Genomic DNA, 56986 nt, shown 5'->3' with positions numbered 1-56986 from the left:
TGCCGAGACCCAGCGCCAGGGAGCCGTCTCCGGCCGAGCCCTCCGCGCGCGCGAGCGTCACGACGACCATGCCGGCCACGCTCACCAGGGTGGCGGTGACCCACCTGGGTGTGACGCGCCTCCTGTCGGTCACCCACTCGACCAGGCCGGCGAACACGGGAGACGACCCGATCGCGACGGTGGTGCCGAGCGCGACGCCCGCGTCGGCGAGCGCGGCGTAGAACGCGACCGCGTAGACGACCAGGGAGACCGCTCCGAGCAGTGCCCACCCACGTGTCTCGGGCCGGACGATGGCCCGCACCGTCCCGCGACCGGCGCCGATGGCGAGCACGAGGCCGCCGAGGCCGAACGTCACCGCGCCGAAGACGAACGCCGGCACCCCTGGCGCGAAGTGCGTCGCCGTCCCGGTGGTCCCCCACACCGCAGCGGCGACGACGACGGCCGCGGCGCCGCCCACGGACCGGCGCGCGTCCGGTGTGTGCTCCGCAGGCCGGGAGGAACGGCTCGCGCCGGCAGCACCCGTCACGACGTGCCCGTCACGACACGTGGACGCTCGGCCGACGGTTCACGTCGGCTTCCGCTTCGCGGAGGACCTCGCGCGTCACGGGGGCGACGTCGCCGGCACCGGTGAAGACGAACCGCAGCGCGTTCCGGATCGGGCTGCCCTCGTTCCACTCGAAGTAGATGCTCGGCACGACGCCGGCGATGTCACGGATCGCCAGCAGCGTCGAGGCGATCGTGTTCGGGACGTTGCCGGAGCGCACCTTGAGGACGCGGAACCCGTGGATCACGTGGCCCTCGACGACGAGGTCTTCCTCGAAGTCGGACGAGTCGGCGGGCAGGACCTCGAGGAACATCGTCGGGACGCGTGCCGGGATGCCGGAGTCACGGCGTTCCTCACGCCCCTTCGACCGGTACGCCTCGGCGGTGCCCGCTCCGGGTTCGTTGGCGATGATGCAGACCGCGCTGAACTGGTCGGCGTCGGCCTCGACGAACTGCCGGGCGGTGGCGTCGAGCTCGATCGACGACGCGCGGAGTTCGAACGAGCGCCGGACCCGCGAGACGAGCGACACGACGACGATGGCGATGATGAACACCGCGCCGATCCGGACGCCGTCGGGCCGCTCGATGATGTTCGCGATCGTCGTGTACACGAACACGAGCGCGATCACCCCGAAGCCGATGGTCCGCTTCTTCTGCTGCTTCCGTCGTGCCGACAGCGTGACCGCGACGGCGGCACTCGTGATGAGCACGAGGACGCCGGTGGCGTAGGCCCCGCCCTGCGCGTCGACGTTCGCCTGGAAGATGATCGTGATCAGGAAGGCGATGAGCGTGAAGATGATCACGAGGGGCCGTGTCGCCCGCGCCCACTGGGGGGCCATGCCGTAGCGGGGCAGGAACCGCGGCACCAGGTTGAGCAGCCCCGCCATCGCGCTCGCGCCGGCGAACCACAGGATGGCCACCGTCGAGAAGTCGTACACCGAGCCGAACACCCCACCGAGGTACTCGTGCGCCAGGTACGCGAGGGCGCGTCCGTTCGCACCGCCACCCGGCTGGAACTCGCGCTGCGGGATGAGGAAGGTGGTGACGATCGACGACGTGATGAGGAACGAGCTCATGATGATCGCCGCGACGGTGAGCAGGCGCTTCGTCCCGCGGATCCGGCCTTCGGGACGGGCACTGGTGTCGTCCGAGGCGTCCCCACGCACCTGCGGCATCACGGCGACGCCGGTCTCGAAGCCGGACAGGCCGAGCGCGAGCTTCGGGAACACGACCAGCGCGATGCCGATCATCACGAGCGGGTTGCTGTGCTGCGTGGTGAGGCCGCTCCACCAGTCGCTCGCCACCGTGGGGTGCTCGAAGACGTGCCACAGGGAGACGCCGACGACGACCGCGTTGAGGGCCAGGTAGACGGCGACGAGCACGACCGCGATGCCGATCGCCTCCTTGAAGCCGCGGAGGAACACGACCCCGAGCAGGAGGAGCAGTGCGAGGGTGAGCGGCACCGGGATCTCGGTGAACCAGTGCGGCGTGAAGGGGTTCTCGGCGATGTGCGCCGTGGCGTCCGCAGCCGACAGCGTCATCGTGATCATGAAGTCCGTCACGGCGAACCCGAGCAGCACGAGCACGAACAACTTGCCCGCCCACCACGGCAGCAGCTTCTCGAGCATCATGATCGAGCCGGCGCCGCGGAAGCTGTCCTCGGCGACACGACGGTAGACCGGCAGCGCGCCGAACAGGGTGACCAGCACGAGGACGATCGTCGCGATCGGCGAGAGGAGCCCGGCCGCCAGGGCCGCGATGGCGGGCTGGTACCCGAGCGTCGAGAAGTAGTCGACGCCGGTGAGGCACATGACCCGCCACCACGAGTGGGTCTTCTCGACCTCGACCTGGTGCGGGCCCTGGTGCGAAGCACCCTGGTCAGCGCCGTCGAGCATCCAGCGGCGCACACGGGTGCTTCGGTCGAGGGATGGCTCGGTCGCGTCGTGTTCCGCGGCCCGCTCGGCGTCAGTCGCGGTCACGGAGTTGATCGTAAGCCGTCCGGGTGCCGCTGTGGTGCACCCGGACGGCCCTGTGGACGGTCGCTTCCGGCACCGTGCCTGGGAGGGAGGATCACTCCTGCCGTGGTCGCGCGACCACGGCGGCGACCCCGGCCACCACGAGCAGGACCCCGGCCGCGATGCACGCCGCCAGCAGGAGCGTCACCGGGTCCACCGAGAACCACGGGAGCGCCGTGACGGCCATCGCGAGCGCGAACACGAGGAGCACGACTCCCCAGAAGATCGTGCCGAACCGGGCGGACCGTCGTGGACGGGGTGCGGGGGCCGGCGGCGCGGGAGCCGGCGGGACGGAAGCGGTGGACACCGGCGTCGTCTGGTCCAGCGGCGTCGTCAGGTCCGTCGGGTCCAGCGGCCCCGTCCGCTCGAACGGGGTGGTCTCGTCGTCGTTCGTCATGGTCTCGTTCCTCACTCGTTGACGGTGAGCCCGCGGGGCACGTCGACGCCTCCGCCGAGGACCCACACGTGCACGGTCGTGGTGTCGGCGGCGGTCGCGGTGCGCGCCGCCCGGTTCTCGACGGTCGTCGTGCCGAGCACGCCACCCTGGGCGTCGTCCCCGGAGTCCCCGGAGTCTCCGGCGTCCGTGTCCACGCCGTACCCGACGCCGCTCACCTGCACCCGCACGGGTGCGTCGGTCGGCAGCAGCACCGTCGCCCCGCCGGCGCCGAGCCAGAGGTTCACGCGTCCCCCGCCGTCGGACTCCCCGAGCCCCCGGAGGTCGAGGGTCGGCCCGCCCACGACCATCGCGTAGTTCCGCTCGGCGCCCCGCCCGACGTCGTCCACCCGCCAGGTGGTGCCGCCGATGACGGAGAGCTGCGTGCCGCCGGGGAGGACTCCCGTGACGACCAGCGCGACGACCCCGATGGTGGAGAAGAGCCCGAGTCCGCCGCTCTCCCGTCCCCGGATCCCGGCGACGATCGTGGCGACCGCGAGCACCACCACGGCCGCGGCGATGCCGAGGACCGGGACGGACAGGTCGGCCTGCTGTGCCCAGACGGCGACGGCGGCGCCGGCCACGAGCGCGAGCCCGAGACTCACCGCGACGAACGCGGCACCGGGCAGTCGTTCCGCCCGGCGTGCGCGCCGCTCCGCCGCGCGCTCCCGCTCGGCACGCATGCGCTCGAGGTGGTCGCGGTGCCGGTCCGCTGCGGTCCGCGCCGTGGTCGTGTCCCACTGCCAGGAGGCGCGCCCCGCGTCCGTCGCCGAGGCCGTCGGTCCGGCCGTGGCCGGGTCCGGGGCCCCCGTGGCCGCGTTCGTCGCCCAGGTCGCCCGGTCCGCTGGCGGGTCCTCGGGGCTGGTCCAGAAGTCCCGACGGGTGCCGTCCGGAGCGGCGGCCGACGCGGCCGCGCCGGTGGTCTCGCCGGGAGCACCGGCGGGAGTGCCACCGGGGCTGCCCGGTGCCGTCCGCTGCGGTCCGCGACGGGCGAGCACGACGACGAGCCACACGGCGCAGCCGACGAGCGCGATGGTCCACGCGGTACCGAGGGTCGCCGAGAGCCAGCCCGGCATCCCCCAGGCGACGGGGACGCCCTGCCACCAGATGCCCTGCACCGCGGGGACGAAGGTCAGCACGACGAGGACGCCGATGGCGATGAGCGCCGGGTCGAGCACGCCGCGGATCATCCGCTCGAGGTGGATGCGTCCGGACGAGTCGGGCAGCAGCGCCCAGCCGGCGGCGTAGGCGAGGAACACCGGACCGCCGAGGAGCGCGACGACGATCACGATGCCCCGCACGACGAGCGGGTCGAGGCCGGTGCGGGCCGCGACGGCACCGCAGACCCCGGCGACCCAGCGGTCGTCGGTCCGTGTGACGTGGATGCCCCGGATCCAGTCGAAGAACCGTGTCGCCGACGCGGGGCCGCCGGTGTCCTGTCGTGTCATGGCCACCAGCATCGTGGCCCCCGGCGCCCGGCACCATCGGGGTTCCCCCTGATCGACCCCTGATCCCCACCCCGGCACCGCCTCGGGGCGGTGGAGAGGTGTCAGGATTGCCGCATGCCGACCGCCACGATGTCCCGCCCGGCCCTCCGGGTCGTCGGCGGCGTCTGCAGCGGCTTCGCCACGCACACCGGGCTGCCCGTCGGCGCGGTGCGGCTCGCCACCGCCGTGCTCGCCGTGTGCGGTGGTGCCGGGGTCCTCCTCTACGCGTGGCTCTGGGCGACCACCCCGAGCCAGGGCCCGGCGACCCCGGTCCCGCTCAAGGCGATGCTGACCGGGCCGTCCGCCGACGGCGACGCCGACGGTGCACCGCACGGACGACGGGCCCCGGTCGTGGAGATCCTGCTCGGCGTCGCGCTGCTGACCGCCGGCGGTGCGGTGATCGCCTCGCGGCTCGGTGCCGACGTGCCGCTCGAGGTCGTCGTGCCCGGCGTCGTCGTCGTCACCGGGGCGGCGCTCGCCTGGCGGCAGTTCGACGCGCTGCGCAACGTCCGGACGTCCGGCTCGTCAGCGCTCGTCGTCCGTGCCCTCGGCGCGCTCGTCCTGGTCGTGCTCGGCATCCTCCTGTTCTTCACGACGAGCAGTCGTCCGAACGTGTGGACCGTCCTCACCGCCGCCGTCGCCGTGCTCCTCGGGGTGGCCGTCGTCGTCGCGCCCTGGGTGGTGCGCCTCGTCCGCGACCTCGCCGAGGAACGTGCGGCCCGGGTGCGCGAGGTCGAACGGGCCGAGATCGCCGCCCACCTGCACGACTCGGTGCTGCAGACCCTCGCGCTCATCCAGCAGCGCGCCGAACCGGGCTCCGACGCCGCACGGCTCGCCCGTGCCCAGGAACGCGAACTGCGGTCGTGGCTCTTCACCGAGCAGGAGGAGTCCGCCGCCGACCTCGGTGCGCAGCTCCGCGCGGCCGCCGCCGAGATCGAGACCGAGTACCCCGTCCGCATCGAGGTGATCGCGATCGGCCCGGTCCGCACGGACCTGCCGGAAGGGGTCGTCGGCGCCGCACGCGAAGCCATGCTCAACGCCGCACGGCACGCCGGCGGGACCGTCAGCGTCTACGCCGAGACCTCGGCCGACCGGGTCGAGGTCAGCGTCGGCGACCGCGGGCCGGGGTTCGACACCGGGGCCATCCCGGAGGGCCGCTACGGCGTGCGCGAGTCGATCCTCGGCCGGATGGACCGGCTCGGCGGCACCGCGACCATCGGACCGGGGCCCGGGCGCACCGGCACCGAGGTCCGGCTCACCCTGCCCCTCGCGCCACCGGCCGACGCCCAGCCGACGAAGGAGACCCCGTGACCGACCACACCGCTCCGTCCCCGGAACCGGCGGCCGGACCGCTCACCGTCGCGATCGTCGACGACCACTCCATCTTCCGAGCCGGCGTGCGTGCCGGACTGCCCACGGGCCTCCAGGTCGTCGGTGAGGCCGCCACCGTCGACGAGGCGGTCGACCTCGTCACCGCGACCCGTCCCCGCGTCGTCCTGCTCGACGTGCACCTGCCCGGTGGGGCAGGTGGCGGCGGTGCCGAGGTGATCACGCGCGCCGCACCGGGCCACCCGGACACGCGGTTCCTCGCGCTGAGCGTGTCGGACGCGGCCGACGACGTCGTCCGCGTGATCCGGGCCGGTGCGCGCGGGTACATCACGAAGAGCTCCTCCGGGGCCGAGGTCGCCGAGGCGGTGCAGCGCGTCGCGGAGGGGGACGCCGTGTTCTCACCGCGCCTCGCCGGGTTCGTGCTCGACGCGTTCGGCGCGGTCAGCGGTGAGACGGCGCAGGCCGACTCGGAACTCGACCGGCTGTCCGCGCGCGAACAGGAGGTCATGCGGCTCATCGCGCGCGGGTACGCCTACAAGGAGGTCGCGACCGACCTCTTCATCTCCGTGAAGACCGTCGAGACGCACGTGTCGAAGGTCCTGCGGAAGCTGCAGCTGTCGAACCGGCACGAACTGACGGCGTGGGCGCTCCAGCGGAAGCTGCTCTGAGCGGTTCCGCCGGGCGCCCGCGCCACCCGCCTACTTCGCGCTGATGCGCGTGTACTTGTTGACCGCCCACGGCACGAAGACCACGAGCATCACGGTGATGCCGATGAGCACGGTGAGGACCGGGTGCTGCATCGTCCAGATGTCCGGCACGGGCGCGGAGCCGACGTTGCCGAACAGTTCGCGTGCTGCCTGCACGAGCGACGACACCGGGTTCCACTCGGCGAACACCCGCAGGACCAGCGGCAGGGTGTCGCTCGGGACGAACGCGTTCGAGATGAACGTCAGCGGGAACAGGATCATGAACGAGGCGTTGTTGATCACCTCTGGCGTCTTCACGCTCATGCCGAGGAGCGCCATCACCCAGCTGAACGCGTAGCTGAAGAGCAGCAGCAGCCCGACGCCGGCGAGGAACTCCAGCGGCGACGAGTTCACCCGCCACCCGACCACGAGCCCGGTGAGCATCATGATCGCCATCGAGATCCCGTTGAGCACGAGGTCGGAGTTCGTCCGTCCGACCAGTACCGCGGACGCGGACATCGGCAGCGTGCGGAACCGGTCGATCAGCCCTTCCTTGAGGTCCTGCGCCATCGCCGACCCGGAGAACGTCGCCCCGAAGACGACGGTCTGCGCGAAGATGCCCGCCATCAGGAACTGCGTGTAGTCCGTGCCCTGCACCTGGATCGCGCCGCCGTAGACCTGGCTGAACAGCAGCACGAACATGATCGGCTGCAGCACCGCGAAGACGAGCATGTCCGGCGAGCGCTTGATCTTGATGAGGTTCCGCTTCGTGACGGTCCAGCCGTCCTCGAACCAGATCGCGACTGGCGAGGTGATGACGACGGGCAGTTGCCGGCCGAGGGCCGTGGTGGTCGCGGTCATCGTGCCGTCTCCTTCTGCTGCTTCGTGTCGTCCTGCTGCTTCGTGTCGTCCGGCTCGTCGTCGGTCGCGGCGTGCCCGGTGAGGCGGAGGAACACGTCGTCGAGCGTCGGACGGCGCATACCGGCGTCGTGCAGCTCGATGCCCGCTTCGCCGAGGTCGGCGAGGACACGCTGCAGGGCGGAGGGACCGGCCTCGACGGCGATCGCGTGCGTCCGGCCGTCACCCGAGACCTCGACCTCACCCACGCCGCAGCGGCGGAGCACGGTGGTCGCCGCGTCGCCGTCGACCTGGTCGACGAGGGTCACCACGACCCGGTGGCCGCCGACCTGGGCCTTGAGGTGGTCCGAGGTGCCCTCGGCGATCACGGTCCCGCCGTCGATCACCGCGATGTCGTCGGCGAGCTGGTCGGCCTCTTCCAGGTACTGCGTGGTGAGGAGCACGGTGGTGCCACCCGCCACGAGGTCCTCGATGATCCCCCAGAGCGCCATCCGACTGCGCGGATCGAGCCCGGTCGTCGGCTCGTCGAGGAACAGCACGCGGGGGTTCATGACGAGCGCCCCCGCCAGGTCGATGCGCCGACGCATGCCGCCGGAGAACCCCTTCACGGGGCGGTCGCCCGCCTCGGACAGGTCGAACACGTCGATGAGCTCGCGCGCCCGCTGTCGGGCCGTGCGACGACCGAGGTGGTAGAGCCGCCCGATCATCTCGAGGTTCTCGAACCCGGTCAGGTTCTCGTCGACGGCCGCGTACTGCCCGGAGACGCCGATCGATCGTCGGGTCGCCTGCGGATCGGCGATGACGTCGATCCCGTCGATCGTCGCGGTGCCGGTGTCCGGCGTGATGAGGGTGGTGAGCACCTTCACGATCGTGGTCTTGCCCGCGCCGTTCGGACCGAGCAACGCCTTCACGGTGCCCTGCGGCACCGAGAGGTCGAGCCCCGCGAGGGCGTGCACCGGCCCGGATTTCGACCGGTAGGTCTTGGTCAGCCCTGAGGCTTCGATGATGGCCATGGCAGCTCCCTTGTCGACCACGGAGAATATCAGTAGGTCGGTGGGAGGAATGACGCGCTACACGTCGAAGTCACCACCGAAGTCGCCGAAGCCACCGCCGAAGTCCGATCCGCCGTCGCTCCAACCCGCACTCTCGAACCCGCCCCCGTCGGATGCACCGGCGTCGGACGATCCGCCGTCGGATGCACCGCCGTCAGCGGAGTCGGCACCAGTGTCCTCCGAACCACCGTCACCCGCAGCGTCGGTACCGCCATCGAACGATCCGGGATCGGGCAGGAAGGCGCTCATGATCGCCGAACCGATGACGTAGCCGGCCACCGTGCCGAGGATCGACGCGCCGATCATGCTGCCGAACGACGGGCCCGATCGCTGCCCGCCGCCGAAGCCGCCGAAGCCGCCGCCCTGACCGCGTCCACCGCCCATCCCGCCGCCCATGCCGCCGCCCATCCCGCCGAGCGAGCGCTCCATGAACCCGGGCTGCCGGATCTCGGAGCGGGTCGCCGCCTGGGCCAGGGACCGCGGGTCGTCGCCACGCGGTGCTTCACCGGCGGGTGCCGTCCGGGTGAACTCGTCGTAGACCATCCGGCGCTGCTCGGGCGTCAGGGTCGCGAACGCCTCGGCGTGGACCTCCTCGATGCGCTCGGGCGGTGCGGTCCGGAGCAGGTAGCGGTAGCGCTCGACGGCGCGCTCGTCGTCGGTCGAGGCAGCACCGCCGGCAGCAGCCGGCTGGTGGTACGACTGCTGCCCGTAGCGGTAGCCCTGCTGCTGCTGCTGCTGCGGCTGCGGCTGGGCCTGCTGCGGGGGCTGCCCCCACTGGTTCTGCCCGGCACCGTTCTGATCGCGGTCGCGGTCCGGACGTCCGAGCAGACGGTCGAGGAATCCCATGGTCGATGCTCCTTCGGGTGCGGCCGTTCCGGTTCGGACCGGCCGTGGACTGCCACCCTAGGGAGCGCCGACGACCGCTGACTGAACGCCTGCACAGAGTCGGCCGAGAGCAACCGGGGCAGGATGGCACCGTGACGACGGACCTCGACGAACTCCGGCGGCTGCGGCGTGCCCGCAGCCGGATGGACCGCGCGTACGCGGAGCCGCTCGACGTGCCGTCCCTCGCGGCCGCGGCGTTCATGTCGACCGCCCACTTCAGCCGTCGGTTCCGCGCGGCCTACGGCGAGACGCCGTACGCGTACCTCATGACCCGGCGGATCGAGCGGGCGCAGGCGCTCTTCCGCAGCACCGACCAGAGCGTGACCGAGGTCTGCATGGCAGTCGGTGCGACGAGCCTCGGGTCGTTCTCGTCGCGCTTCACGGAACTCGTCGGGATGACGCCGACCGAGTACCGCGCGGCCGACCACGACGCCCTCGCCGGCATCTGGAGCTGCCACGCGATGGTGGTCACCCGGCCGTCGCCTCGCCCCGTCGCGCGGGCCGTCCGAGCAGGATCGGAGAAGCGCGACGACACCGTGCCGTCCTAGTGTCACAGCCATGACGATCCAGATCAGTGGCGTGCACGTGCTCGCCGACGACATCGACGCCGCCGTCGCCTTCTACGGCGACGTGCTCGGCTTCACCGTCCGGAACACCGTCGAGAACGGCGGGTTCCGGTGGGTGACCCTGGTGAGCGACGACCACGCGGACCTCGAACTCGTGCTCTCCGAGCCGCACGCCGGCCGGTCCCAGGAGGACGGCGACGTGATCGCGGCACTCCTCGCGAAGGGCGGCCTCTCGATGCTGCAGCTCCGGGTCAGCGACCTCGACGCGACGTTCGACCGGATCGCGGCGAGCGCGGACGCCGAGGTCCTCCAGGAGCCGACGGACCAGTTCTGGGGCGTCCGCGACGCGGCCGTCCGCGACCCCGCCGGCAACATGGTGCGGATCGCACAGGCCTGACGCCCCACGCCTCCAGGCCCGAACGGTGCGAGGTTCCGTACCCGGTGCGGTCCATGTGGCCGCGCACCGAGTCCGCAACCTCGCACCGGAGACGACGGCCCCTCGCACGGTGCGAGCCTCGCACCGTGCGAGCCTCGCACCGTGCGAGCCAGCGACCCGTCACCCTGCGGCGAGCGCCGCCGTCCACACCGCGTGGAGCTCGTCCGCAGCACCGGGGTGTGCCACGAGGAACGGCTCCCCCACCGGCGGGAAGTCCTCGACCGGGCCCTCCCGGGTGAGCACGACGCCGCCGGCCTCGTGGACGAGCAGCACGGCGGCACCGTGGTCGACCGGGTTGAACGCCGACACGCACCCGCCGATCCCCCGGCCGGCAGCGACCTGCGCGATCGTCAGCGTGCCGGACCCCTGCACCCGTAGCGTGCACAGCCGGTCGGCGAGGGCGTCGAGGAATGCGCCGAAGCCGGGCCACGGTCGGTGCCCGTCGAGCTCGGTGCCGACGACGGCCCCGGCGAGCGCCCGCGGTGCGTCGTCCAGCCGGAGCGTCCGGTCGCGGAGCGTCGCGCCCCGTCCCCGTCGCGCCTCGAGCACCTCACCGCGCCAGGGGTCGGCCACGACGCCGACGAGCGGATGACCGCCCCGGGTGAGGCAGAGCGACATCGAGGTCCACGGCACCCCGTTCGCCAGGTTCGTCGTGCCGTCCACCGGGTCCAGGTACCAGCGGTGCCGGTCCCCGGGAGCCGCGCCGTACTCCTCGCCGGTGAAGCCGTGCGTCGGGAACACCATCCGGACCCGGGAGCGGACGTGCTGTTCGACGAGCCGGTCGACGTCGGTGACGAGGTCGGCGAGGTCCGCCTTCGTCGTCACCTCGCCCACCGGGTGCTCGCGGGTGAAGGCGATGACCTCGTGCGCGATCCGGTGTGCCAGGGCCTCGGCGCGGGAGGCGACCTCGGTCTCGGTGGGCTCGCGGTCGTGTTCGGGCCAACCGTCCCGTTCGACCGCGGCGAAGGCGGCGCGGATCGAGGCGACGTCGTTGGTCGTGACGGAGTCGACGCCGAGCCGCGCGGCCCAGAGCGCCGGCACGGCCTCGTCGACGGTCCAGACGGCGACGCGGAGCCCGAGGGCGTGCGCGGCTTCGACGGTGCGCGGGGTGAGGAACGCGACGTCGAGGTTGAGGGTCGACGGCGTCAGGGCTTCGAGGGCCTCGGCGGTCGGTGGCTCGAGCGACTCCCACGCGAGCCAGACGTCCGCGTCCGGCAGCTCCCGGCGGACCGCCGCCATCGCCGCAGGTGCGCCGCACCAGGCGACCGGCGTGGAGCCGTGGTGCCCGGCGACGGTCCGGGCGGCCACGACGGCGTCCGCGGGGTCCGTGAGGTCCACGAGCAGGGTGGAGCGGCAGCCGTCGAGCCGTTCGAGCACGGCGTCGAGGCGCGGGATGCGATCGAGTCCGTTCCCGAGCCGCGCGACGTCGCACCAGTCGACGTCGGACACCCGGCGTGCGTCGCCCCACATCCGCCCGAGGGTCTCGTCGTGGACGAGCACGGCGACGCCGTCGGCCGTGCGACGGACGTCGACCTCGATGGTCTCCGCGCCAAGGGCCTCCGCGACCGCGACGGCGGGCAGCGTGTTCTCGCGCCGGACGCGCGGCGCACCACGGTGGGCGACGAGGCGTGGCGGACGCACGCCGTGCCTCCAGGCCGTGTCCACGGAGGACGGGGCGGACGCGACAGACGGGGCGGACACGGCGGACGGGGCGGACACGGCGGACGGGGCGGACGCGACGAACGCGACGGACGCGTCCGGCGCCTCGGCGCTCATGCCCCGGCCTCGGTGAGCACGTCGCCGCGGTAGACCAGCACGTCGCCGATCCGGACGCCGGTCTCGGTGCCGACCACGGGCGGCACGCCCGTGACGAACGCGCGGAGCTCGGCGCCGTCCGCGGTCAGGACGACCTCGGCGAAGTGCCCACGGACGAGGACGCGGGACACGGTGGCCCGCAGGGACGCGTCGTTGACGAGGGAGACCTGTTCGGGTCGGACGAGGACCTCGTCGGCGTCCGTGATCCGGGCGCCGACACCGCTGCGGAAGCGACCGTCGACACGGCTCGTCGAGCCGATGAACGACGCCACGAACCGGGTGCCCGGCCGCGCGTAGAGCTCCGCCGGCGCGGCGATCTGCTCGATCCGGCCGTCGTGCATCACGGCGATCCGGTCCGAGATGCTGAGCGCTTCGTCCTGGTCGTGCGTGACGATGACGGTCGTGATGCCGAGCCGCTGCTGGATGCGGCGGATCTCGTCGCGGACGCTCACCCGGAGCTTCGCGTCGAGGTTCGACAGCGGCTCGTCGAGGAGCAGGACGTCGGGCTCCTGGACGATCGCCCGGGCGAGTGCGACACGCTGCTGCTCGCCGCCGGAGATCGCCGCCGGCTTCGACGTCGCGTGGTGCGTCAGCCCGACGAGGTCGAGTGCGGCCCGCACCCGCTCGGCCGCCTGCCGCTTCGGCACCCGGCGGGTGCGGAGCGGGAACGCCACGTTCTGCGTGACCGTCATGTGCGGCCAGAGCGCGTAGTTCTGGAACACCATCGCGCTCGGGCGCCGTTCGGGACCGGCCGTGGTGACGTCGCGGTCCCCCATCGTCACCGAGCCGCCGTCGGCGGTCAGGAACCCGGCCACCATGCGGAGCGTCGTCGTCTTGCCGCAGCCGGAGGGCCCGAGCAGCGAGACGAGCTCGCCCTTCGCGACGTCGAGGTCGATGCCCGCGACGACGTCGCGTCCGCCGAGCGTCTTGCGGAGTCCGCGGACCACGAGTCCGCCGGTGCGGGCCCGGTCCGTCGTGCCGTCGTCGGCCTGGAGGCGCGGTGCGCGTTCCGCGATGAGTGTTGCCTCGGTCATGTGGTCACCTTTCGTGCCCGTGCTGGTCATCGGATCTGTCCGGTCATCGGATCTGGAAGCCGTCCGCGAGGCGGCCGCCCATGATGTGCTTGCGGGCGAGGAGGAGCAGCACCACCGAGGGGATGCTCAGCGCGATCGCGAACACCGCGGACACCTGGCGCGGGGAGTTGAGGACGAGCGAGTACATCGCCGTCGGCATCGTCATGTACGTCGGGGCGCCGACGAGGTACGTGCCCTGCGCCTCGTCGAACGAGGCCAGGAACGACATCACCATCGCGACGAGGATGCCCGGCCACGCGATCGGGAACGTGATGCTCCAGAACGTCCGCCAGCGACCCGCGCCGGCGTCGCGCGCCGCTTCCTCGAGGGACCGCGGCACGGCGGAGAACGCCGCCGCCGGCAGCCAGGTCATGAAGACCACGCAGCCGAGGACGTGCACGATCAGGATGCCGGTCACCGTGTTCATGAGGTTCAGCGCCGTGAACATCGCGGACATCGTCACGAAGAGGCCCATCTTCGGGAAGGCGTTCGTCGCGAACAGCCCCACGAGCACGAGTCGTCGCCCGGGGAACTCGATCCGGCTGATCGCCCACGCGGCCGGCAGGCAGACCACCGCGGCGATGCAGACCGTCAGCGGGGCGAGCACGAGCGAATTCTGCACGGCGACGCCGAGGCTCGGGTCCTCGAACACGGTGCTCCACCAGCGCAGGGTCCACCCGTCGGGCAGCAGGTTCGGGTAGGTCCACGTGGTGGCGAACGCCCGCGCGGCGAGCCACACGAGCGGACCGGCGATGAACACGGCGAGGACGACGGCCGCCGCCCAGACGACGACGTTCCCGGAGGCGCGCTTGATCACTGCTGCTCCTTCTGCTGCTTCTCCAGCTCGCCGGCGTTCGTGCGCACGGTCGAACGGAGGTAGAACACGCTCGCCGCGGCGGCGAACGCGAACACGATGAACGCCATCGCGGTCGACTGCTGCGGACGGTTGTAGGCCTGGAAGTACTTCGAGATGTCGACGCCGAGCATCGTCGGGGCGTTCGGACCCGTGAAGTACGGCACCGTGAACGACCCGAGCACCCCGATCACCGTGAACGTCGTCGCGATCACGAGCGGGGTCTTCGCCATCGGCAGGAGGACCTCCCAGACGACCCGCCAGGTGCTCGCACCGGCGTCCTTCGCGGCCTCGACCAGGGCGTCCGGCGTGCCCTGCAGCGCACCAGCGATCATGAGCACGGCGAACGGCAGGCTCGTCCAGACGCTGCCGAACACGACGGCGACGAGCGTGTAGCCCCACACCGGGAACTCCATGCCGAACTGCGCACCGAGGCTGCGCAGGAAGCCCTGCGCGTCGGTGAACGTCAGGATCGACCAGCTCGCGATGACAACGGGCACGAAGATCGGCACCACCGCGAGCACGCTGAGCGTCTTGCCGAGGAACCCGCCGCGGAGCCGGAGGATCACGGCCACCGCCACGGCGAGCGCCACCGTGATTCCGGTCGACAGCGCGGTGACGCCGATCGTCGCCACGAGGTCGCGGAGGAACGTCGGGTTGCCGAGCAGCGTGCCGTAGACCGCGAGCGAGAAGCCACGGACGGTGTCGCCGCCGATGTCCGCGAGCGCCGCGTTGAGCCCTCCGGTGAACCCGAGGCTGAACAGTGCGGCGTTCACCACGGGGACGCCGACGAACAGCACGACGACGAGCACCGGCGCGGCGACGAGGGCGAGGCCCTGCCACCGCCGACGGCGGTCCGACCGCTGCCGGGTGCTGCGCCCCGCGCGGGACGCGCCCTGGCCCGCGGGGCCTGACGCGCCCTGGACCCGCGACGGGACGGGCGGGAGGCCCGTGGCGGAGTCGCCACGGGCCTCCCGGTCGGTGACCTGCGTCACTGCGGGACCTTCGCGTCCCACGCCGCGTTCATGTCGGCGGAGAAGTCGCTCTGGAAGCCGAGGCGGAGCGTCGACGGGTTGGCGTCGGCGAACTGCTCGGCGACCGACTTCGGCAGCGTGTCGAGCGGGACGACCGGGTAGCCGGAGACGGCGCTCGCGACGAGCTGCTGGCCCGTCGAGCCGAGGACGAAGTCGGCGAGCTTCTCGGCTGCGGCCTTCTTGGCCTTCGGCTCCGTCTTCGGGATGCCGAGGAAGCTCGCGCTGCCCGTGAACGACGGGTCGTCGATCTGGACCGCCTTGACCGTCTTCGGGATCACGCCGGTCTTCTGCGAGGTGATGAACTGGTCGCTCCACACCGGCGCCATCGCGATCTGGCCGCTGCCGAGCAGCTGCACGACCTGGTCGTTGCCGTTGGGGTAGACGCCCTTCTGGTACGTCGACGGGCCGAGGTCCTTCAGGGTCTGGAACCCCTTGTCCCACTTCGACTCGAGCGACTTGTCGTACGTCGTCTGCATCGTCTTCTGCTCCGATGCCGACAGGTACTTCGCGAGGACCGTGGCGACGAACGACCCGCCGGAACCGCCGGACGACGGGGAGTTGTAGGCGAACTCGCCTGGGTTGGCCTTGATCCAGGCGAGCAGGTCGTCGAGGGTCTTCGGCGGGTCCGTGACCTTCTTCGCGTCGTACGCCAGCAGCACGCTCGAGGCGCGGTACGGGATGGCGCTGTCGCCGCCCTGCTGCTTCGTGGCGTCCGGGACGTCCTTGAGGTTCGGGATCGTGCTGTCGCTGACCGTCGCCATCAGGCCGGCCTTGCCAGCGGTCGTGACGAACCCGGCGTCCACGAGGTCGTAGGCAACGCTCTTGCCCGCCTTGACCGCGGTGGCGAGGTTCGCCTGGGTCTGCGCGTCGTGCTCGCCGTGCAGGTCGATGCTCGTGCTGACGTGGATCGTCGGGTTCGCCTTCTCGAAGGCCGGGATGAGCGACTTCTCCCAGAGGTCCTGGACGTTGGTGTCGCCGCTGATGAACACGGTGAGGCTCGTGGTGCCGCTGCTCGCGTCGGCAGCGTTCGAGGCGTTGGCGCTCTGCACGCAGCCGGACAGTGCGACGGTCGCGGTTGCGGCGATCGCGAGGCCGGCGAGGACTCGGGTCTTCACGTCGGTGGTCTCCCTGGTTTCGTGGGGGTGTTCGGGGTGGGGCGTGCTTGGTGTGTGCTGGTGCGGGAACGTTCCCGCACGGTGGTCGAGTGTGGCGCTGCCGGGTGAACGCCAGGTGCCGCGGGCGTCGCCGTCGGGTGAACTCCGGGCGCGGGCGCGCGCGGTCGCCGCTGCGCCTGCTCTGGTGCGAGGTTGATCACCCCGTGCGCCGCAACAAGCTCGCACCGAGTGGCGAAGCTCGCACGGGACGCTCAGCGCTCAGCGTCGCATCCGGACGCCTGCCCGCCGCAGCTTCGCGCGCAACGTCGCCTCGTCCCACAGATCGGCCCATCGCAACCGCACGACGTGCCGGACGCCGGGCATGGACCGCAGCCGGTCCTCCCGGTACTTCTCAGCGACGACCACGTCCTCCGCCGAACGCCCGTTCCGCATCGTCGGGTCGCGGTACTTCGCCTCGCCGTCGAACTCGACCACGACGCCGGCCGAGAGGAACCAGAAGTCCACCACGATGTCCGGTTGCCCGGACGACCTGAAACGGTGCTGCAGCACGGGCTCCTCCGTGCCGAACTGATCGAACCGGGTGCGCGCGATCGACTCACCCGGCGAGTCCGACGCGGAGTCGGCGAAGTCCACCGCACGGAGCGCCCGACGGCGACCCTTGGGGCCACGCCGCGCGATCGTGTCGCGCACGGCTGCTCGGGGAACACCCCGGCGGAGCAGGTCGTCGAGCGCCACGACGGCGTCGATGAACGGCAGCGTGAGGGCCACGTCGGCGGCGATCCGAACAGGTCCGCTCAGCTGCAGGCCTTCCGGCGTGCTGATCCTGCTCGGGTCCAGTACCGGGTCGAGGTCGGCGTGGACGACGAAGGAAGCATTCGTGGTTCGCCGATCACTCCCGACCGTGGTCACGTGCACTCGATCGGGCGGCGGCGACACCGTCGGAACGCCGAGCACGACTGCCGCCGAGACGTGTGAGACAACCTGGTCGGGTCCGATGCGATCGGCGGACGCACCGATACGGACCAGGTGCTGTTCCGCCGGCCGCAGGGCTGCCCAAGCGGCCGCGTCGACGAACTTCCCTCGCCCGATGCGGACGAGCTCCTGCGCGTCCGCCCGCCTCCTGATCACCTCGGACTCGGCTGGACGGTGCCTCGAGGTCCGGAGGACGGTGACGGCGGGGAGCGGGGCGAGGGCGATCTGACGGTTCACCCCCACGATGGTGGTGGTCGGGGGACGGGAGCCATCGGGGCGGCGGCGGATCTGTGGACAAGACGAGGGCGACGCCTGCCTGTGGAGAAGCCGGAGCCGTCCGAGCTGCGAGACTGTCCGGGTGAACGTACGTACCTGGGGTTGGCTCGCAGCCGTCATCGACGTCGTGCTCATCGTCGTCTTCACGCTGATCGGGCGCTCGTCCCACGGCGAGGCGGAGACGGCCCTCGGGCTCTGGACGACCGCGTACCCGTTCCTCGCGGGGTGGGCGATCGCCTACGTCACGAGCGGGGCGTGGGCACGTCCGTTGCGGTTCTGGCCGACCGGCGTCGTCGTCTGGGTCCTCACCGTCTTCGTCGGACTGGCGATCCGGGTCGCCACCGGTCAGGGCGACGTCGACGGCAACCCGCTGCCGATCTCGTTCGTCATCGTCGCCACCATCGTGCTGGGTGTCTTCCTCCTGGGGTGGCGCGGGCTCGCCCGCTGGTTCCTCGGCCGCGCGGACGCGCGACGGAGCCGGAGCAGCACGGGGACGTCGGCGTCCGACGCGTGAACGGCAGCCGCGGCTCGCAGCCGACCATCCTCGACGTCGCCGCGCGCGCGGGGGTCTCGAAGTCGGCGGTGAGCCGTGTCCTGTCCGGCACCGGCCGCTTCTCCGACGAGACGCGTGAACGGGTCGAACGCGCCGCGGCCGAGCTCGGCTACGTGGCGAACGCGATGGCGCGTGGGCTCGTCAGCGGTCGGACGCACACGATCGGGATGCTCGTGCGCGACGCGTCCTCGATGGTCTACACCGCCCTGCACGCAGTGATGGAGCGGCGGGCGTCCGAGCTCGGGTACCGCGTGGTCACGACGACCGGGGTCGGTCGGGTCGAGGACGAGAAGTCGGCGCTCGCCGCCCTCGTCTCGATGCGCGTCGACGGGCTCGTCGTCTGCAGCGGCCTCATGCCGGCCGCCGACATCGCCGAGTTCGCCGCGCGGATCGCCACGGTCGTCGCCGGCCGACCCGAACTGCACCCGGCGCTGTCGAGCGTCTTCTGCGACGAGACCGACGGTGGAGCAGCGATCGCCGACACCGTCGCCGATGCGGGCCACCAGACCGTGGTCGTGCTGACGGTCCCCGTGGACAACGCGATCACGCAGCACGCGCGGTCGACGGCGATGGTCGAACGGCTCCGTGCGCGGGCCACGCGGGTGATCGACATCGACGCCAGCTTCGTGCGACCACCCGATGCGATCGCCGCCGACGTGGTCGACGCCATGCGCGAGTCCGAAGCGACCGCGGTGATGTGCCCGACGGACCGGCTCATGCTCGACGTCTGCGACGCCCTGGCCCGCCGCGGCGTCCGGGTTCCGGCCGACGTCTCGGTGGCGGGCTTCGACGGCGTCTCCCCCCTCGCGAACGACTGGATCGGCTTCACGACCTTCGAGCAGCCGATCGAGCGCATCGGTCGAGAGGCGATCGACCTCGTCATCGGCCGGATCGACGACCCGACGCGTGCCGTCGAGCACCGCTCGCTCCGGGGCACGGTCGTCCCCGGTCGGACGCTCCTCCCCCGCTGAGCGACGGACCTCGCACGGTGCGAGGTTGACCACTCGGTGCAGCGCAACAAGCGCGCACGGAGCGGTCAACCTCGCACCACAGCGAGCACCGGCCACGCACGAGCACGCGCGCGAAGCGCCCCGCGCCACACCGCTCAGAACAGTCCGCTGCGCGGCCCGTCCTCCGGCCCGTCGAACCCGCGGAACATGTCCGACACGAGGGCCTCGATCTGCGGCTCGACCAAGCGCTCGACGGCCTCCGCGATGCGCTCTCGGTGGTCGATGAGCGCGAGGCACACGGCCGTTCCGGTGGACCGGGCGCACTCGTCGGACAGCTCGATCTCGTGCCGGAGCGCCGCCTTCGCCTCGTCCGACAGCGGCACGCGCGGCGACTGCTCCCCCGCACCGGTGCCGGTCAGCTCCCCGAGGGTGAACAGGAACGGCGACCCCGGCGACGGCTCCGGGTCGACGTCGAGGCCCTGGAACTCGGGCGACAGTCCCTCGGCCGGTTGGTAGCCCGCGTGCCGCTTCCGGGCGTCGGCGCGTTCGAGCTCACGCTGCAGCAGCGGCAGGTTCTTCGCCGTGTAGTCGTCGACGGCGTCCTCGATGATGGTCGAGATCCGGCCGATGAGCGCGTGCTGGACGGCGTGCGGCACGTCCGGCCCGAACCCCGCCGCCGAGGCGATCGGCGACCCGGTGCACTTCCGGCAGATGCGGGTGCGAGGCCTCGCGGTGCCGATCTGCCACCGCGGCAGCCAACGCAGCCAGACATCGACCGCGCCGCGTACGCGCCCCTCGATGCCGTCCATCCCCCAACAGTAGGCCGGGAGGCGCGGATCACCCCCGGAATCCCGGGCCTGTTGACGAAACGGCTGGTTCCTCAGGCCTTCGGTTCCGTCACGAAGTCGATGAGCTCCTCGACACGGCCGAGCAGCTGCGGCTCGAGGTCGGCGAACGTCCGCACCTGGCCGAGGATCCGCTGCCACGCCCGGGCGATGTCGGCCTGCTCGGCGTGCGGCCAGCCGAGCGCCTGGCAGATGCCCTGCTTCCACTCGATCGAGCGCGGGATCGTGGGCCAGGCCTGCAGTCCCACCCGTGCGGGCTTCACCGACTGCCAGACGTCCACGAAGGGGTGCCCGACGACGAGCACGTGAGCGCCCCACTTCCCCCGCATCACGGCATCGGCGAATCGGGACTCCTTCGACCCGGGCACGAGGTGGTCGACGAGCACGCCGACCCGACGCTCGCGGGAGGGTTTGAAGTCGTCCAGCACCGCAGCGAGGTTGTCGACGCCGGAGAGCTCCTCGACGACGACCCCCTCGACGCGCAGGTCGGCGCCCCAGACCTTCTCGACGAGCTCCGCGTCGTGCTTGCCCTCGACCATGATCCGGGACGGCAGCGCCACCCGGGCACGCTGCGCCTCGACCGCGAACGATCCGGACGCGGTGCGGAGGCGACCGCCGTCGGACGCGTGCCGCACGGCGGGCGCGGCCCCGGGCCTCCCGGCTGCCGGAGGCGAAGCGGCGGCAGACCTGCCCACCGGCGCCTGCGGGCGTCCCAGCGTCACGAGCTCGCCCTCGAGCAGGAACTGCCCGCTGAACGGGAACGAGCGGGTGCGGCCCTTCCAGTCCTCGAGCGCGATGTTGCCCGCCTCGAGCCCCATCACGGCACCGGCCCACCCGGAGTCCGGGTCCTCGAGCACCATGTCGCGTTCGAGCGGCACCTGCCGCACCTTCTTCACCCCGCGCGAGCGCCAGTCCCCCGAGAGCACATCGCCGCCGTACCGGTCCTCGTCCACCCGCACGAGGGTACTGTCGACGACGGCCCGGACGACGTCGACCGCGCCGGTTCCCCACCATCTCGACGGAAGGCACCCTCTTGCGCGCAGCGATCATCCACGCCCCGAACGACATCCGCGTCGAGGACCGTGACCAGCCCGGCCTCATCACCCCGAAGGACGTCGTCGTCAAGGTCGTCGCGGCCTGCGTCTGCGGGTCCGACCTCTGGCCGTACCGGGGTGTCACGAAGACGAAGGAGCCGCGGCCGATCGGGCACGAGCTCGTCGGCGAGGTCGTCTCGGTCGGCGACGCCGTGACGACGCTGCACGAGGGCGACTTCGTCATCTCCCCCTTCACCATGAACGAGGGCACCTGCCAGGCCTGCCGCAACGGCATGACCACGGGCTGCGACCACCTGTCGGGCTTCGGCGCGAACGACGCCTACGGCGACCCGGTCGGCGGCGCGCAGGCCGAGTACGTCCGGATCCCGGACGCCGAGGCCACGCTCGTCGCGGTCCCCGGGCCGATCGACCCGGCGCTCGTGCCGTCGCTGCTGACCCTGTCCGACGTCTTCTCGACCGGGCACCACGCCGCGGTGTCGGCGGCGGTCGGCCCGGGCAAGACGGTCGTCGTGGTCGGCGACGGTGCGGTGGGCCTCTCGGCGGTGCTCGCGTCGAAGCGGCTCGGCGCCGAGCGGATCATCGCGATGAGCCGGCACGCCGATCGCCAGGCGCTCGCGCGGGAGTTCGGCGCGACCGACATCGTGTCGGAGCGTGGCGCCGACGGCGTCGAAGCGGTCCGCGAGCTGCTCGGCGGCGACCTGGCCGACTGCGCGGTCGAGGCCGTGGGCACCGAGGAGAGCATGGACCAGGCGCTGCACTCGGTGCGGGCCGGCGGGAACCTCGGCTTCGTGGGGGTCCCGCACGGGGTGCCCACGATCGGGACGCGCTACCTCTTCGACACGAACATCACCGTCGCGGGCGGCATGGCCCCGGCGCGGAAGTACATCCCGGAGCTGCTGCCGGACGTGCTGTCGGGCGCGATCGAGCCCGGGCGGGTGTTCGACCTCGAGCTGCCGCTCGACGAGACCGCCGAGGCGTACCGGGCGATGGACGAGCGTCGCGCGATCAAGGTGCTGCTGCGGCCGTAGGCGCTGCGGGTGCGCTGCGCGCGTGCGCGTTGCGCGTTGCGCGCGCGCGTGCGCGTGCGCGTGCGCGTGCGCTCCGCGCGCGGGCGTGAGGGTTTTCGCGGTCAGCGACACCTCACGCGCCGTCGTGTCCGTGAGGTGTCGGTGAGCGCGAAACGACGTGACCCGACGGCATCCGCACCGGCGGGGGTCGGTGCCGACCACCCCCGGGCCTGGAGGCACGGTGCGGGCCCGCCCCGCGCCTCCAGGCCGGTACGTGCGCGCGTTCCAGCCCATCGCACGCGACCTGGGAAGCGGAACCGCGCATAGGGGGTCGGAACTTCCTGCACCCAACGCGCGATTCGGCACACCACGAGCGGAACGGCCCACCACGCGCGATTCGGCCCACCACGCGCGATTCCGCCCCACGGCCCCGCGCACCCCAACGTTTCGCGGAGCGGAACGCGTGTTTCGAATCGGTAAACAAACCTTTCAGTAAAGAAGGTTGTCCGTTACAGTCCTCGACATGACCACACGAGGACGGACCCCCGGACAGCCCGGGCTCCTGCGCGTCCTCAACGACCGGGCCGCGCTCGAGCTCCTCCTCGACGAGGGCCCGCTCACCCGGAACGAGATCGCACAGCGCACCGGGCTCAGCAAGCCGACCGCGGCCGAGATCATCCGCCGGCTCGAGTCGGCGGACCTCATCCGCGAAGCCGGTACCGCGTCCCAGGCCGGTCGCCGCGGACCGAGCGCCGTGGTCTACGAAGCGATCACCGACCGCGACCTCGGTGTCGCCGTCGACGTCCAGCTCGTCGACGTCCGTTCCACCGTGGTGGACGCCGCGGGCCGCACCTTCCCGGTCGCGACGCACACCATGTCCGCCGACGAGATGCGCGCCCCGGGTGCCGACATCGTCGCCGCGGCGATCTCCCGGGCGGCCGCTGCTGCGGACGTCGACCCCGAGCTCGTCACCGCCGTCGCCGTCGGCGTGCAGGCGAGTGTCGACCACGCCACGGACACCCTCATCTTCACCGACGGCCTGCCGGGCTGGCCGCGCGACCAGGTGTCGGCGACGCTGTCGCAGGCCCTCGGTGTGCGGGCCGTCATCGAGAACGACGCCAACCTCGCCGCGATCGCCGAACGCAACATGGGCGCCGGTCGTGCGCCCGGGTCGTTCGCCCTGTTCTGGATGGCGGAGGGCCTCGGCATGGCCCTCGACCTGCACGGCCACCTGCACACCGGCGCGTCCGGGGCCGCGGGTGAGATCGGCTACCTCAGCGTGCCCGCCGATGCACGCTCCATCGACCCGACGGCCACGATCGTCGCGGACCTCATCTCCGAGCCCGCGATCGTCGCACTCGCCGCCGAGCACGGGATCACGGCACCGGACGGCACCGCAGCCGACTGGCGCCAGGTGCTCCCGCAGCTGCCCGGGCTCCCCGAGCAGCACCCCTTCACCACCGCCCTCGGCGAGCGCGTCGGGCACAACGTGCTCCCCGCCCTCGCCGTCGCCGATCCCGAGACGGTCGTGCTGCACGGCCCGACCGGCATCGCGGGCGGACCCGCCCTGGCCACCGCCGTGACCTCCTGGCTCCGGACCCGCACTCGCTGGTCCACCGCCGTGGTGGCACCCGGTGTCCCCGACACCCCCGTCCTGCACGGTGCGCGGCACGTCCTCATCGACGTCGTCCGCACCGCGCTCGCGGACCGACTCGAACGCATCAGTGACGATGCGCCCGCGCCGGACCCCGCCGAGCGCCCCTGAACGACTCCGCCCGGCGGAGTCCCACCCGCACCACTCGAGGCACCACACCCCGGCCCTGCCCCAGGGCTCTTCGTCGCGCCCGGAACCGGACGTGCCGTCCGCACCGGACGGTCCGTTCGTGACCGAGGCGGCGGAGCGAGACCAGAGAGCGAGTACTGATGCACTTCAGCAAACGATCCGCCACCCGGATCCTCACCGTCACCGCGATGGCCGCCGCCGGCGCCCTCGTGGTCGCCGGCTGCAGCTCCGGCAGCAGCGCGTCCGACGTCGCCGACAAGGCCCCGAAGGACCTCAAGGGCACCGTGTCCCTGTGGCACTTCTTCACCGGGCGCGAAGCCGGTGTCGTGAAGAGCGCCGTCGCCGGGTTCGAGAAGGCGAACCCCGACGTGACCGTCGACATCCACGCCGGGCAGGACGACGAGAAGCTGCAGAAGGCGATCTCCTCGGGGCAGAACATCGACGTCGGTCTGTCGTACTCGACCGCGATCGTGGGCAGCTTCTGCTCCTCGGGCGCGTTCCGCGACCTGTCGCCGTACATCAAGCGCGACAAGGTCGACCTGTCCGACATCCCGAAGGCCGTGCAGTCGTACACGCAGTACAAGGGCACGCGGTGCACGCTCCCGGCCCTCGCCGACGTCAGCGCCCTGATGTACAACAAGGCCGCGTTCACGGCAGCCGGCATCACGTCGCCGCCGAAGACGCTCGACGAGCTCAAGGCCGACGCGCTGAAGATGACGACGTACAACGCGGACGGCTCGATCAAGCAGCTCGGCTTCAACCCGCTCATCGACTTCTACGAGAACTCGCCCGAGCACTGGGCACCGATGGTCGACGGCTCGTGGCTGGACAGCAAGGGCAACAGCGAGATCGGCACGTCCGACGCCTGGAAGAAGCTCATCACCTGGCAGAAGGGCTTCGTCGACGAGATCGGCTACGACAAGCTCAAGGCGTTCACGTCGGGTCTCGGCCAGGAGTTCGCCGCGGACAACGCGTTCCAGACCGGGCAGGTCGCGATGCAGATCGACGGTGAGTACCGCACTGCGTTCATCAAGGACCAGAAGCCGGACCTCGACTACGGCACGGCGCCGACCCCGGTGATGGACGGTCTCGGCAACTACGGCTCGACGTACATCGCGGGCAACGTGGCGGGCATCGCGAAGGGGTCGAAGAACCCTGAGCTGGCCTGGGCACTGCTGAAGTACCTGTCCACGAACACCGACGCGCAGGTCACGATGGGCAACGGGCTGAAGAACATCCCGACGCTCACCTCGGCGCTCGACTCCTCGAAGCTCGAGGTCGACGACAACTACAAGACCTTCGTCGACGTCGCCGGCAACAAGGACACGATGACCTCGCCGGGCACCGCGGACGGCGCCGCCTACATCGGCACCTTCACGAAGTTCTGGCAGGCGTACCAGCAGAACGGCGGCAACCTCGACGCGAAGCTCAAGAAGCTCGACGAGGACATCGACAACGCCAACCAGCTGGCTGGTCCGTGATGAGCGTCACCGACAAGACGACCGGCCGGGAGGCGCGGCTCGCCCGCGCCTCCCGGCCCTCGGGCCCGACGGGGTCGCCTCCGGTGCCCCCCACGGCTCTCCGGCGTCGGCCCCGGTCCGCCGAGTCCCGCCGTCGCCTGGTCGCGCTGACCATGCTGGCGCCGGCCCTGGCGGGCCTCGTGATCTTCTTCGCGTACCCGCTCGTCGCGTCGATCTTCTACTCGTTCACGCGCTACAACCAGCTGCAGGAGCCCGAGTTCGTCGGACTGCTCAACTACAAGTTCCTGTTCACGCAGGACCCGCAGATCGGCCCCGCGGTCGTCAACACGCTGTGGTTCGTCGTCATCCTCGTGCCCGTCCGGATCGTGTGCGGGCTGCTCGTGGCCGGGCTCCTCAGTCGGGCGAAGACCGCGACCGGGTTCTGGCGCACGCTGTTCTACCTGCCAGCACTGGTCCCGCCGGTCGCGAGCGTCGTGGCGTTCGTGTTCCTGTTCAACCCCGGCACCGGCCCGGTCAACCAGATCCTCAAGGTGTTCGGGATCGAGGGACCCCTGTGGTTCAACGACCCCGCGTGGTCCAAGCCGTCACTCGTCATCATGGGCGTCTGGGTGATGGGCGACATCATGATCATCTTCCTGGCGTCGCTCCTCGACGTGCCGCGCGACCTGTACGAGGCCGCGTCGCTCGACGGCGCGAACGGCGTGCAGCAGGTGCGGCACATCACGCTGCCGACGATCGCGCCGGTCATCGGCTTCGCGGCCGTGACGGGGGTGATCGCGGCGCTGCAGTACTTCACCGAGGCCGCGGTGGCCTCGGGCGTCGCGAGCGGCAAGGCGACGATCGGTGGTGGCACGGCCGCCCAGCTCGGGTACCCGGGCACCTCGTTGCTCACGTACACCGAGCTGCTCTACCAACACGGGTTCGCGAACTTCCAGTTCGGCTACGCGTCCGCGATGGCCGTGGTGCTGTTCGTGATCACCGCCGTGGTGCTCGTCTTCACGATGCGCCGGATCAGTGTGTTCCGGCCGGAGGAGTCCTGATGACCGCCGTCTCCCAGTCCCCGCTCGCCCGGGCACCGCGCGGCACCGCTCCGCGCACCGGCAGGCCCCGCGGCCGGACCCTCGTCTGGATCGCCGAGCACGCCGCACTCATCGCGCTCGGTGTCCTGACGATCGCGCCGATCGTGTTCGTGATCCTGACCTCGCTGATGTCGAGCAACCAGGCACTCACGGCCTCGATCCTGCCGCGCCCGTTCGACTTCTCGAACTACGCCCGGGTGTTCACCGAGCTGCCGCTCACGCAGTGGTTCGGCAACTCGTCGATGTACGCCGTGCTCGCCACCGCGTTCATGCTCGTGAGTTCCGTGCCGGCGGCCTACGCACTCGCCCAGATCAAGTTCCGCGGCGCGAACCTCATCTTCACCGTGATCATCGTCGCGATGCTCCTGCCCCCGCAGGTCACCGCGGTGCCGGTCTACGTGATGTGGTCCGAGCTGCACCTCACCGGGACGCTCTGGCCGCTCATCCTGCCGAACCTGCTCGGCGACGCGTTCAGCATCTTCCTGCTCCGCCAGTTCTTCATGACGATCCCGAAGGAGTACGGCGACGCCGCCCGGATGGACGGCTGCAGCGAGTGGGGCGTGCTGTGGCGGGTCGTCGTGCCGATGGCCCGTCCGGGCATCGCGTCGGCAGCGATCTTCATGTTCTTCCATTCGTGGAACGACTACTACGGCCCGCTCCTCTACGCGTCCGAGAACCAGGCCGCCTGGCCGGTGGCGTACGGGCTCGCCACGTTCCGCGGACAGCACGGTACGGACTGGTCGATGACGATGGCGATGACCGTCGTCGTCATGGTCCCCGTCGTCATCATCTTCTTCTTCGCACAGAAGGCATTCGTCGAGGGCATCGCGCTCACCGGCGTGAAGGGATAGCACCACAGTGAAACTCGCAGTCATCGGTGGCGGATCCACCTACACCCCCGAACTCGTGGACGGCTTCGCCCGGCTCCGCGACCAGCTCCCCATCGACGAACTATGGCTCGTCGACCCCGACCCGGTCCGGCGTGAGCTGGTCGGCGGGGTCGCCAAGCGGATGTTCGCGCACGCCGGGCACCCCGGCAACGTGCACGTCACCGACGACGTCGTCGCCGGGGTCACCGACGCCGACGCCGTGATGTTCCAGCTCCGGATCGGCGGGCAGGCCGCACGGCAGCAGGACGAGACCTGGCCGCACGAGGCGTGCTGCATCGGGCAGGAGACGACGGGCCCCGGCGGCTTCGCCAAGGCGCTCCGCACCGTGCCGGTGGTGCTCGCGTACGCCGAACTCGTCCGGAAGCACGCCAAGCCGGACGCCTGGATCGTCGACTTCACGAACCCGGTCGGGATCGTGACGCGGGCACTGCTCGAGGCCGGTCACCGCGCCGTCGGGCTCTGCAACGTCGCGATCGGGTTCCAGCGTCGCTTCGCGAAGGAGTTCGACGTCGCCCCGGACCACGTGCGGCTCGACCACGTCGGGCTGAACCACCTGACGTGGGAACGCGGCGTGCACGTCACCGGCGCCGACGGCAGCACGCGGGACGTGCTCGACGAACTCCTCGCTCCGGGAGATGCCCTCACCCGGATGGCCGAGAGCGTGCACATGGGCGAGGACCTCATCCGCCTGCAGCACGCGGTCCCCTCGTACTACCTGCGCTACTTCTACGCGCACGACACCGTGCTCGAGGAGCAGCTCCACGAGCCGACCCGTGCCGAGGCCGTGATGGCGACGGAGCGGGCCCTGCTGGCGAAGTACGCCGACGAGTCCGTGGTCACCAAGCCGGCCGAACTCGAGCAGCGCGGCGGCGCGTACTACTCCGAGGCCGCGATCGACGTGCTCTCCTCGATCCTCGGCGACCGCGGCGACGTCCAGGTCCTCAACGTCCGGAACGACGGCACCTTCCCGTTCCTGCCCGACGACCACGTCATCGAGGTACCGGCGCGCGTCACCCGGCAGGCGATCACCCCGCTGCCGGTGTCCCCGCTCGACCAGGACATGGTCGGTCTCGTGTCGCACGTCGCCGGCTACGAGCGACTCGCCCTCGACGCCGCGGTGCACGGCGGGCGGGACCGGGTGCTCCGCGCGATGTGGGCGCACCCGCTGGTCGGTCAGGTCGACAAGGCCGAGAAGCTCACGGACCTGCTCCTGGCCGCGAACGCGGAGCACCTGCCGTGGACGCGATCGGAGCAGTTGACGTGGGCGGGTTGAGCCGGGCCGGCGGGGCGGGGACGACACGCGCCTCCAGTCCCGTGGCACCGCAGCCGACGGACGCCGGCGACGTCGTGCTGGCCGTCGACGGCGGCGGCAGCAAGACCGACGTGGTCGCGATCGGGCTCGACGGCACGCTCGTCGGTCACGCGCGCGGTCCCGGGTCGAACCCCCAGACCCGCGGGTGGGACCTGGCCGGCCCGATCCTCGACGACGTCCGCGCACGGGTCCTCGGCGGACTCGGCGACCGCCGGATCCGGACGACGCACGTGTACCTCGCCGGACTCGACCTGCACGACGAACTCGTCGCGGCCGAGGCGGCCCTCGCCCACTGGGACGAGGACGGCGGCGCTCCCGACGTCCTCGACAACGACCTGTTCGCGCTGCTGCGGGCCGGAACGCTGTCGCCCGACGCCGCCGCGGTGGTGTGCGGGACGGGCATCAACGCCCTCGCGGTGCGGGCCGACGGCGAGACCGCCAGGTTCCCCGCGATCGGCGACGTCTCCGGTGACTGGGGCGGTGGCGCGTACCTCGGCAACCGGGCACTCTGGCACGCGGCGCGGGCCGACGACGGCCGTGGCCCCGCGACGGCGCTCGTCGACGCCGTACCGTCGGCGCTCGGACTCGGCACCGTCCGCGAGGTCACCGAGGCCATCCACTTCGGTCGCCTCGACCACCGGGTGTTCAACCGGCTCTGCCCGGTGCTGTTCGAGGTCGCCGGAGCCGGTGACGCGGTCGCGAAGAGCGTCGTCGAACGGCAGGCGGAGGAGATAGTGCTCCTGGCGTCCGTGTCGCTCGGACGGCTCGGGCTCGGCGGGTCGGCGGAGTCGCCGGTGCCGGTCGTGCTCGGCGGCGGCGTGCTCGCCGCGCGGGACCCGTTGCTCGTCGACGGGGTCGTGTCGGGTCTCGCGGGGCGGGTGCCGGGAGCGGTGCCGACCTGGGTGACCGATCCCCCGGTGCTCGGGGCGGGGCTGGCGGCACTGGAGTCCGTCGGGGCCGGCGAGGTCGCGCTCCGGCGCTACCGCGAGGCCGTGCGCTCCCGCTCGTTCGCGTCGACCACGGCCGCGATCCGCTGACGCGGCGGGTGCCCCGCGCGCGCTTCGCCGAGCGCGCGGCGGGTGCCCCGCTCGACGACGTTTCGAGTTGAGCGACAGGTCACGCGGCCACGAGCCCGTGAACTGTCGCTCAGCGCGAAACCGCGCAGCCGCAGCCGCAGCCGCAGCCGCAGGCGCAGCCGCCGCCGCAGCCGCCGCCGCCAGCCGCACGCAGCCCGCCAGCGCTACGCGCGCGCCAGCATCCCGAGCGTGTCCACCACGCGGTTCGAGAAGCCCCACTCGTTGTCGTACCAGGCGACCACCTTGACGTGCCGGCCCCCGTCGACGCGGGTGAGCAGCGAGTCGAAGATGCTCGACTCCGGCCGCCCGGTGATGTCCGTCGACACGAGCGGGTCCGCCGTGTACGCCAGCACCCCGGCGAGCGGCCCGGCGGCTGCCGCACGGTAGGCCGCGTTGACCTCGTCGACGGTCACGTCCCGCGACACGACGGTGTTCAGCTCGACGATGGACCCGACGGGCACCGGCACGCGGATCGCGTCGCCGGAGAGCTTCCCCTCGAGGCGGGGCAGCACGAGCCCGATCGCCTTCGCGGCGCCGGTCGAGGTCGGCACGATGTTCACGCCGGCGGCCCGCGCCCGACGGAGGTCCCGGTGCGGCCCGTCCTGCAGGTTCTGCTCCTGCGTGTACGCGTGCACGGTCGTCATGAAGCCGTGCTCGATCCCCGCGAGGTCGTCGAGCACCGACGCGAGCGGCGCGAGCGCGTTCGTCGTGCAGGACGCGTTCGAGACCACGGTGTGTGCCGCCGGGTCGAAGACGTCGCTGTTCACGCCGTAGGCGATGGTGGCGTCGGCGCCGGTCGCGGGCGCGCTGATGAGGACCCGTCGGGCACCGGCGGTGAGGTGGCCGGCTGCGGCGTCGCGTGCGGTGAAGCGTCCGGTCGACTCGAGGACGACCTCGACGCCGAGTTCGGCCCACGGCAGCTCCGCCGGCGAGGTCGAGGCGAGCACCCGGATGCGGCGACCGTCGATCACGAGGGTGTCCCCGTCGACCTCGACGGTCCCGTCGAACGGGCCGAGTGCGGAGTCGTACCGGAACAGGTGGGCGAGCGTGTCCGGTGCGGTGAGGTCGTTGACGGCGACGACCTCGAGGTCGTCTCCGCCCCGGGCGAGGAGGGCACGGAGGGTGTTGCGGCCGATGCGGCCGAAGCCGTTGATGGCAATGCGGGTCATGGGGACGTCCTTTCGTTCCGGAGTCCATGCTCATCGGCCTGGAGGCACGGCTCCAGTGGCAGGGAAGCCAGCGTCCGGAAGGATCTCGCCAACACGGGCCGCGGTTGGTTCGGCAGGCCGACCCGCGACCGCAGGTCGGGGATCAGTCCTGGAACGTCCGCCGGTACTCGGTCGGCGACGTCCCGAGGATCCGCCGGAAGTGCGTCCGCAGGTTCGCGTCCGACCCGAGCCCGGCCCGCTCCGCCACCTGGTCGACGCCGAGGTCGGAGCGTTCGAGGAGCTCCCGCGCCAGGTCGACTCGGGCACGGAGCACCCACTGCATCGGCGTGTACCCGGTGTCCTCCACGAAGCGCCGCGAGAAGGTCCGCGGGGACACCGTCGCGTTCCGGGCGAGCGCTTCGAGCGTCAGCGGCTCGGCCAGGTGTCGGAGCGCCCACTCCCGGGTGTCCGCGAACACGTCGCCGAGGGGTTCGGGCATGCTGCGCGGCACGTACTGGGCCTGCCCGCCGCTCCGGTACGGGGCGCTGACGAGCCGGCGTGCCACGTGGTTCGACAGGGCGACGCCGTGGTCCTGTCGCACGATGTGCAGGCACAGGTCGATCCCGCTCGCCGCTCCGGCGCTCGTGAGGACCGTGCCGGCGTCGACGAACAGGACGTCCTCGTCGACGTCCACCGCGGGGTAGCGCTCCCGGAGCGCCCGCGTGTAGTGCCAGTGCGTGGTGGCGCGACGGCCGTCGAGCAGCCCGGCGGCCGCGAGTGCGAACGCCCCCGTGGAGATCGCCGCGATCCGCACGCCGCGCTCGTGCGCCCGCGCGAGGGCGGCGACGACGTCCGCGGGCGGGGGCGTGTCCGCCGGTGACCGGTAGCCGGGCACGAACACCGTCTGCGCCCACTCCAGCGCCTCGAGCCCGTGGTCGACCGCGTACGCGAGCCCGTCGCCGCCCGCGATCCGACCGGCCCGCGGCCCGCAGACCCGGACCTCGTACGGCATGCTCGGCCGGTTCGAGAACACCTGCGCCGGGATCCCGACGTCGAGCGGCTTCGCCCCGTCGAGGACGAGGACCGCGACGCGGTGCAGCGGTTGCGGTGCCATGCCCTGACGCTAGCCGACGCGGGACCGCTGCGACTTCTCCACAGATCCCACCCCACCACCCCCTAGGATGAGTACGCCACGTACGCTCCGTACATGCCGTACTCACCGGAGGCCTTCGTGCCCATCGCAGCCGACTACCCGACCTACTCACGCGCCCGTGAGCACTTCAAGGACATGCTCGACGCGAACGCCACCGGCCGCACCGTGACCGTCGCCCGCGACGGTGCCGTCTCCGCGATGCTGCCCGTCGACCCGCTGCGCCGCTACTTCTTCCGCACGGTCCCCCCGCGCGTCAGCGTCGTCCGCGAAGACGGCGTGGTCGTCGCCCTGATGGCGGGACGCCCGTTCGTGTCCGAGGGCGCGGACGTCGACGAGGCACTCGACGACCTGGCGCTGTCGCTCCGCGAGTACGCCGCCGACTGGGAGGACCGTCTCCAGCACGCGCCGAACCACCACGACGCCTGGGCCCTCGTGCAGCTCGTGAAGCTGTCGACGGACGACGAACTCCGCGACTGGCTGGAGCGCGGCGGTGAGTAGCACCCGGCACCCGGCACCCAACCGCGAGCACCACGACGCCTTCTGCACGTCCGAGCAGTGGCGGCTGGTCCGCGGGGCAACCGGCCGACCCGTGCGGCACCACCGCACGTACGAGCTCACCCTCTGGGACGCCCGCGTCCTGCGGACGCGCATCTCGCGGCCGGTGGACGGATCGACCTACAGCGCGCGGACGTGGGGGCACATCCTCCGCAACCAGCTGGCGGTCGACGCGACGGCGTTCTGGCGCTGCGTCGACGACGGCGTCCTGCCCGATCGCGGGGCACCCGTCCGAGCGATCCCCGACCATGCCCTGCCGCTGTACCTGGTGCGTGCGCTGGCCGACCTCGGGGTCCCCGAGTCCGAGGTCCTCGGTCTCGATCCCGCCGGCGCGGCCACACTCCACGCCGACCTCCTCCGGCGGGCGTCCGAGCCGGCCACCGAGCCGGCCGCCGAACAGGCCACCGAGCGGAGCTGACCGACGCGACCGTCAGGCGTCGCGGATCGCGAGCACCCGGTGCGGGGCCGCCTGCTCCGCACGCCACCCGGTCGGCAACGCCTCGCGCAGCTCCGGCAGCGTGAACGACCGTCGGATCGAGCGCAGACCGTCGACCCGGACGAAGGTGCCGGCCGCGACGAACGCCGCACCGAGCGCGTACGCCCGGTAGGCCTCGGTGGACCGACGGATGTCGGAGTGCAGGCTCCTGGTCGCCGCGAGCGTCTCGGAGTCGGCGAGGAACCCGTGTCGTTCCTCGTCGCCGAGGTGGTGCAGCACGTGGTTCGACACGACGACGTCGAAGCGCTCCCCCGCCGCCACGAGCTCGCCGCTCGACTGCTGCCGGAAGGTCACGCCACGCGTGGTCGAGCGGGTCGCCGCCTCGATGGCCCTGGGGTCGGGGTCCACGCCGACGACCTCGACGTCGAACCCGTCGGCGGCGGCCCACCGCACGATCGCGCGCGCGAGGTCCCCGCCCCCGCACCCGAGGTCGAGCACGCGTCCTCGTCCGTCGGCCGGCAGCGCCGGTGCGACGTGCGTCCGCCACACCGCACGCCACCCGCTGACGAGGGCGTTCACGAGCGCGAACCGCCGGAAGGTGCGGGCGAGGGCGTCGGGATCGCAGTCCGGCTCGTCCATCAGCTCGCGTAGGTCGACGGCCCGTACCGTCAGGTCGACCGGGAGGCGCGGTCCGGCTCCGTCACGGCGGCTCACGACAGTCCTGCGGGCACCACGGCGACGGGGTCGGCATCGGCCGCCCGCTGCGGGATCAGCTGCGTCACCGGGGTGCGCAGCACGGTCGGCGTCGCCGCCCGCGACGTCGTCCGCGGTGTCGTCCCGACCGCCGTGAGCCGTGCGGCCTCGACCGTCAGGCCGGGTCCGAAGGCCAACGCGACGACGCCGGCCCCGTCCGCGATCCCGTCCTCCAGCGCCTGCCGGAGGACGAACAGCACCGTGGCGCTCGACATGTTGCCGTGATCGCGGAGGACGGCACGGCTCGGCGCCATCACCTCGTCGGACAGGCCCAGGGCGTCCTGCGTGCGGTCGAGGATCGCGCGACCGCCGGGGTGCACGGCCCACACCGGCACCGCGGCTGCACCGCCGGCCGGCAACAGCGGCCCGACGGCCTGCGCGACGGTGGCGCCGACGAGCTTCGGCACGGCGGTGCTGAGCACCATCTCGAAGCCCTCGTCGCCGATGTTCCAGGCCATCTCGGCGGCGCCCTCGTGCACGACGGTGGTGGCGAACTCGTCGATGCGGAGCCCGTCCCCCTCGGCCGTGACGACCACCGCGGCGGCACCGTCGCCGAAGACGCTGTTGGCGACGATCTGGTCCGGGTCGTCGGAGGCGCGGACGTGCAGCGTGCAGAGCTCGGCGCAGACGACGAGCACGACCGCGTCCGGGTCGGACGCGGCGAAGGCGTCCGCGATCCGGAGTGCCGGGAACGCCGCGCAGCAGCCCATGAACCCGATGTGCTGGCGGAAGACGGTCGGCCGGAGACCGAGTTCGCGGACGATGTCGAGGTCCGGCCCGGGCTGCGTGAACCCGGTGCAGGACACCGTGACCACGTGCGTCACCGATGCGGCCTCGATCCCGGCACGCTCCACGGCGTCACGAGCGGCGGCGACGAACAACGCGGGCGCGAGCTCCCGGTAGCGGTCGTTCCGGGTGCCGGTGGACGGCGAGCGGAGGACACCGTCCTCGTCGCGGAACGCCCCGGCCGGACGCGTGGCGTCGAGCTCCTCGAGCACCGTGTGCCGGTGCTCCACGGCGGAGGCGTCGAACGCCGCGGGGACGAGCCGTCTGCCGAGCCGACCGAGGTCGGGTTGCCCGACGAACAGGTCCCGGACCGCTGCCTGCTCGAGCGTCTTCGTGGGGAGGGCGGTACCGATGGCGCGGATCGTTGCGGTCACGACTCATCTTGTCACCGGATCGCTGACGCGTCCCCAGGTTGTCGGAGGTCGACGGCGACCACGGACGGACGGGAGGCACGGTGCCAGCTGGCACCGCGCCTCCCGTCTGTTGCTGCGACCGTGCGGTCTAGGACTGCTGGGCACGCTCCAGGACCAGCTCGCGGACGCGAGCCGCGTCGGCCTGGCCCCGCATGGCCTTCATCACGGCACCGATGATGGCACCGGCGGCCTGGACCTTGCCGTCCTTGATCTTCGCGAGCACGTCGGGCTGCGCTGCGAGGGCCTCGTCGACGGCGGCGGTCAGCGCCGAGTCGTCCGACACGACCTTGAGCCCGCGGGACTCGACGACCGCGGCGGGCGAGCCCTCGCCTGCGATGACGCCCTCGAGCACCTGGCGCGCGAGCCGATCGGTGAGGTCACCGGACTCGACGAGCCCGATCAGCTCCGCGACGTGCTGCGGGGACACGAGGTCACCCGCGGCGGCGTCCTGCGTGTTGGCGACACGGCTGATCTCGCCCGTCCACCACTTGCGCGCGGCCTGCGGCGTGGCACCGGCGGCGATGGTCCCCTCGACCTCGTCGAGGAGGCCGCCGTTGACGACGTCCTGGAACTCGAGGTCGGTGAAGCCCCAGTCACCCTTGAGCCGGCGACGACGCGCGACCGGGGCCTCCGGCAGCGACGCGCGGAGCTCCTCGATGACGGCCGGGTCGGGCACGACGGGGAGCAGGTCGGGCTCCGGGAAGTAGCGGTAGTCGTCGGCGTCCGACTTGGGACGGCCGGCCGAGGTGCGGCCGGTGTCCTCGTGCCAGTGCCGGGTCTCCTGCGTGATCGTCCCGCCGTCGGCGAGGATCGCGGCCTGCCGCTGGATCTCGTAGCGGATGGCGCGCTCGACCGCACGGAACGAGTTGACGTTCTTCGTCTCCGTGCGGGTCCCGAGCTTCTCCTGCCCGCGGGGGCGCAGCGAGATGTTCGCGTCGCACCGCAGGTTGCCGCGCTCCATGCGGGCCTCGGAGACGCCGAGCGCACGGACGAGGTCACGGATGACCTGCACGTAGGCCGCCCCGAGCTCGGGCGCGCGCTCCTCGGTGCCGAAGATCGGCTTCGTGACGATCTCGACGAGCGGCACGCCGGCACGGTTGTAGTCGACGAGCGAGTACTCGGCGCCCTGGATGCGACCGGTGGCACCGCCGACGTGCGTCAGCTTGCCGGCGTCCTCCTCCATGTGGGCACGCTCGATGGGGATGTTGAAGATGGTGCCGTCGGCGAGTTCCACCTCGACCTCGCCCTCGTACGCGATCGGCTCGTCGTACTGGGAGATCTGGTAGTTCTTCGGGTTGTCCGGGTAGTAGTAGTTCTTCCGGGCGAACCGCGAGGACTCGGCGATCGAGCAGCCGAGCGCGAGCCCGAGCTGGATCGAGTAGCGCACGGCCTGCGCGTTGACGACCGGCAGCGACCCGGGCAGCCCGAGGTCGACCGGTGTGACGTTCGTGTTCGGCTCGCCCCCGAAGAAGTTCGGCGCGTCGGAGAACATCTTGGTCTTCGTCGCGAGTTCGACGTGGACCTCGAAACCGAGGACCGGCTCGTACAGCCGGAGTGCCTCGTCGAAGTCCATCAGCGCGTCCTTCTGCGCCATCAGATCACACCTTCCTGCGCAGCGGACTGCTGACTCTGGTCGAGGTCCGGGATGCTGTCGATGAGCGGGTGACCCCACTGCTGCTCGAGGAGACGCTCGAGCGCGGCGCCGTAGCGGTAGAGCCGGGCGTCCTCGCGCTGGGGCGCCATCAGCTGCACGCCGGTGGGCAGTCCGTCCTCGGGCGCGAGGCCGTTCGGGATGCTCATGCCGGGGACGCCCGCGAGGTTCGCCGGGATCGTCGTGAGGTCGTTGAGGTACATCGCCAGCGGGTCGTCGATGCGCTCCCCGATCGGGAACGCGGTCGTCGGTGCCGACGGGCTGACCAGCAGGTCGACCTGCTCGAACGCGGCCGTGAAGTCGCGCTGGACGAGCGTCCGGACCTTCTGCGCCGAGCCGTAGTACGCGTCGTAGTAGCCCGCGCTCAGGGCGTAGGTGCCGAGGATGATGCGGCGCTTGACCTCGGGGCCGAAGCCGGCCTCGCGCGTGGCGGCCATGACGTCCTCGACGGTGGCGCTGTTCTCCGGCGTGACGCGGAGGCCGAAGCGCACCGAGTCGAACTTCGCCAGGTTGGACGACGCCTCGGCCGGGAGGATCAGGTAGTACGCGCTGATCGCGTACGCGAACGACGGGGCGTCGATCTCGACGACCACGGCACCCGCGGACTCGAGGATCGCCACGGTCTCCTGGAAGCGCTGCGTGACGCCGGCCTGGAAGCCCTCGCCACCGGCGAGTTCCTTCACCACACCGACCCGCAGGCCGCGGAGCGTGTCGGCCTGCAGGCCCTCGCGCGCGGCGGCGGCCATCGACGGCCAGGCGTCCGGGATGCTCGTCGAGTCCTTCGGGTCGTGCCCGCCGATGACGTCGTGCAGGAGCGCGGCGTCGAGGACGGTGCGGGACACCGGTCCGACCTGGTCGAGGCTCGACGCGAGCGCGATCGCCCCGTAGCGGCTGACGCCGCCGTAGGTCGGCTTCACACCCACCGTGCCGGTGACGGCACCGGGCTGACGGATCGAGCCGCCGGTGTCCGAGCCGAGGGCGAGCGGTGCCTCGTGCGCGGCGACCGCGGCGGCCGAGCCACCGCCGGACCCGCCGGGGATGCGGTCGAGGTCCCACGGGTTGTGGGTCGGGCCGTACGCCGAGAACTCGGTGGTCGAGCCCATCGCGAACTCGTCCATGTTGGTCTTGCCGAGCGGCACGAGGCCGGCGGCACGGAGCTTCGCGACCGGGGTGGCGTCGTACGGCGGCACCCAGCCCTCGAGGATCTTCGAGCCGGACGTGGTCGGCATGTCCTGCGTGCACAGGACGTCCTTCACGGCGATCGGCACACCGGCGAGCGGACCGAGGTCGTCACCGGCGGCGCGGCGGGAGTCGATCGACTTCGCCGCTGCGATCGCGTTCTGGTTGACGTGCAGGAACGCGTGGACGTCGCCGTCCACGGCCTGGATCCGGTCGAGGTGTGCCTGGGTGGCCTCGACGCTCGAGACGTCGCGGGCCACGAGGGCGTCGGCGAGCGCCGCGGCGCTCAGCTTCGTGATGTCGTCAGTCACTGCTCTTCGCTCTACTGTTCTTCGCCGAGGATGGCCGTCACACGGAACCGCTCGCCGTCGGAGTCGGGGGCGCCCGAGAGCGCCTGCTCCTGCGTGAGCGTCGGCCCGACCACGTCGGGCCGGGTGACGTTGCCGAGGGGCACCGGGTGGCTCGTCGCGGGGACGTCCGGGGTCGCGACCTCGGTGACCCTGGCGACGCTCTCGACGATGTGCGAGAGCTCCCCGGTCAGCTTCTCGATCTCTTCGGGCGTGAGTGCGATGCGTGCGAGGTTCGCCAGGTGGGCGACCTGCTCGCTCGTGATGTCAGGCATGGTGCTCCGTCGATCGGTTCGTGGAATGCGCACCAGTCTATTGGTGCCTCACTTGCCGTTCTGCTGCTGGCCCTTCTGGGCCTGGTCCGTCTGGGCCTGGTCCGTCTGGTCCTGGTCCGTCTGGTCCTGGTCCGTCTGGTCCTGCGTCGTCTGGCCCGTCTGCGTCTGGCCCGACGGGGTCGTCGTGGACGCGTGGCTCGCCTGCCCGATCATCGCCGGGTCCGGTGTCGGCAGCGCGCCGCCGCCGACCGTCTGGTCGAGGTAGGACATCATCGACTTCCCGACCCCGAACTTCGCGCTGTACCCGGTGGTGCCCTGCAGGAACGGCCAGTTCGCCAGGCTCACCTGCCCCTGCACGTTGCCGACCCAGGTCGCGTTCGTGTACTTCGTCGTGGACGCGACGAGCCAGTTCTGCACGTCGCCGTCGGTGGTGCCGGTCTTCGCGAACTTCGGCACGGTGTCGCCGGGGTTCGCGCTCGCGCCGGTGCCGGCCCCGGTGAGGACGCCCTGCAGTGCGTAGTCCACGGTGCCCGCGACCTCGGCGGAGACGCCCTGGGTGCACGAGGACGGCGACGGCGTGATCTTCGTGCCGTCGGCCGCGGTCACCGAGTCGATCGCGGTCGGGGTGCAGACCACGCCGCCGTTCGCGAACCCGGCGTAGGCCTCGGCGAGGTCGATCGGCGACAGCTCGTTCACGCCGAGGATCGACGACGGGGTCTGCGTCAGGGCGTTGCCGTCGGCTCGGTGGATCCCCATCGACTGGGCGAGCTGGGCGATCTTGCACAGGTCGAGCTGCTTGCCCATCTGCGCGTACGCGGTGTTGATCGACTCGGAGGTGGCTGCCTGCACGGTCATCGACGACGGCACGCTCTCGGCGTTGGCGACCGGCCAGGTGCCGCCGCTGACGTTCTGGCAGGAGTTCGTGAACTCGGCGTTCTCGAACGTGTGCTCGGTCGTCGACACCGACTCGGACAGGGTTCGGCCGCTCGCGAGCCACTCCGCCAGGGTGAACACCTTGTAGGTCGAGCCGGTCTGGAACCCGCCCGAGTTCCCGAAGCCGCTGTCGGCGCTGTAGTTCACCGCCGTCGACCCCGCCGCGGCGGTGTCGCCCTGCGTGTACGACGTGTTCTGCACCATCGAGAGGATCCGGCCGGTGCCCGGTTCGACCGTGACGTTCGAGCCGCCGACGTCGACGCCGGCCATGGTCGCGGGGACGTAGGTCGACAACGCCGTCTGCGCCTGGGACTGCAGGTCGAGGTCGAGCGAGGTGTGGATCTCGAGGCCCTTGGTGTCGAGGGTCGCGATGCGCTCCGCGGCGGTCTTGCCGAACGCCGGGTCCTGCAGCACCTGGTCGCGGACGTAGTCGCAGAAGTACCCGGCGTCGTACCCGGTCGCCGCGGACGAGCACCCGTTGGCGGTGGCGGTGATCTTCGGCGTGACGGGGGTCGCCTTCGCCTCGTCGAGCTGCGCCTTGGTGACGTCGTGGTGCACGTACATCCGCTGGAGCACGTAGTCCCGGCGTTCCTTGGTCTTCGCGTACCCGTTCGCCGAGCCGTTGTCGGTGTCCGCCGGTTGGTCGATGCGCAGGTTCGACGGGTTGTTGAGGATCGCCACGAGCGTCGCGGACTGCACGAGGGAGAGGTCCTTCGCGTGCACGCCGAAGTAGTACTCGGCGCCGGCCTCGGCGCCGTAGACCCGCCCGCCGAGGCCCACGAGGTTGAGGTACCCGGTGAGGATCTGGTCCTTCGAGTACTTCTTGTTGACGGCGATGGCGTACCGCATCTCCTGGAGCTTCCGCTGCGGCGTGACCCCGGCGGCGTCCTCGTAGCACGCGGCGATCTTCTTCGCGGTGTCGGCCGCGTTCTTCCCCGTCAGCTCCTCGCACTCCTGCACGAGGACGTTCTTGACGTACTGCTGGGTGATGCTCGACCCGCCCTGCACGTCCCCGCCGACGACGGTCGCGGCCGCGCCGCGGAGCGTCCCGACGACGTCGATCCCGCCCTCGTCGAGGAACCTCGGGTCCTCGGTGTCGATCGCGGCCCGCTTGAGCGTGTCGGCCATCGCGTTCGACGCCACGGTCGTCCGGTTCTCGGCGTAGAACGACGCGATCTTGACCTGCTGACCGTCCTTCGTCGCGTAGACGGACGACACCTGCTGCGGGGTCTTGATGTCCAGGTAGCTCGGCAGGTCCTCGAAGAAGGCGACCGCCCCGGAGGTCCCCTCACCCGCGACGGCGACGCCCGGGGTCACGGCGACGGCGACGAGCATGCCGGCCAGCGCCGACAGCGCGACGAACGTCAGGAGAGCACCAGGCCATCGCACCACACGCATGCACGGCACGGTATGGGGCAGGGCTGTACTGGTTCTGCCGTGGAACCAGATGAGGCTGCGTCGGCACACAGGTTCCCACCCAGGCTCCGCCACCCGGCACCCGGCACCGGGCACCCGGGACCCGGGCCGCGTCACCCGGCCGAGCCCCCGTGTGGTCAGTCGCGCGGCTGCAGGTCCTGCGGTCGCACGAGGTACATGTCCGGCGACGTCTGCGGGACGCCGTCCTTCCCGCCCTCGCCCCGTCGGAGTTCGTCACGGACGAGGTCGCCACGGCCGACCGAGATGAGCGCCACGTCGTGCAGCGAGGCCGTGCCGGGCTTCAGGTAGTCGTTGTGTCCGTTCGGCCGACGGAACACGTCCCCGGCGTCCTGCTGGTCCGCGCCACCGGCGAGGTCGAGGACCGTCGAACCGAACGCCTTCGAGCCCGGGTCGGTGCCGAAGTACCCGGAGCCCGCGATGGGGTCGCTGTGGGCGTCGCCGACGAACACCTGGCCGGCACCGACCGCGAGCTCGGCCGACGTCTGCACGTCGCTGCCCGGCGATCCGAGCACGGTCAGGGAGTCGGCGCGCATCCGTCCGGACGCCAGCGCCATCAGGGCCGTCGTGGACCCGTACGAGTGCGCGACGATGTTGATCCGCGGCTGCTCGGCGTCCCGGATCTGACGGACCCCGTCGACGGTCCGCTCGAGCCGTTCGGCCCCGGTCTTCGCCAGGCCGAGCGACAGGATGTTGGACAGGTCCGGCGTGCGGTACCCCATCCACGCGACGACGGCGACGCCGGTCCCGGACCCCGGCGCGGCGACCCCGGCGAGCGTCGCCTGCTCGCTGTACAGGTCGTTCGCGGTGTTCGTGAAGTCGGTCATCTGCCCGGTGACGGTGAAGAACATCCCGGGGACGACGACCGTGACGTCGGCCGCGGTGTCGAGGTCGCCGATGGCGATCGCCGCGCGTCCGGAGCCGCGGGTGTCGAGCGTGATGAGGTTCCGGCGCGGTGCTCCGGGTTCGTGGACGAGCGACTGCTCCACCTGGCCGAGCATGGCCGTGCGGGCCGCGCTCACCGAGGGGTCCGTCAGGCCGGCCTCGAGCACGGCGCGGTTGGCACGGTCACGGACGTCGTAGGGCACGCCCTCGAGGTTCCCGACGACGGACGGCGCCGCGGTCTCGAGCAGACGGTGCTCGTCGGCTCCGAGGCCGGCCCACCAGGTCGTGACGTCCGAGGCCGACGGCGGGTCGTCCTCCGCGGTCGCGAGGACTCGTCCATCGGTCGCGGCACGGACGAGCGCGGACCGGTCGAGCGACGACAGGTCGACGAGGAACGTGCGACCGTGTGCGGTCGCGAGGTCCTCCGCGGTCATCTGCACCCCGGACGTGACCGGCCGTGAGCGAGTCACGTCGGCGACGAGCCTGGTGGACACCGTCTGGGCCGCGACGGAGTGCGTGGTGGGCGCGACTGGGGCCTCGACCACTCCGAGCGAGTGCATCGAGGCGGTGAGCAGAGCCGCGGCGATGAGCAGCAATCGGGTCTCCCCCGGGAAGGCCGTCCCGTCGTCCCCCTGCAGACAACGGGTGATGCTCTAACGAGTGTAAGGAGAATGCCGGTCCCCGTGTCGTGCGAGTTGCAACTTGCCCCCTGAACTGGGTGGGGCGAGGGGCGCGCCGCGGCGTCTGGACAGCCGTTCCGTGTGGGCTCGAGGACTACTCAGCTGCTGGATCCGGCTCCGGCGCGTCGCCGAGCGCGGCCGGCCCCTCGGTCACGAGCAGCCGGAACTGCTCCGCGTCGATGATCCGGAGCCCGAGCTGCTCGGCCTTCGTGAGCTTCGAACCGGCACCCGGACCGGCGGCGACGAAGTCGGTCTTCTTGCTCACGCTCGACGCCGCCTTGCCCCCGGCGGCGATGATCGCCTCCTGCGCGCCCTCGCGGCTGTACCCCTCGAGCGAGCCGGTCGCGACGACCGTCACCCCGCTGAGGACCCCGCCCTCGGTCTCGGCGGCTCCGGGGCCGGGGTGGCCCGGCGTCGTGAACTGCACGCCGGCGGCGGTCCAGCGCTCGATGATCTCGCGGTGCCAGTCCACCTCGAACCAGTCGAGCAGGGCGTCGGCGATGATCCCGCCGACGCCGTCGACGGCCGCGAGCTCCTCGCGCGAGGCCGATCGGATGGCGTCGAGGGAGCCGAAGTGATTCGCGAGCGCACGCGCCGCGACCGGACCGACGTGCCGGATGCTCAGGCCGACCAGGATGCGCCACAACGGCTTCGTCTTCGCGGCGTCGATGTTCGCGAGCATCTCGAACGCGTTCTTCGACGGGTAGCGGCTCGGCTCGCCGGTGTGGTCGGCGCCGCGGGCATCCGGGTCGAAGGGCGGGTCGGTCTTCTTGCGCGCCCGACTGAACGGGGTCACGCGCTTGGGGGCACCGTCGTCGGCCGTCTTCTCCATGCCGGTCTCGGAGTCGCGGACGATCACCTCGATCGGCACGACGTCCTCCATCGTCAGGTCGAACAGGCCGGCCTCGGTCACGAGCGGGGGCTGCTCCGGGTGCGACGGCTGCGTCAGCGCCGCCGCGGCGACCTCGCCGAGTCCCTCGATGTCGAGCGACCCGCGGGAGGCGATGTGCTCGACCCGGCCACGGACCTGCGCCGGGCAGCTCTTCGCGTTCGGGCAGCGGAGGTCGATGTCGCCCTCCTTCGCCGGGGCGAGGGGCGTGCCGCACTCGGGGCAGTTCGTGGGCATCACGAACTCGCGTTCGCTGCCGTCCCGGAGCTCCACCACCGGCCCGAGCACCTCGGGGATGACGTCGCCGGCCTTCCGCAGCACGACCGTGTCGCCGATGAGGACGCCCTTCGCCTTGACGACCTGCTGGTTGTGCAGCGTTGCCTGGCGGACCACCGACCCGGCGACCTCGGCCGGGGCCATCACCGCGAACGGGGTCGCACGACCGGTCCGCCCGACGCTCACGACGATGTCGACGAGCTTCGTGTGCACTTCCTCCGGCGGGTACTTGTACGCGATCGCCCAACGGGGCGCGCGGGAGGTCGAGCCGAGTTCCTCGTGCAGGGCGAGGTCGTCGACCTTGATCACGATGCCGTCGATCTGGTGCTCGACCGAGGCGCGGCGGTCGCCGTAGTCCCGCACGAAGCCGATGACCTCGTCGATGGTGTCGAACACCCGGTAGTGGCTCGACGTCGGCAGACCCCACGACTGCAGGAGCTCGTACACCTCGGACTGCGCGCGGACGTCGGTGTCCCGCTCGAGTTCGCGGACCGGCCACGCGCCGATGCCGTGCACGAGCATGCGCAGCCGTCGGAGCCGGTCGACCATGAGCACGCGCTTCGCCTCGGACTTGCCCTCTTCCTTCTGACGGAGGGAGCCGGCCGCGGCGTTCCGCGGGTTGGCGAAGACACGCTCCCCCGCGTCGCGCTGCCGGGCGTTCAGCTCGTCGAACTGCTCGACCGGGAAGAAGATCTCGCCACGGACCTCGACGATGGGCGGGTGTCCGCTGCCGGAGAGGCGGTCCGGGATGGTGCCCATCGTGAGCACGTTGCCGGTGACGTCCTCGCCCACGACGCCGTCGCCGCGGGTGGCGGCCGAGACGAGCCGGCCGTCCTCGTAGCGCAGGTTGATCGCGAGCCCGTCGATCTTCAGCTCGGTGAGGAACCGGACGCGCTCGGCGCCGGCGTCCCGCTGGACCTTGACCGCCCAGTCGGTGAGTTCCTCGGGGCTGAACACGTTGTCGAGGCTCAGCATCCGCTCGGCGTGCTCGACCGGCGCGAACTGGACCCACTGGGCCTGCGCGTCCGCTCCGACCGTCTGCGTCGGGCTGTCGTCGGTGAGGAGCTCCGGGAAGCGCTGCTCGATCGCTGCGAGCCGTCGGGCCATCGTGTCGTACTCGGCGTCGGACGCCGTCGAGCCGTTCTCGCCGTAGTAGTACGCGCGCCGCAGCTCGTTGATCCGGGACCGGAGCCGGTCCACCTCGCGCTGCGCCTGCGCGGCGTCGAGCTCGGCGGGGTCGATGGTCTCGAACGTGGCGTCGGTCTCGCTCATGGAACAGTTCTACAGGGCGCCACCGACCCTGGGATCACACCGTCGTGGGGACCGCCGACACCGTGGAGTCGATCGTGCACTGCCCGAGGACGCGCGTGCCGACGTAGACGACCGCGGTCTGCCCCGGGGCGACGCCCGAGAGCGGCGCGTCCACGTCGATCACCAGGAGCCCGTCGGACACCCGCGCGGTGGCCGGCACCGGGTCGGCGTGGGCACGGATCTGCACGTCGCACGCGAACGGGACGGACGGGTCGGCGGGAGCGGTGCCGGCCCACGTGAACCGCGACCCGGACATCGAGGTGACGTCGAGCGCCTCCTTCGGGCCGACCACGACCGTGTTGTCCTTCGGTCGGATCTCGAGCACGAACCGGGGCTTGCCGTCCGCTGCGGGGCGACCGAGGGCGAGCCCGCGCCGCTGTCCCACCGTGTAGCCGGTCGCGCCGTCGTGCGAGCCGACGACCGTGCCGTCGCGCTCGACGACCTCGCCCGGGGCGGCGCCGACCCGGTCGGCCAGCCAGCCGCGGGTGTCCCCGTCGGGGATGAAGCAGATGTCGTAGGAGTCCGGCTTCTGCGCGACCGTCAGACCGCGCTGAGCGGCCTCGGCACGGACCTCGTCCTTCGACGGCGTCGCGCCGAGCGGGAACATCGCGTGCTGCAGCTGCTCGGCGGTCAGCACGCCGAGCACGTAGGACTGGTCCTTCGCCCACGCCGCCGACCGGTGGAGCTCCCGTGCGCCGTCCGGTCCGGTGACGATGGAGGCGTAGTGGCCGGTCGCGACGGCGTCGAACCCGAGGGCGAGCGCCTTCTCGAGCAGTGCCGCGAACTTGATCCGCTCGTTGCACCGCATGCAGGGGTTCGGCGTCCGACCGGCCTGGTACTCGGCCACGAAGTCGTCGACGACGTCCTCCTTGAACCGGGCCGAGAAGTCCCACACGTAGTACGGGATCCCGAGGGCGGACGCGGCGCGCTGGGCGTCCATCGAGTCCTCGATCGTGCAGCACCCACGACTGCCGGTGCGGAGCGTGCCGGGCATCCGGCTGAGGGCGAGGTGCACGCCGACCACGTCGTGTCCTGCGTCGACGGCCCGTGCGGCGGCCACCGCCGAGTCGACACCACCGCTCATCGCTGCAAGTACTCGCATGCATCAAGGGTAAGCGTCCCGCGTACCCTTGCACGAGCGATGACCTCCGACACCCCCGCCTTCGACTTCCGGGCGGTCCTGCTGTCCGGGTTCCTGCCCGCCGCACTCTTCGCGATCGGCGAGGGAGCGATCATCCCGATCATCCCGATCGCGGCGTCCTCGCTCGGTGCGAGCCTGGCGTTCGCCGGGTTCGTCGCCGCGCTCATCCTCGTCGGGGAGCTCATCGGCGACGTGCCCTCGGGGGTCGTCGTCGCACGGATCGGTGAACGGAACGCGATGATCGGCGCGGCGGTGGTGTCCGTCGTCGGTCTCCTCGTCTGCACCGTGGCGCCGAACGCGTGGGTGCTCGCGCTCGGGGTGTTCCTCGTCGGTGTCTCGACCGCCGTCTTCGCCCTCGCCCGGCACGCCTACATGACGACCGCGATCCCCCTGCACATCCGGGCACGGGCCCTGTCGAGCCTCGGCGGGGTCTTCCGCTTCGGCTACTTCGTCGGTCCCTTCATCGCCGCCGGGGTGGTCCACCTGACGGGCACGACGCAGAGCGCCTTCTGGATCCACATCGTCTGCTGCCTCGCGGCGGCGGTGGTGCTCCTCGTCCTGCGCGACCCGGCGACGGGCGCACGCGGTCTGCGGAAGCCGCCCCGCGCCTCCCGGCCCGCACCGGACCGGATGACCGACGTGACCGACGCGACGGGCACGACCGACACGACGAATCCGGCGGAACCGCCCGCCGACACCGGTGCGCACTTCGTCCAACAGGAGGCCCACGGCCTCTTCCGCACCATCCGCGCGAACCGCGCCGTCCTGCTCCGCCTCGGGAGCGGCGCCGGACTCATCGGCGCGCTCCGCGCCGGACGGCAGGTGATCCTGCCGCTCTGGGCGGTCAGCGTCGGCCTCGACGACGCCACCGCAGCGCTCGTCATCGGCATCGCCGGTGCCGTCGACTTCGCGCTCTTCTACACGAGCGGCCAGATCATGGACCGCTGGGGTCGTCTGGCGAGCGCCCTCCCCTGCATGCTCGGCCTGAGCGTCAGCTACTTCCTCCTCGCGTGGTCGGGACACCTCGACGCACGGGTCGGCTGGTTCGTCGCCATCGCCATCGGGATGTCGCTCGCGAACGGCGTCGGCTCCGGCATCCTCATGACGCTCGGCGCGGACCTGGCACCGCGGGGCAACCCGGCCCCGTTCCTGGGTGCCTGGCGGTTCACCGGGGACTTCGGCCAGGCCGCTGCGCCCCTCGTGATCGCCGGGGTGACGGCGGTCGCGTCGATCGCGGTGGCGAGCGGGGTGATGGGCGTGCTCGGCCTGGTCGGCGCGGGGATCCTGCTGCGCTACGTCCCGAGGTACCTGCCCCGACAGTTGCGCTGACCGTTTCGCTGACGCCCGCAGCACGGCCGGTCCGGCGACGGCCTGGAGGCGCGGATCACCGCCGCCCCGCCGCCCGCCCTCGGTAGACTGCCGCTGCTCGCGGGAGTGGTGGAATCGGTAGACACGCAGGATTTAGGTTCCTGTGCCCCAGGCGTGAGGGTTCGAGTCCCTCCTTCCGCACGGACAGCAGCACGGTCTTCCGCACTTCTCCCGCACCCGGAGGGAAGTCATACCCCGGGCGGATGGGCCGACGACCCCCGGACGGTACCCTCGTCACGCGGGAGTCCTCCCCGTGACCCCGCCCTCCACCCGGAAGAACCATGCACTCCGTCGCCCTCGCCCTGATCCCCTGGCTGGATCCGCAGTACATCCTCGATCACTTCGGGGCGATCGCGGTGCTCGTCGTCTGTGCGATCGTGTTCGCCGAGACGGGCCTGCTCATCGGGTTCATCTTCCCCGGCGACAGCCTGCTCGTCATCACCGGCCTGTTCGCCTTCGACCGCGGTGGCGAGATCGGCGGCATCCCGATCTGGGTCGCCGCGCTCATGATCGGCGCGGCCGCGTTCCTCGGCGGGGAGCTCGGGTACTTCATCGGGAAGAAGGCCGGTCCGCCGATCTTCGAACGCCGCGAGAGCGGACTGTTCTCGAAGGCGAACGTCGACCGCACGAACGCCTTCTTCCACCGCTTCGGGCCGCTCGCCGTCATCCTCGCCCGCTTCGTGCCGGTCGTCCGCACCTTCGCGCCGATCGCCGCCGGCGTCGGGCGGATGGACTACAAGAAGTACTCGCTCTACAACGCGATCGGGGCCCTCGTCTGGGGCGTCGGGGTCACGTTCCTCGGGTACTTCATCGGGCACATCCCGTTCGTCGCGCACATCGTCCGCGAGTACATCGACATCATCCTGCTCGCGGCGGTCGTCGTGACCGTCGTGCCGATGGCGCTCACGTACATCCGGAACGCCCGCAAGGCCAAGCGCGACGAGCAGGAGCGGACCGCGACCGAGTAGTCGCGGCGGCCCGCCCGCCTCCGAAACGCCTCGCACAACCACAGTCGGCCCGAACCACGTGATCACGTGGTTCGGGCCGACTGTGGTTGTGCCGCGTGCTGCGGCGGGCGTCGGGGCCCGCGCTCGTCAGACGCCGAAGTGCTCCCGCACGGTCGGCGCGATCCCGCGGAACGCCTTCGCACGGTGGCTCAGTGCGTTCTTCTCCGCACGCGTCAGCTCCGCCGAGGACACCGCGACGTCGTCCGCCTTGAACACCGGGTCGTACCCGTGTCCGCCGGTGCCGACGGGCGCCGTCAGGACCTCGCCGTTCCACACGGCCTCGACCACGTGTTCCTCGCCCTCGGGCGTCACGAACGCCGCCGCGCAGACGAAGGCCGCAGTGCGCTCGAGCACGCCCTCGAGGTTCCGCAGCAGCAGCGCGATGTTGTCCGCGTCCGAGCGGGTCCCCGCGTACCGGGCCGAGTGGATGCCGGGCGCACCGCCGAGGACGTCGACCGCGATGCCCGAGTCGTCGGCGAGCGCGGGCAGCCCGGTGTGGGCGACTGCCGCACGCGCCTTGATGAGGGCGTTCGCGGCGTAGGTGTCGCCGTCCTCGACCGGCTCGGGGCCGTCGTAGCCGACGAGCTCGACACCGCCGAGGGCCTCGCCGAGGATCTCGCGCAGCTCGACGACCTTCCCCTGGTTGTGCGTCGCGAGGACCACCGTGCGCGAGGTCACGCGAGCCCCAGGACGGTCTTCTGGATCGCGGCGAGCGACTGGTTGCCCGCCAGGCCGAGGTCGAGCAGGACGTTCAACTCGTCGCGGTCGAACGGCGCGTGCTCGGCCGTCCCCTGCACCTCGATGAACTTGCCGGAGCCGGTCGTGACGATGTTCATGTCGGTGTCGGCCGCGGAGTCCTCCGTGTAGGCCAGGTCGAGCATCGGCTCGCCCTTGACGATCCCGACCGAGACCGCCTGCACGCTCTCGGTCAGCGGGGTCGCCTTCTTCGCGATGAAGCCCTTGTCGCGGCCCCACTCGATCGCGTCGGCCATCGCCACGTACGCGCCCGTGATCGACGCCGTGCGGGTCCCGCCGTCGGCCTGCAGCACGTCGCAGTCGATGACGAGGGTGTTCTCACCGAGCGCCTTCGTGTCGACCACGGCACGGAGCGAACGACCGATCAGCCGCGAGATCTCGTGCGTGCGGCCGCCGACCTTGCCCTTGATGGACTCGCGCTGCATCCGCTCGTTCGTGGAGCGGGGCAGCATCGAGTACTCGGCGGTGACCCAGCCGGTGCCCTTGCCGGAGAGCCAGCGCGGGACGCCGTTCGTGAACGAGGCGGTGCAGAGCACCCGGGTGTCGCCGAACGAGATGAGCGCGCTGCCCTCGGCCTGCGTGCTCCACCCCCGCTCGATCGTGACGGGACGGAGGTCGGTCGCGGTGCGGCCGTCGATGCGGAGCGTGTCGCTCATGGGGTCCTTTCGATGCGGGGCAGCGTGATGGCCCCGGTCTGGAGGTGGCCGACGCTGGAGACCTCGGGTCCGAGGAAGCGCCGGGCGAGTCGGATGAAACCGTTCTTGTCGTCACCGGTCGCCTCGAACGAGTACGTCGGCGGTTCGGGGGCGGTGCGTTCGAGCCCGTGCTCGACGAGCCGCCGGTACACGTCGTTCGCGGTCTCCTCGGCGCTGGAGACGAGCGTCACGTCGGGACCCATCACGTACTGGATCGCGGCGGACATCAGCGGGTAGTGGGTGCAGCCGAGCACGAGGGTGTCGACGTCGGCGTCACGGACCGGGGCGAGGTACCCCTCGGCGACCGCCCGGAGCGCCGGGGACGAGGTGTCGCCGGTCTCGACGAACTCCACGAACCGCGGGCAGGCGGCGAGGCTCAGGGTGACGTCGGACGCGACCGCGAAGGCGTCCTCGTAGGACCGCGACGCGATGGTGCCGACCGTGCCGATGACCCCGATGCGCCCCGTGCGGGTCTGCTTCACCGCGGCGCGGGCCGCGGGCTGGATCACCTCGACCACCGGGATGCCGTACGCCTGCTCGTACCGTTCACGGGCGTCACGGAGCACGGCGGAGGACGCCGTGTTGCACGCGATGACGAGCGCCTTCACGCCCTGCTCGACCAGGTCGTCCATGACGTCGAGCGCGTACCGGCGGACGTCGGCGATCGGCTTCGGGCCGTACGGCGAGTGCAGGGTGTCGCCGACGTACCGGATGCTCTCGCGGGGCAGCTGGTCGATGATCGCGCGGGCCACCGTGAGTCCACCGACCCCGCTGTCGAAGACTCCGATCGGTGCATCCGTCACGGTGACCAGCGTACCGACGCTCGCCGACGGCACGACGCAATCCGCGCCTCCAGTCCGCCCGTCTGGGTAGTGTCGTCAAGGTGACCAGCGCGCTCCTGACCGACCAGTACGAACTCACCATGGTCGACGCGGCCCTGAAGGACGGCACCGCCGACCGACGGTGCGTGTTCGAGGTCTTCGCCCGGCGCCTGCCGGACGGCCGCCGCTACGGGGTCGTGGCCGGACTCGGCCGGTTCCTCACCGCCCTCACCGACTTCCGCTTCGGCGACGAGGAGATCGGCTTCCTGCGTGACCGCGGCGTCATCGACGAGGGCACCGCGACGTGGCTCGCCGACTACCGGTTCACCGGCGACGTCCGCGCCTACCGCGAGGGCGAGGTCTTCTTCCCGAACTCCCCCGTCCTGCAGATCGAGGGCACCTTCGCCGAGTCCGTCGTGCTCGAGACCCTCGCGCTGAGCATCTTCAACGCCGACTCCGCGATCGCGTCCGCCGCAGCACGCATGGTCTCCGCCGCCGACAAGCGGCCCCTCGCCGAGATGGGCTCCCGCCGCACCGGCGAGTGGAACGCCGTCGCCGCAGCCCGGGCCGCGTACATCGCCGGCTTCGGCGCGACGAGCAACCTCGAGGCCGGACGGACGTGGGGCATCCCGACGATGGGCACCGCCGCGCACGCGTTCACGCTGCTGCACGACTCCGAGGAAGCAGCCTTCCGGTCGCAGCTCGACGCGCTCGGCACCGGGACGACGCTGCTCGTCGACACCTACGACATCGAGACCGCCGTCGACACGGCCGTGCGCCTGACCGACGGCAAGCTCGGCGCCGTCCGCATCGACAGCGGCGACCTGCCGTCCGTCGTCGCCGGCGTCCGCGCGCAGCTCGACCGGCTCGGCGCCACCTCGACGAAGATCACCGTCACGAACGACCTCGACGAGTACACGATCGCGGCGCTCCGGGCCGCCCCCGTGGACTCGTACGGCGTCGGGACCTCGGTCGTGTCCGGCTCCGGCCACCCCGCCGCCGGGATGGTCTTCAAGCTCGTCGCGCACCGCTCGGACTCGGGCGAGTGGGTGTCCGTCGCGAAGAAGTCCGCCGACAAGGCGTCCCTCGGCGGCCGGAAGGAAGCCGGACGACGGCTCCGGAACGGCATCGCCACGGCCGAGGTCGTGCTCACCACCGGCCAGGTCGGGCCCGACGAGCGACCGCTGCTCGTCCCCGTGGTCACGAACGGCGAGGTCGACCCGGCCTACCTCGGTGCACGCGGGGTCGAGGCCGCACGGGCGCACCACAAGCTCGCGAAGGCGGAGCTGCCGGCCGACGCGGCGCGGATCGGTCGCGGGGACCCTGCGATCCCCACGCTGATCATCTGACCGGGGCTACTCGGCCTTCATCTTCTCGTAGATGGCCTTGCAGTCCGGGCAGACCGGGAACTTCTCCGGGTCACGGCCCGGGATCCACTTCTTGCCGCAGAGGGCCTTCACGGGCTTGCCGCTGAGGGCCGACTGCAGGATCTTGTCCTTCTTCACGTAGTGCGAGAACCGCTCGTGGTCGCCGGGCTCGATCGCTTCCTCTTCGAGGAGCTTCTCGAGCTCACGGTCCATCACGTCGAGGCCGCCGCCGGGTTCCGTCATGCTCATCCTGCAAGGGTACGACGGGTGCGGTCGTCGTGGCAGCCCTCCCGCGGGCGGGCGGGCGGGCTGGCGTGCGTGCGGTGCGGGCGGTGCTGCCGTGCGGTGCCGCCGTGCGCCCCTTCGCGAGCGGGCGAAATACCGTAGTCCCCGCTTCGCGCACCCAGCGACTCCGCCCGCTCGTCATCGACCGCGCAGCTCCCGCCACCCGTACCCGTCGAGCGGGCGAAAAAGCCTCCGTGCCCGCTTCGCGCACCCAGCGATTCCGCCCGCTCGTCATCGACCGCGCAGCTCCCGCCACCCGTCCCCGTCGAGCGGGCGAAATACCGCGGTCCCCACCTCACGCACCCAGCGACTCCGCCCGCTCGTCATCGACCGCGCAGCTCCCGCCACCGTCCCCGTCGAGCGGGCGAAAAAGCCTCCGTGCGCGCTTCGCGCACCCAGCGATTCCGCCCGCTCGTCATCACGACCGGCCAACCGCGCCGCCACCCGCGCCGCCCGACCCGACCGCCCGTTCGTCGAGCGGGCGAAACCCCGCGGTCCCCCGCTTCGCGCACCCAGCGAATCCGCCCGCTCGTCTCGGCCGCGCAGCTCCCGCCACTCGTCCCCGTCGAGCGGGCGAAATACCGCAGCTCACGGAGCCCACACGCTGGCATTTCGCCCGCCCGCCGAGGCCGACACCGGAACGCGCACGAGAACGGACGCTGAGGCGGGCGGCGCGACGCGCAGCACGCGGCACTCAGCACCCGGCCCAGCGCGCAGCAGCACCCCCCGCCCGGCACCCGGGCGCGACCGCAGACGGCCTGGAGGCGCGTGGCGGATCCGCCACGCGCCTCCAGGCCGTCGGTGGTCGCGCCGGACGCGACCCGGGTCAGTTGCGCTGCGCCGCTGCCAGCAGGTCCGGGCCGTGCCGGTCGAAGAGCCGGCCGCCCACCACGACGCCGATCGCCAGGACGACCACGCCCACCACGAGGCCGACGACGAGCGTCAGGACGGCCCACGGCGCCGGTCCGTCGACGAACGCGAGCACGGCGAGCCACGCGGCCGGCACGGTGCACACGACGATCCCGATCACCATCGACGACTGCGCGACGGAGGCGAGCACCCCCGCGGCCTGCGGCTGCTGGAACGGGTGGTCGCCGGGCCGGACGGTCGGGTACGGCAGCAGGACGGACACGACGCTCGACAGACCGAGTCCCGCCAGGAGCGCGCTCGCGCTGACCCCGATGAGCACCGGGAACGCGGTCCGGTCGCCGAACAGCCACGCGGACACCCACGCGCCCGCCACGATCGCGGGGAGGCCGACGGCGAGCACCGGCACGAGGCGGCCCAGGCGGTCGCTCCAGCCCGGGGCGCCCGAGGCGACGTGCAGCCACACGGCGGTGTTGTCGTACGAGACGTCGTTGTGCGGCAGGAACCCGGCGATGAGGGCCATCAGCGGCAGGGGTACGAGCGCCGTCCAGTGCCAGGGCACGCCGGCGACCCCGAGCGGGATCACCACGACCGGTACGAACAGGATGACGAGGTACGACATTCGGTAGCGCGGGTCGCGTCCCCAGTAGGTCAGTGCCCGCGCTGCGACGGCGCCCACCGGGGTCGAGCCGAGCCGGTCGAACCAGCCGAGGCCACGGTAGCGACGGGTGCGGGCCCGGCCGTCCACGGTCTCGAGCGCCCGGCCGACGACGGCCCACCAGGCCCAGGCGAGCAGGGCCACGACGACGACCGCGACGACGAGCTTGACGATGCCCTCGCCGACCCGTCCGCTGGCGACGTCGGCGGGCACTGCCCAGGCGGCACCCCACGGCGTCCACCCGGCGATGTCGGCGACACGCTGCATCTCGGCGCCCTCGGGAGCGAGCCAGTCGACGCGGAGCAGCAGGGAGACGGTCGGGATGCCGAGCACGACGATGACGAGCGCCACGAGCCATCCGACGTCCCGCGACCGGTGCGCCCCGATCAGCGCAGCACCGACCGCGCTGCCGACACGGATGAGGAGCGCGCACGTCGCGACGGCGAGCAGCGCCCCGACGATGCCGAGCAACCCGGTTCCCACACCGCGCATCCACGTGACGGACTGCGCCACGGCGACGATCGCGACCGCGACGACGGGCACGCCGATGAGTCCTGCGACGCCGAGTCCGACGGCGAGGTCGCGCCGCTCGATGCCGAACACGGTGAACCGGCGGGGGTCGAACTGGTCGGCCCGGCCGACGACGAGCGGGACGACCGTGAAGGCGAAGGTGATGAGCGTTCCGACCGGGACGACGACCGAACGAGCGACGTCGGGCGAGGCGTCGCGGAGCGCGATGACCTCGACCGCGACGAACACCGCGGCGACCAGGCCGGCGAGGCTGCCGAGCACGACGAGGACGGACCGGCGGGCACTGCCACGGACCTCTCCCGCGAGCAGGTCGGCCCTCAGCCGGAGAAGCTGTGCAACCATTCCATGCTCTCTGCCACCACGCGGCCGCCCGCGAGTTCGACGAACTTGTCCTCGAGGCTCTTCCGCCCGCGGACCTGCGCCATCGTGCCGGACGCCAGGACCCGGCCACCGACGATGATCGCGACGGAGTCGCAGGTGCGCTGCACGAGTTCCATCGAGTGGCTGGAGAGCACCACGGTCCCGCCGCCGCTGGTGTAGCGGCGGAGGATCTCGGTGATGGTCGCTGCGCTGACCGGGTCGACGGACTCGAACGGTTCGTCGAGCACGAGCACCCGGGGCGAGTGGATGAGGGTCGCGGCGAGGGCGATCTTCTTCGCCATGCCGACGGAGTAGTCCGCGACCTGCCGGCCGAGCGCCTCGCCCAGACCGAACGCCTCGGCGAGGTCCGCGCTGCGCTTCCGAGCGGTGGCGCCGTCGAGCCCTCGGAGGGTCGCCGAGTAGTAGAGGAGCTGCGCGCCGGTGAGCCGGTCGAACAGCCGGAGCCGGTCGGGCAGCACGCCGAGGTCACGCTTCGCGGCTGCCGGGTCGGCCCACACGTCGTGGTCGAGCACGGTGACGCTGCCGGCGTCCGGGCGGAGGAGTCCGGTGACCATCGACAGGGTCGTCGTCTTGCCGGCACCGTTCGGGCCGACGACACCGAAGATCGAGCCCTGGCGGATCTCGAGGTCCACCTCGTCGACCGCGAGCGTCTGTCCGTAGCGCTTCACGAGCCCGCTGGCCCGCAGCACCACGGGCTGCTGCTGCTGCTTCGGCAGGGTGGCGGGACGCTTGGTGGACGCCTGACGCTTCTTCGCCTTCGGCTCGGCGACCGCGTCGTCGGTCCGGGTGGACTCGTCGGTCCGGTTCGACTCGTCGGTCCGGTTGGACTCGTCGGTGGCGGTCGGCGCGTCGGTCCGGCGCACGTCCGGTGCGTCCTGCGTGTCCGGGCCTGGAGGCTCGGTGCCGGTCGTGCCCGCGGTCTGCGTCGGGCGCGTGGCGCGGCCCTTGCCCCCACGGGCCTTCGCGGGACGGCGTCCGGTGGTCGTCGGTGCGGCCGCCAGCGCGGCGGCCCCCGGAGCCGACTCCGTCGGCTCGGAGTCGGTGGTCGTGTCGTCGGTGGTCGTGTCGTCGCTGACCGTCGTGTCGTCGGTCATCGCGTCCTCAGCGGAGGCGTCAAGCGCATCCCCGTCCCCCATGTCGTCATCAGCGGTGTCCTGCGCCGCGGTGGCGTCGTCGTCCTCGGTGAGCCAGGCAGCGTCGGACGTGGCGTACACGTCCTCGTCATCTGCTCCGGCTCCCACGCGCCAACCGTACCAACGCTCCCCGGACACCGGGGAACGGCCGGTCACAGTGTCACGAATTGAGCACGAAGCGTCTGGGACAGCACCCTGACGGGGGGTGGTTCCGTATCATTCACCAGGACACGACGGAGTGTTCACCACTTGGAAACCTGCTGCGGCCGGTGTTCCCGTGACGTTCCCCGTTCTGCGAATGACCGCAGGGACGGCGGCTTCACGGCGAACTCGGACCTTCCGCGAGCAGACTCGACGAGGCCCGCCCGTGCCCCAGGGCGCGCGGGCGGACACCGGAAGGGACCAGCATGACCACGCAGATCGTGATCCTCGCAGCGGGGATGGGCAGCCGCCTCGGGCGGAGCTTGCCGAAGCCGCTGACCGAACTGAGCGACGGCCGCACCATCATGCAGCAGCAGTTCGACAACATCCGCGCCGCGTTCGGCTCGAGCGCCCGCGTGACGATCGTCGTCGGCTACAAGTCGGAGTACATCGTCGAGGCCTTCCCCGAGGCGAACTTCGTCTACAACGAGTCCTACGACTCGACGAACACCTCGAAGAGCCTCCTCCGTGCGCTCAAGGCCACGGGCAAGAGCGGTGTCCTCTGGATGAACGGCGACGTGGTCTTCGACCCGCGTGCGCTCGTCCGGGCCGCCGACATGATCGACGAAGAGCGCTCGTTCGTCAGCGTCAACACCGAGAAGGTGTCCGACGAAGAGGTCAAGTACACGGTCGACGCCGAGGGCTTCATCCACAAGCTGTCGAAGCAGGTCGTGGGCGGTCTCGGCGAAGCCGTCGGCATCAACTACGTCGCCGCGCAGGACAAGCAGGCGCTCATCCGCCAGCTCGGCCGCGTCGACGACCAGGAGTACTTCGAGGGCGGCATCGAGGCAGCCATCGGCGAGGACGGGCTACGCTGGTCGCCGGTCGACATCTCCGACCTGTACGCCGTCGAGATCGACTTCGCCGAGGACCTCGAGCGCGCGAACAACCTGTTCGCCTGAACCACCGTCAGGACCCCCTCGGCGGTTCCGCCCGAAGGGAAACCGTGACCACAGCGAGTGCGCCGACCGCGCCCGCGGCTGCCGCACCAGCGGCGTCCCGGAGCGCCGGTCGGCGCTATCGTCAAGCCCTCTGGCTGCTGACGGTGCGCGACCTCCGGGTCCGCTACTCCACGTCGGCGCTCGGGTACTTCTGGTCGATCCTCGACCCGCTCGTGATGTCGGCGATCTACTGGTTCGTCTTCACGCAGGTGTTCCACCGCGGGTCGGTCGGCGAAGAGCCCTACATCGTGTTCCTGCTGTCGGCACTGCT

At 71.7% G+C, this 56986-nt stretch carries 52 protein-coding genes and 1 tRNA gene (2 of these 53 running past the window's edge); 21 read left to right on the top strand and 32 right to left on the bottom strand.

What is annotated here, in order from left to right:
• The 4 genes from DEJ28_RS05130 to DEJ28_RS05115 form a co-directional block, all read right to left on the bottom strand.
• Nucleotides 1-526, bottom strand: partial view of a DMT family transporter gene (locus DEJ28_RS05130; RefSeq protein WP_111117070.1) — the 5' end (the start) only. Its footprint begins 533 nt before the window's first position; 526 of the gene's 1059 nt are visible here — the first part of the coding sequence; the start codon lies at nt 524-526; its stop codon lies beyond the left edge, outside the window.
• Nucleotides 527-536: 10 nt separating this feature from the next.
• Nucleotides 537-2438: an APC family permease gene (locus tag DEJ28_RS05125; RefSeq protein ID WP_258368244.1), complete on the bottom strand. Its 1902-nt coding sequence runs from the start codon at nt 2436-2438 to the stop codon at nt 537-539.
• Between the two features lie 175 nt (nt 2439-2613).
• The gene (locus tag DEJ28_RS05120) at nt 2614-2955 is read right to left on the bottom strand and encodes a hypothetical protein (RefSeq protein ID WP_111117072.1); all 342 of its coding nucleotides are present in this window, start codon (nt 2953-2955) and stop codon (nt 2614-2616) included.
• An 11-nt stretch (nt 2956-2966) separates the two neighbouring features.
• Nucleotides 2967-4439, bottom strand: a complete 1473-nt coding sequence (locus DEJ28_RS05115) for a PspC domain-containing protein (RefSeq protein WP_181433837.1) — start codon at nt 4437-4439, stop codon at nt 2967-2969.
• A 114-nt stretch (nt 4440-4553) separates the two neighbouring features.
• Here DEJ28_RS05115 and DEJ28_RS05110 point away from each other — a divergent pair, with 114 nt between their 5' ends.
• Both DEJ28_RS05110 and DEJ28_RS05105 read left to right on the top strand, forming a co-directional pair.
• Complete coding sequence (locus tag DEJ28_RS05110; RefSeq protein ID WP_111117074.1) at nt 4554-5789, top strand: ATP-binding protein; 1236 nt, start codon at nt 4554-4556, stop codon at nt 5787-5789.
• On the top strand, nt 5786-6475 hold the full coding sequence (locus tag DEJ28_RS05105; protein ID WP_111117075.1) for a LuxR C-terminal-related transcriptional regulator: 690 nt from the start codon (nt 5786-5788) through the stop codon (nt 6473-6475). The genes DEJ28_RS05110 and DEJ28_RS05105 overlap by 4 nt, the downstream gene beginning before the upstream one ends.
• A 30-nt stretch (nt 6476-6505) precedes the next feature.
• Here the strand turns inward: DEJ28_RS05105 and DEJ28_RS05100 are convergent, their stop codons facing one another.
• From DEJ28_RS05100 to DEJ28_RS05090, 3 genes are read right to left on the bottom strand one after another with little or no spacing between them, the layout of a single operon-like run.
• Complete coding sequence (locus DEJ28_RS05100; protein ID WP_111117076.1) at nt 6506-7354, bottom strand: ABC transporter permease; 849 nt, start codon at nt 7352-7354, stop codon at nt 6506-6508.
• The gene (locus tag DEJ28_RS05095; RefSeq protein ID WP_111117112.1) at nt 7351-8364 is read right to left on the bottom strand and encodes an ATP-binding cassette domain-containing protein; all 1014 of its coding nucleotides are present in this window, start codon (nt 8362-8364) and stop codon (nt 7351-7353) included. Before DEJ28_RS05095 ends, DEJ28_RS05100 begins: the two co-directional genes overlap by 4 nt.
• 57 nt (nt 8365-8421) lie before the next feature.
• Nucleotides 8422-9249: a hypothetical protein gene (locus tag DEJ28_RS05090; RefSeq protein ID WP_111117077.1), complete on the bottom strand. Its 828-nt coding sequence runs from the start codon at nt 9247-9249 to the stop codon at nt 8422-8424.
• Between the two features lie 182 nt (nt 9250-9431).
• Here DEJ28_RS05090 and DEJ28_RS05085 point away from each other — a divergent pair, with 182 nt between their 5' ends.
• Together DEJ28_RS05085 and DEJ28_RS05080 are read left to right on the top strand one after the other, a co-directional pair.
• On the top strand, nt 9432-9836 hold the full coding sequence (locus tag DEJ28_RS05085; RefSeq protein WP_220034670.1) for a helix-turn-helix transcriptional regulator: 405 nt from the start codon (nt 9432-9434) through the stop codon (nt 9834-9836).
• Nucleotides 9837-9846: 10 nt separating this feature from the next.
• Nucleotides 9847-10251: a VOC family protein gene (locus tag DEJ28_RS05080; protein WP_111117079.1), complete on the top strand. Its 405-nt coding sequence runs from the start codon at nt 9847-9849 to the stop codon at nt 10249-10251.
• 159 nt (nt 10252-10410) lie between these two features.
• Here DEJ28_RS05080 and DEJ28_RS05075 read toward each other — a convergent pair whose 3' ends face one another.
• The 6 genes from DEJ28_RS05075 to DEJ28_RS05050 all read right to left on the bottom strand — a co-directional run bounded on the left by DEJ28_RS05075 (nt 10411) and on the right by DEJ28_RS05050 (nt 17389).
• Nucleotides 10411-12066, bottom strand: a complete 1656-nt coding sequence (locus DEJ28_RS05075) for an inositol monophosphatase family protein (RefSeq protein WP_111117080.1) — start codon at nt 12064-12066, stop codon at nt 10411-10413.
• Nucleotides 12063-13139: an ABC transporter ATP-binding protein gene (locus tag DEJ28_RS05070; RefSeq protein WP_258368239.1), complete on the bottom strand. Its 1077-nt coding sequence runs from the start codon at nt 13137-13139 to the stop codon at nt 12063-12065. Before DEJ28_RS05070 ends, DEJ28_RS05075 begins: the two co-directional genes overlap by 4 nt.
• 43 nt (nt 13140-13182) lie before the next feature.
• On the bottom strand, nt 13183-13995 hold the full coding sequence (locus DEJ28_RS05065) for an ABC transporter permease (protein ID WP_111117082.1): 813 nt from the start codon (nt 13993-13995) through the stop codon (nt 13183-13185).
• The gene (locus tag DEJ28_RS05060; RefSeq protein WP_258368241.1) at nt 13992-15026 is read right to left on the bottom strand and encodes an ABC transporter permease; all 1035 of its coding nucleotides are present in this window, start codon (nt 15024-15026) and stop codon (nt 13992-13994) included. The genes DEJ28_RS05065 and DEJ28_RS05060 overlap by 4 nt, the downstream gene beginning before the upstream one ends.
• Nucleotides 15023-16180, bottom strand: a complete 1158-nt coding sequence (locus DEJ28_RS05055; protein WP_111117084.1) for an extracellular solute-binding protein — start codon at nt 16178-16180, stop codon at nt 15023-15025. The genes DEJ28_RS05060 and DEJ28_RS05055 overlap by 4 nt, the downstream gene beginning before the upstream one ends.
• Nucleotides 16181-16438: 258 nt before the next feature.
• Nucleotides 16439-17389 (bottom strand): hypothetical protein, encoded by a 951-nt coding sequence (locus DEJ28_RS05050; RefSeq protein WP_146248918.1) that lies wholly within the window; start codon nt 17387-17389, stop codon nt 16439-16441.
• A 121-nt stretch (nt 17390-17510) separates the two neighbouring features.
• Here DEJ28_RS05050 and DEJ28_RS05045 point away from each other — a divergent pair, with 121 nt between their 5' ends.
• Nucleotides 17511-17942: a DUF3054 domain-containing protein gene (locus tag DEJ28_RS05045; RefSeq protein WP_258368242.1), complete on the top strand. Its 432-nt coding sequence runs from the start codon at nt 17511-17513 to the stop codon at nt 17940-17942.
• Nucleotides 17939-18952 (top strand): LacI family DNA-binding transcriptional regulator, encoded by a 1014-nt coding sequence (locus DEJ28_RS05040; protein WP_111117087.1) that lies wholly within the window; start codon nt 17939-17941, stop codon nt 18950-18952. Before DEJ28_RS05045 ends, DEJ28_RS05040 begins: the two co-directional genes overlap by 4 nt.
• Nucleotides 18953-19086: 134 nt before the next feature.
• On the opposite strand, the gene DEJ28_RS05035 is transcribed toward DEJ28_RS05040, so the two are convergent.
• Both DEJ28_RS05035 and DEJ28_RS05030 read right to left on the bottom strand, forming a co-directional pair.
• Nucleotides 19087-19740 carry a spermidine/putrescine ABC transporter substrate-binding protein gene (locus tag DEJ28_RS05035; protein WP_111117088.1) on the bottom strand — a complete coding sequence of 218 codons (654 nt, stop codon included), beginning with the start codon at nt 19738-19740 and terminating at the stop codon, nt 19087-19089.
• A gap of 71 nt (nt 19741-19811) precedes the next feature.
• Nucleotides 19812-20729, bottom strand: a complete 918-nt coding sequence (locus DEJ28_RS05030; protein WP_111117089.1) for a DUF3097 domain-containing protein — start codon at nt 20727-20729, stop codon at nt 19812-19814.
• 80 nt (nt 20730-20809) lie between these two features.
• Between DEJ28_RS05030 and DEJ28_RS05025 the strand changes: the two genes are divergently transcribed.
• The 7 genes from DEJ28_RS05025 to DEJ28_RS04995 all read left to right on the top strand — a co-directional run bounded on the left by DEJ28_RS05025 (nt 20810) and on the right by DEJ28_RS04995 (nt 29420).
• Nucleotides 20810-21859, top strand: coding sequence for a zinc-binding dehydrogenase (locus tag DEJ28_RS05025; RefSeq protein ID WP_111117090.1), 1050 nt, complete (start codon nt 20810-20812; stop codon nt 21857-21859).
• A 502-nt stretch (nt 21860-22361) separates the two neighbouring features.
• On the top strand, nt 22362-23603 hold the full coding sequence (locus DEJ28_RS05020; RefSeq protein WP_111117091.1) for an ROK family transcriptional regulator: 1242 nt from the start codon (nt 22362-22364) through the stop codon (nt 23601-23603).
• A 158-nt stretch (nt 23604-23761) separates the two neighbouring features.
• Nucleotides 23762-25102: an extracellular solute-binding protein gene (locus DEJ28_RS05015; protein ID WP_111117092.1), complete on the top strand. Its 1341-nt coding sequence runs from the start codon at nt 23762-23764 to the stop codon at nt 25100-25102.
• The gene (locus tag DEJ28_RS05010) at nt 25102-26142 is read left to right on the top strand and encodes a carbohydrate ABC transporter permease (protein ID WP_220034667.1); all 1041 of its coding nucleotides are present in this window, start codon (nt 25102-25104) and stop codon (nt 26140-26142) included. The genes DEJ28_RS05015 and DEJ28_RS05010 overlap by 1 nt, the downstream gene beginning before the upstream one ends.
• Nucleotides 26142-27032, top strand: a complete 891-nt coding sequence (locus DEJ28_RS05005; protein ID WP_111117093.1) for a carbohydrate ABC transporter permease — start codon at nt 26142-26144, stop codon at nt 27030-27032. The genes DEJ28_RS05010 and DEJ28_RS05005 overlap by 1 nt, the downstream gene beginning before the upstream one ends.
• A 7-nt stretch (nt 27033-27039) precedes the next feature.
• Nucleotides 27040-28344, top strand: a complete 1305-nt coding sequence (locus DEJ28_RS05000; RefSeq protein ID WP_111117094.1) for a 6-phospho-beta-glucosidase — start codon at nt 27040-27042, stop codon at nt 28342-28344.
• 41 nt (nt 28345-28385) lie between these two features.
• A complete protein-coding gene (locus DEJ28_RS04995) occupies nt 28386-29420 on the top strand; it encodes an N-acetylglucosamine kinase (RefSeq protein ID WP_220034668.1) in 1035 nt (344 codons plus the stop codon).
• 203 nt (nt 29421-29623) lie between these two features.
• Here the strand turns inward: DEJ28_RS04995 and gap are convergent, their stop codons facing one another.
• The gene (gene gap / locus DEJ28_RS04990) at nt 29624-30628 is read right to left on the bottom strand and encodes a type I glyceraldehyde-3-phosphate dehydrogenase (RefSeq protein WP_111117095.1); all 1005 of its coding nucleotides are present in this window, start codon (nt 30626-30628) and stop codon (nt 29624-29626) included.
• 142 nt (nt 30629-30770) lie between these two features.
• The gene (locus DEJ28_RS04985) at nt 30771-31721 is read right to left on the bottom strand and encodes a GlxA family transcriptional regulator (RefSeq protein WP_111117096.1); all 951 of its coding nucleotides are present in this window, start codon (nt 31719-31721) and stop codon (nt 30771-30773) included.
• 93 nt (nt 31722-31814) lie between these two features.
• On the opposite strand from DEJ28_RS04985, the gene DEJ28_RS04980 reads away from it, so the two are divergent.
• Both DEJ28_RS04980 and DEJ28_RS04975 read left to right on the top strand, forming a co-directional pair.
• Complete coding sequence (locus tag DEJ28_RS04980; RefSeq protein WP_111117097.1) at nt 31815-32258, top strand: prevent-host-death protein; 444 nt, start codon at nt 31815-31817, stop codon at nt 32256-32258.
• Nucleotides 32251-32733, top strand: a complete 483-nt coding sequence (locus DEJ28_RS04975) for a cytotoxic translational repressor of toxin-antitoxin stability system (protein ID WP_181433838.1) — start codon at nt 32251-32253, stop codon at nt 32731-32733. The genes DEJ28_RS04980 and DEJ28_RS04975 overlap by 8 nt, the downstream gene beginning before the upstream one ends.
• 12 nt (nt 32734-32745) lie before the next feature.
• On the opposite strand, the gene DEJ28_RS04970 is transcribed toward DEJ28_RS04975, so the two are convergent.
• From DEJ28_RS04970 to mnmA, 9 genes are all read right to left on the bottom strand, one after another.
• Entirely contained in the window at nt 32746-33465 is a 720-nt protein-coding gene (locus tag DEJ28_RS04970) for a methyltransferase domain-containing protein (protein WP_111117098.1), read from the bottom strand.
• Entirely contained in the window at nt 33462-34664 is a 1203-nt protein-coding gene (locus tag DEJ28_RS04965) for a type III polyketide synthase (protein ID WP_111117099.1), read from the bottom strand. Before DEJ28_RS04965 ends, DEJ28_RS04970 begins: the two co-directional genes overlap by 4 nt.
• A 127-nt stretch (nt 34665-34791) precedes the next feature.
• Nucleotides 34792-36297: an Asp-tRNA(Asn)/Glu-tRNA(Gln) amidotransferase subunit GatB gene (gatB, locus tag DEJ28_RS04960; protein ID WP_111117100.1), complete on the bottom strand. Its 1506-nt coding sequence runs from the start codon at nt 36295-36297 to the stop codon at nt 34792-34794.
• Complete coding sequence (gene gatA, locus DEJ28_RS04955) at nt 36297-37844, bottom strand: Asp-tRNA(Asn)/Glu-tRNA(Gln) amidotransferase subunit GatA (protein ID WP_111117101.1); 1548 nt, start codon at nt 37842-37844, stop codon at nt 36297-36299. Before gatA ends, gatB begins: the two co-directional genes overlap by 1 nt.
• A gap of 11 nt (nt 37845-37855) precedes the next feature.
• Entirely contained in the window at nt 37856-38155 is a 300-nt protein-coding gene (gatC, locus tag DEJ28_RS04950) for an Asp-tRNA(Asn)/Glu-tRNA(Gln) amidotransferase subunit GatC (protein WP_111117102.1), read from the bottom strand.
• 48 nt (nt 38156-38203) lie between these two features.
• Nucleotides 38204-40486: a transglycosylase domain-containing protein gene (locus DEJ28_RS04945; RefSeq protein ID WP_111117103.1), complete on the bottom strand. Its 2283-nt coding sequence runs from the start codon at nt 40484-40486 to the stop codon at nt 38204-38206.
• A 155-nt stretch (nt 40487-40641) separates the two neighbouring features.
• A complete protein-coding gene (locus DEJ28_RS04940; RefSeq protein WP_111117104.1) occupies nt 40642-42003 on the bottom strand; it encodes an alpha/beta hydrolase in 1362 nt (453 codons plus the stop codon).
• 178 nt (nt 42004-42181) lie between these two features.
• On the bottom strand, nt 42182-44524 hold the full coding sequence (ligA, locus tag DEJ28_RS04935) for an NAD-dependent DNA ligase LigA (protein ID WP_111117105.1): 2343 nt from the start codon (nt 44522-44524) through the stop codon (nt 42182-42184).
• A 34-nt stretch (nt 44525-44558) separates the two neighbouring features.
• Entirely contained in the window at nt 44559-45665 is a 1107-nt protein-coding gene (mnmA, locus tag DEJ28_RS04930) for a tRNA 2-thiouridine(34) synthase MnmA (RefSeq protein ID WP_111117106.1), read from the bottom strand.
• A 39-nt stretch (nt 45666-45704) separates the two neighbouring features.
• Between mnmA and DEJ28_RS04925 the strand changes: the two genes are divergently transcribed.
• From DEJ28_RS04925 to DEJ28_RS04915, 3 genes are all read left to right on the top strand, one after another.
• Nucleotides 45705-47033, top strand: coding sequence for an MFS transporter (locus tag DEJ28_RS04925; protein WP_111117107.1), 1329 nt, complete (start codon nt 45705-45707; stop codon nt 47031-47033).
• Nucleotides 47034-47132: 99 nt separating this feature from the next.
• Nucleotides 47133-47213 (top strand) — tRNA-Leu (locus tag DEJ28_RS04920).
• 140 nt (nt 47214-47353) lie between these two features.
• Nucleotides 47354-48040, top strand: coding sequence for a DedA family protein (locus tag DEJ28_RS04915; protein WP_111117108.1), 687 nt, complete (start codon nt 47354-47356; stop codon nt 48038-48040).
• A gap of 126 nt (nt 48041-48166) precedes the next feature.
• Here the strand turns inward: DEJ28_RS04915 and rdgB are convergent, their stop codons facing one another.
• From rdgB to murI, 3 genes are read right to left on the bottom strand one after another with little or no spacing between them, the layout of a single operon-like run.
• On the bottom strand, nt 48167-48757 hold the full coding sequence (gene rdgB / locus DEJ28_RS04910; protein WP_111117109.1) for an RdgB/HAM1 family non-canonical purine NTP pyrophosphatase: 591 nt from the start codon (nt 48755-48757) through the stop codon (nt 48167-48169).
• Nucleotides 48754-49491, bottom strand: a complete 738-nt coding sequence (gene rph / locus DEJ28_RS04905) for a ribonuclease PH (protein ID WP_111117110.1) — start codon at nt 49489-49491, stop codon at nt 48754-48756. Before rph ends, rdgB begins: the two co-directional genes overlap by 4 nt.
• Nucleotides 49488-50333, bottom strand: a complete 846-nt coding sequence (murI, locus tag DEJ28_RS04900) for a glutamate racemase (RefSeq protein WP_111117115.1) — start codon at nt 50331-50333, stop codon at nt 49488-49490. Before murI ends, rph begins: the two co-directional genes overlap by 4 nt.
• An 80-nt stretch (nt 50334-50413) precedes the next feature.
• On the opposite strand from murI, the gene DEJ28_RS04895 reads away from it, so the two are divergent.
• Entirely contained in the window at nt 50414-51700 is a 1287-nt protein-coding gene (locus DEJ28_RS04895; RefSeq protein WP_111117111.1) for a nicotinate phosphoribosyltransferase, read from the top strand.
• A 6-nt stretch (nt 51701-51706) separates the two neighbouring features.
• Here the strand turns inward: DEJ28_RS04895 and DEJ28_RS04890 are convergent, their stop codons facing one another.
• From DEJ28_RS04890 to DEJ28_RS04880, 3 genes are all read right to left on the bottom strand, one after another.
• Nucleotides 51707-51967: a DUF3039 domain-containing protein gene (locus tag DEJ28_RS04890; RefSeq protein WP_092093667.1), complete on the bottom strand. Its 261-nt coding sequence runs from the start codon at nt 51965-51967 to the stop codon at nt 51707-51709.
• A gap of 862 nt (nt 51968-52829) precedes the next feature.
• Nucleotides 52830-54401: an ABC transporter permease gene (locus DEJ28_RS04885; protein WP_111116101.1), complete on the bottom strand. Its 1572-nt coding sequence runs from the start codon at nt 54399-54401 to the stop codon at nt 52830-52832.
• Nucleotides 54377-55681, bottom strand: a complete 1305-nt coding sequence (locus DEJ28_RS04880) for an ABC transporter ATP-binding protein (protein ID WP_258368110.1) — start codon at nt 55679-55681, stop codon at nt 54377-54379. Before DEJ28_RS04880 ends, DEJ28_RS04885 begins: the two co-directional genes overlap by 25 nt.
• Nucleotides 55682-55980: 299 nt before the next feature.
• Here DEJ28_RS04880 and DEJ28_RS04875 point away from each other — a divergent pair, with 299 nt between their 5' ends.
• Both DEJ28_RS04875 and DEJ28_RS04870 read left to right on the top strand, forming a co-directional pair.
• A complete protein-coding gene (locus tag DEJ28_RS04875; RefSeq protein WP_111116099.1) occupies nt 55981-56676 on the top strand; it encodes a phosphocholine cytidylyltransferase family protein in 696 nt (231 codons plus the stop codon).
• 44 nt (nt 56677-56720) lie between these two features.
• Nucleotides 56721-56986 carry the 5' end (the start) of an ABC transporter permease gene (locus DEJ28_RS04870; protein ID WP_111116098.1) on the top strand. Its footprint extends 559 nt past the window's final position, so the window shows 266 of its 825 coding nt (coding positions 1-266); the start codon lies at nt 56721-56723; its stop codon lies off the right edge, out of view.

The organism is Curtobacterium sp. MCPF17_002 (assembly GCF_003234115.2).
In the GTDB taxonomy this organism is placed as follows: domain Bacteria; phylum Actinomycetota; class Actinomycetes; order Actinomycetales; family Microbacteriaceae; genus Curtobacterium.
The sequence above is the reverse complement of the archived record's forward strand: the minus strand, read 5'-3'. Positions and strand labels throughout refer to the sequence as shown.

Bases quoted from the DNA above. Each gene is read 5' to 3' on its own strand.
- DEJ28_RS05110 (WP_111117074.1), top strand. From the start codon at position 4,554: ATGCCGACCGCCACGATGTCCCGCCCGGCCCTCCGGGTCGTCGGCGGC.
- DEJ28_RS05020 (WP_111117091.1), top strand. From the start codon at position 22,362: ATGACCACACGAGGACGGACCCCCGGACAGCCCGGGCTCCTGCGCGTC.
- DEJ28_RS05095 (WP_111117112.1), bottom strand. From the start codon at position 8,364: ATGGCCATCATCGAAGCCTCAGGGCTGACCAAGACCTACCGGTCGAAA.
- DEJ28_RS04925 (WP_111117107.1), top strand. From the start codon at position 45,705: ATGACCTCCGACACCCCCGCCTTCGACTTCCGGGCGGTCCTGCTGTCC.
- DEJ28_RS05090 (WP_111117077.1), bottom strand. From the start codon at position 9,249: ATGGGATTCCTCGACCGTCTGCTCGGACGTCCGGACCGCGACCGCGAT.
- mnmA (WP_111117106.1), bottom strand. From the start codon at position 45,665: ATGCGAGTACTTGCAGCGATGAGCGGTGGTGTCGACTCGGCGGTGGCC.
- gatB (WP_111117100.1), bottom strand. From the start codon at position 36,297: ATGGCGCAGAAGGACGCGCTGATGGACTTCGACGAGGCACTCCGGCTG.
- DEJ28_RS05010 (WP_220034667.1), top strand. From the start codon at position 25,102: ATGAGCGTCACCGACAAGACGACCGGCCGGGAGGCGCGGCTCGCCCGC.
- gap (WP_111117095.1), bottom strand. From the start codon at position 30,628: ATGACCCGCATTGCCATCAACGGCTTCGGCCGCATCGGCCGCAACACC.
- DEJ28_RS04875 (WP_111116099.1), top strand. From the start codon at position 55,981: ATGACCACGCAGATCGTGATCCTCGCAGCGGGGATGGGCAGCCGCCTC.
- DEJ28_RS04985 (WP_111117096.1), bottom strand. From the start codon at position 31,721: ATGGCACCGCAACCGCTGCACCGCGTCGCGGTCCTCGTCCTCGACGGG.
- DEJ28_RS04890 (WP_092093667.1), bottom strand. From the start codon at position 51,967: ATGAGCATGACGGAACCCGGCGGCGGCCTCGACGTGATGGACCGTGAG.
- rph (WP_111117110.1), bottom strand. From the start codon at position 49,491: ATGAGCGACACGCTCCGCATCGACGGCCGCACCGCGACCGACCTCCGT.
- DEJ28_RS05005 (WP_111117093.1), top strand. From the start codon at position 26,142: ATGACCGCCGTCTCCCAGTCCCCGCTCGCCCGGGCACCGCGCGGCACC.
- DEJ28_RS05035 (WP_111117088.1), bottom strand. From the start codon at position 19,740: ATGGACGGCATCGAGGGGCGCGTACGCGGCGCGGTCGATGTCTGGCTG.
- DEJ28_RS05075 (WP_111117080.1), bottom strand. From the start codon at position 12,066: ATGAGCGCCGAGGCGCCGGACGCGTCCGTCGCGTTCGTCGCGTCCGCC.
- DEJ28_RS05100 (WP_111117076.1), bottom strand. From the start codon at position 7,354: ATGACCGCGACCACCACGGCCCTCGGCCGGCAACTGCCCGTCGTCATC.
- gatC (WP_111117102.1), bottom strand. From the start codon at position 38,155: ATGCCTGACATCACGAGCGAGCAGGTCGCCCACCTGGCGAACCTCGCA.
- DEJ28_RS04915 (WP_111117108.1), top strand. From the start codon at position 47,354: ATGCACTCCGTCGCCCTCGCCCTGATCCCCTGGCTGGATCCGCAGTAC.
- DEJ28_RS05125 (WP_258368244.1), bottom strand. From the start codon at position 2,438: ATGCTCGACGGCGCTGACCAGGGTGCTTCGCACCAGGGCCCGCACCAG.
- DEJ28_RS05085 (WP_220034670.1), top strand. From the start codon at position 9,432: ATGGACCGCGCGTACGCGGAGCCGCTCGACGTGCCGTCCCTCGCGGCC.
- DEJ28_RS05120 (WP_111117072.1), bottom strand. From the start codon at position 2,955: ATGACGAACGACGACGAGACCACCCCGTTCGAGCGGACGGGGCCGCTG.
- DEJ28_RS04885 (WP_111116101.1), bottom strand. From the start codon at position 54,401: ATGGTTGCACAGCTTCTCCGGCTGAGGGCCGACCTGCTCGCGGGAGAG.
- DEJ28_RS05080 (WP_111117079.1), top strand. From the start codon at position 9,847: ATGACGATCCAGATCAGTGGCGTGCACGTGCTCGCCGACGACATCGAC.
- DEJ28_RS05070 (WP_258368239.1), bottom strand. From the start codon at position 13,139: ATGACCGAGGCAACACTCATCGCGGAACGCGCACCGCGCCTCCAGGCC.
- DEJ28_RS05015 (WP_111117092.1), top strand. From the start codon at position 23,762: ATGCACTTCAGCAAACGATCCGCCACCCGGATCCTCACCGTCACCGCG.
- DEJ28_RS04980 (WP_111117097.1), top strand. From the start codon at position 31,815: ATGCCGTACTCACCGGAGGCCTTCGTGCCCATCGCAGCCGACTACCCG.
- ligA (WP_111117105.1), bottom strand. From the start codon at position 44,524: ATGAGCGAGACCGACGCCACGTTCGAGACCATCGACCCCGCCGAGCTC.
- DEJ28_RS05115 (WP_181433837.1), bottom strand. From the start codon at position 4,439: ATGACACGACAGGACACCGGCGGCCCCGCGTCGGCGACACGGTTCTTC.
- DEJ28_RS04945 (WP_111117103.1), bottom strand. From the start codon at position 40,486: ATGCGTGTGGTGCGATGGCCTGGTGCTCTCCTGACGTTCGTCGCGCTG.